Below are 57,671 nucleotides of genomic sequence, written 5' to 3' on the forward strand. Positions count from 1 at the left end.
AGAGAACGCCCGTCTTCGTCCGCTTCTCTTCGGTCATTCACGGCGGTCATTCCCCGGAGACGCTTCGCGATCCGAGAGGCTTCGCGGTCAAGTTCTACACCGAGGACGGCAACTGGGATCTGGTGGGCAACAATCTGAAGGTGTTCTTTATCCGGGACGCGCTGAAGTTCCCGGATCTCGTGCATGCGTTCAAGCCCGATCCGATCACGAACCGGCAGGATACGGTGCGCATCTTCGACTTCGTCAGCCATACGCCGGAAGCGATGCACATGATTACTTTCCTGTTCTCTCCCTGGGGAATTCCGGCGAATTACCGGCAGATGCAGGGCTCCGGCGTGAATACGTACAAATGGGTGAACGCCGACGGACAGGCCGTTCTGGTGAAATACCACTGGGAGCCCAAGCAAGGCATCAAAAACTTGACCCAGGCGGAAGCGGAGAGCATTCAGGGGAAAAACTTCAATCACGCGACGCAGGATCTATACGAGGCGATCGACAGGGGCGATTATCCCGAGTGGGAGCTGTGCGTGCAGATCATGAGCGACGACTATCACCCGGAGCTGAGCTTCGATCCGCTCGATCCGACGAAGCTGTGGCCTCCGGAGCAGTTCCCGTTCCTGCCCGTCGGGCGGATGGTGCTCGACCGCAATCCGCAAAATTATTTCGCCGAGGTCGAGCAGGCGGCGTTCGGGACGGGCGTTCTCGTCGACGGTCTGGACTTCTCGGACGACAAGCTGCTGCAGGGACGAACGTTCTCGTATTCGGACACGCAGCGTTACCGGGTCGGCTCGAACTACTTGCAGCTGCCCATCAACGCGCCGAAGAAGCGGGTGGCGACGAACCAGAGGGACGGCCAGATGGCGCTGTTCGTAGACTCGCCCCCGGGAACGAATCCTCACGTCAACTACGAGCCGTCGTCGCTCGGAGGCATCGTGGAATCGGGCAAGGGAGATCCGGAGCATTCGCCGCGGATCGAAGGAAATCTCGTGCATGAGCCGATCGACCGGCCGAACAATTACGAGCAGGCCGGAGACCGGTTTCGGATGTTCGAGGATTGGGAGCGGGAAGAGCTGATTGCCAATCTGGTCCATGCGCTGGCACCCGCTCCGGAAACGGTGAGGAGCAAAATGGTGGAGCACTTTATGAAATGCGACTCCGAATACGGGCGGAGGGTGAAGGAAGGGCTCGATGCGCGCGGACCGGGGGACGGCACGGGCGGTCCGATGGGCGCGGCCAAAGCGGCCCAAGCCGTTCTCGAAGCCGAGCGAGACGGGCATCGGGCATCTCCTTATTAAGCCGGGCGGCCGCCCCGCCTCAGGCCGGCGCGCGCCAAGCCCCGGCTGCAAGGGACGGCTGGGCGATCGAACCGGGGCTGTCCGCCAGGTAGAAGAGCCGTTCCCGCTTCGAGGTCTGCAGCAGGCGAGCGGCATAGGGAACCGTTAAAAACGGTCGGTCAGGAGCTTTATCCCTGACCGACCGTTTTCACGTTCAGCTATGGAGGGCATGAGCCGTGGAGACAGTCCCCTTATGCGTTCGGATTAAAGTTGTCCTCGATCAGCTGATAAATCTGCTCGGGCGTCTTGCCGGCCTTGCTCCATTCCTCAATCATGGCCAGCTCCTCGGTGCAGATGCCGCATTGGCCGCTGTGGTCGGTCCAGGTGACGCCGTTCTCGTTCTGCTCCGCGACGTAGCAGCGGAACAGGGAACCGTGCGGGTCGTCGTACTCCAAGCAGCCGCAATAGCAATTGACCGACTTCATGATGTCCTCGTATTTGCCGACCAGCGTATAGAGCCGCTTGGTTCGGCCCGAATATTTCTCCAGAAAGGACGGCATATCCGACAGAGACGCTTCCAGCTCCCAGTTCTCGTCGCCGTGACGATGGGGGCCGCTGTCCGAGCCGTCCCCTCCGCAGGCGACGAGCAGAATTCCGCCGGCCAGAAGCGCGGCCGGCAGCGCCAGCAACCACTTAGCGTTCATCAGTCGTTCCCTTCCGGCTTATACTTCTCGAAGAACGCCTTGAATTCGTCCAGCGAATAGCCCGCCGTCGTCTCGGCTTCCTTCAGGCCGCCTTTCATGCGGTCGATTTCCACGCCGTCTTTGTAGTACACTAGCGTAGGGGTTGCTTCGATGTCCATTTTGCCGAAGTAGTCCTCGAATTCTCGCAGGTTGAACTGGTGCAGATTAATGCTGAGCTCGTCCGCCAGCGGCTTAAGCTTCGGCGTCGTCGCCTGGCAGTGCGGACAATCCGATGCAAAATAGTAGACGAAGAAGCTCATCTTGTTCTCCAATTTTTGCTCCAGCTCGCTCGGAATCATGATATTATTGTAGTTCGGGTCGTCAAGAATTTTGCGGGTGGCCGGGTACAATTTGTCCTCGGGCTTGCCGTACACGGTATCGGGCTTCATATTGTTCAATACGACGAGCGCGACGATCAGCACGGCGAGAATGCCGAAGAAGATCGACAGTTTTTTGGCGTTCATTAACGCATCCCCCAATTCGGACTGGTAATCTGACGGATAGGGGAGCCGCTAGCAGGCTCCTCCGACTCTCTATCATTATACCTAATAAGGCTGACGAACAAAATGGGGATTATGCCAATGACATGAAACTGTCAATAAGAAAGCAGGTATAAAAATGAAAGCGACTATCAGACTCGATAAAATGCTCGGAAATCTCGGATACGGAACGCGCAGCGAAATCAAGCAATGGATTAAGCAGGGAGCGGTGACCGTGAACGGCGCCGTCGTCAAAAATCATGGCCTGCAGGTGCGTCCGCACGAGGACGAGGTCGCCTTGGGCGGCGAAACGATTCGTTACCGGGACACGGTGTACGCGCTGCTGCACAAGCCTGCCGGCGTCGTCTCCGCGACCGCGGACGACCGCGACCGGACCGTGATCGACTTGCTGGACGAAGACTTGGCCGTGCTGTCCCCTTTTCCCGTCGGGAGGCTGGACAAGGATACGGAAGGGCTGCTGCTCCTGATGAACGACGGGAAGCTGTCCCACGAGCTGCTCTCGCCCCGCAAGCACGTTCCGAAAGTTTATCGGGCGCTCGTGGCCGGAGCCGTCGGCCCGTCGGATGCGGAGGCGTTCGAGCGGGGCGTGAAGCTGGACGACGGCTATGTGACGATGCCGGCGCAGCTGAAGGTGCTGGCGTCCGCCGAGCCCGGCCCGGACAGGCGAATGCAGGCGGCCGAGCCTGCCGATGCCGCGGAGATGTCCGCCGTGCTCGGCTTCGCCCCCTCCGGCCCGGAATGTCCGCCGCTGAGCTGGATCGAACTGACGATCCGCGAGGGCAAGTTCCATCAGGTGAAGCGGATGTTCGAAGCGGTCGGCAAAAAGGTGCTGTACCTGAGACGCGTGGCGATGGGCCCGCTGCGGCTCGATCCTGGGCTTGCGCCGGGCGAGTGGCGCGAATTGACGGAGGATGAAGTGAACAGCTTGCGAAATTACCGGAAGGATGGACTGGAATGAACGAACGCTTGATTGCTTTGGATGTGGACGGGACGCTGCTGAACGACGCCCACGAGCTGACGCCGAGAGTCGCAAGGGCGGTGCGGGAGATGGCGGAAAGGGGGGCGGAGATCGTCATCTGCACGGGACGAGGCTCGACGAGCGCCTTGGGCGTGCTGAGAGAGCTTGGCCTGCAGGGGACGATGATTACGCATAACGGAGCTGCCGTCGTCGACAGCCAGACGCGCGAGGTGATACACGACACGGCGATCTCGCATGAACAGGCGGCCCGCTACATCCGTTTTTTCCGGGAACGGAGGATCCATTTTGATCTGAATACGGCATTCGACCTGTTCGTGGAGACATTGGACGAGGATGCGGCGGCGATGTACGAGAATTTGCTCGCCCGGCCGATTCGAAGAAGCTTCGCGGAGCGTCTGCCGGAGCCGCTGGTGAAAATGTCGGTCTATGCGCCGAAGGACGTGCTGGACGAAGTGGAGCTGGAATGGCAAGCCTGGAAGCACGAGCTTCAGACGATCCGAAGCGGGGACCGGTTTATCGACGTGCAGCACCTGAACGCCAGCAAGGGTCAGGCGCTGGAGTGGCTGGCGGGCCGTCGGGGGATTCCCCGCGAGAGCATTCTGGCGATCGGCAATTATTATAACGATACGGGAATGCTGAAGTTCGCCGGACGGGGCGTGGCGATGGACAACTCTCCGGATGAAGTCAAAGCCGCGGCGGACGAGGTGACCGTTTCCAACAACGAAGACGGCGTCGCCGTCGTGCTGGAGAGCCTTCTGACCGCTCGTCCGTAACCCCCTTAAAAAAAAGCAAGCCGGCATCCGGCTTGCTTTATGCGCGCGCGAATCTGGCAAACGCGAGAAGCTGTTCCCCGGGACTCAGTAACCAGCGCGCAAGATAATGACCAGCAGAATGAACAAGACCAGCACGAAGGCTGCCGATGCATAGTATCCGCCGACTGCACCAGACATTCAAACTCCTCCTTCATGAAGATGATTGTGGGGGATGCCGAAGCGGGTGCATCTTTAGCGCTGTCCCTCTCCTCGGTCTACATCTATAGTATGAAGAAGGATGAGAGCGGATTGGACATTTACCCCGGAGCGACAGATTTTGGGTATGCGCGGAGGCGGGAGAAAAGACGGAAGGACGCCGGACGGGAGCCCGGCGTCCTTGTTCGTGATTCAGAAAGCAAATTCGTTATCCTTATCTGAATCACCTCCGACATAAAACCGTTATCCCGCCGGTCCCAAGGACGGCGTAAGCCGTTTATGCTTGGTTAATAATTCCGGTTCAAGTCGACCACATTGCGCTCGGGCTTGCCCGACCGCAGGTAAGACGTCAGATTGTCGAGAAAAATTTCCGTTACCCGGGCTTTGTATTGATCCGTCCAGCCTCCGATATGCGGCGTGAGGATGACGTTGTCCATCGTCCATAGCGGATGGTCCTCGGGCAGCGGCTCGGTCTCGAAAACGTCAAGGCCCGCCCCTCCGATCGCTCCGCTCTCGAGCGCCGAGACGAGCGCGGGAGTGTCGACGGAGGCGCCGCGGCCGAAGTTGAAGAAAAGCGCCTTCGGCTTCATGGCCGCCAGCGTCTTCGCATTAAAAAGATGGTGCGTCTCGTCGGTGTAGGGAAGAACGTTGACGACCATATCGCTGCGGGAAAGCACGTCGGAGAGCCGGTCCATGCCGAACATCTCGTCGATCTCGGGGACGGGGCGGGCGCTCTTGCGCACGCCAAGCGTCTTCATGCCGAACGCCCGGGCGAGCCGCGCCATCTCCGTGCCGATCGCGCCGACCCCGATGATGCCGATCGTCCGTCCGGAAAGCTGGTAGTAGCGGTCCGATACGCGCCACTCTTTGCGGCTCTGCTGGCGGATCGCATGGTGCAGGTTGCGGCTGAAGGCGAGCAGCATCGCGAACAGCGTCTCCGCCATCGATACCGGATGAATGCCGCTTGCGCTCGTCAGCGCGACGCCGCGCTCCCTCAGCGCGTCGAGCGGCAGCTTGTCCACGCCCGCCGAACTGGTCTGAACCCATTTCAGACGGTTGGCGGAAGCGACGGCCTCTTCCATCGCGGCGTTCCAGCCGAGCACGACCTCGGCGCTGCGGTACTGTTCGTCCGTAATCGGAGAGCTTTGCTCGGAGACGAGGGTCCAGTCCGGAATAATCCGGCGGATTTGTTCGATTTGCTCGGGTTTAAGCGGGAAAAGCAGCAGTAAAGTCGACATGATGAACACTCCTTGATAGGAAATTAGATTGACCTCGGCCTGGCCGGATTTAGCCTTTGCGGCGCTGCGGAACGGCGGACGCGCCGCCGGAACGCCTTATCGCGGCGAAGTCGGTGACGCGGTTTTTGCCGTTCGTCTTGCTGTAATACATGGCCTGATCGGCCTGCTTCATCAGGGATTCGGCCGTGTCGCCCGACGAGGCCATGCAATAGCCGACGCTGACGGTAACGACTGTCTCCTTCTCCGTGCGGGCGCGAATGCTCTCGGCGGCCTGCGCGACGGCCGAGCTCGGCCCGACGACGAAGGCGACGAGCTCCTCCCCGCCGTACCGGCCCGCCAGGCCGATCCCGTCCGTCTCCTCCATCAGCAGCGCGGCGACCTGCTTCAGGACGCCGTCCGCTTTATGATGCCCCTGCGTATCGTTCAGCCTCTTGAAATTGTCGATGTCGCAGAAAATCGCCCCCACCGGCCGGCCGTTCTTCAGGATCGGCTCCAGTCTGCTCATAAAGTATCTGCGGTTGTACAGATTGGTCAATCCGTCCGTAATGGAGGAGCGGTAGACGGATTGCATGATTTCGACGACTCGCTCGAAAATGATGGCAAAGAGCAGAATATAATAGAATACCGGCAGCAGGCCCGCGATCGTCTTGAAGATGGTCACTTCGGGGGCCCAGTAGGCGGCCGAGATGCTGGACAGCTGCATCGTGAAGGCGATCCACAAGCTGGTCATATATTTGCGAGGCTGACCGATATGGGGAGCGAACATCAGCACAAACAGAGGGCCGAGCAGCAGCAGATAGCCGTCGAGAGCCGGCGTCGACCGAATGCCGCTCATCCAGGCGTAATCCGGCGAGAGCGCTCCGGGAAGAACGTCTCCGGCCGCAACCAGCAGTCCCGTCGCGAGCAGTCCGAAAAACCAGAGCCGCGTCCGCGGCCGCCTGCGGTGATACAGCTCGAACACCGCGAAATTGATGACGATAAAAGCGGAGATCTGCAGCAGCTTGCCGATAAAGACGAGCAGGGTGGAAGACGGCGTCAGCTCAAGGGAGATCGCCATCTGCAGCAGCAGCTGGATCAGGATGAATACGAGCGACGTCAGCAGCGACCGATAAGCGCTGCGGCGGTTGCTCGCGAACAGGCGATACGACATGAACAACATCAGCGATACGATAACGACAGCCATCGCCGATGAGAACAGCAGGGCGAGATTGTCGGGGGTCAGCGTGATCAGGAACATGAGTGTCTCCTTTATAAGGACGATCTACGAAACTTGCAGAACATATGTTTCTAATATATCATATTTTGAGAGAGACAATATAGTTGAGCCAAGAACTTTATCTGAAGGATCGGCGCGGCGAAGCGCGGTTTCCAGCCTATGTCACACCCAGAACGTCGGAATGAGGAGGTAACGCCGTTGAACATTTTGCAGGCGCTGTTTTTCCCCCCGGAGCAGCCGGGAGGCGTTTCGTCCATGGTTCCTTACATCGGAGAGAGATTCCGCAACATCGGTTGGGAGATGGAGATGTTCTCCCTCCCGAAGCGAATTCGCAACAAGGGCCATGAAGAGATCGAATTCGCGACGTTCGATTGGCGGCCCTATGCCGGCAGCGCCATCGTGGACAAATATATTCAGACGTACAAGGATTACATCTGGTGGGTGAAGCTTCGCCTGACCGGACAGCGCTTCGATCTGATCCATGCCCATCATCCGATCGCGGCGCTGGCGATGAAGCGGATCTATCCCGATACCCCGCTGCTGATGACGATTCACTCGAGCTACGAGCGCGAGCTGATTCTGAACGGCCGAATCGCCGAAGGCGGTCCCGAGCACCGGTTCCTGATTTCGATCTACGGAGAGCTGGAGCATCAGGCGGACCGCCTGATGACGGTGTCGAAGTCCTTTGCTCAATATATCGGCACATACCTCCAAGAACCTGACAGCACGATCGTCATTCCTAACGGCTACGACGAAAAAAGATTCAAACCGGTGCCTCACGACAACGAGGTGACCCAACTCGTCGCCGTATGCCGGCTCGTTCCGGCCAAGGGGCTGGACGTGCTGCTGAAGGCTTGCGCGGAGCTTCGGAAGCGCAACTCCCGGTTCGTGCTCCACATTATCGGGGACGGTCCGATCCGCAAGGAGCTGGAGGAGCTGTCTCAGAAGCTCGGCATCTACGACGATACGATTTTCTACGGCTATATGCTTCATCCGGAAGAGCTGCTGCCGTTCTTCGACGTGTTCGTCCTGCCTTCGCGGGCGGAGGCGTTCGGCTCGGTGTTCGCGGAAGCGGCGCTCTGTCTGCTTGCCCTTGTCGGGACGAACGTCGGCGGCATCGCGGAGCAGATCGAGGACGGCATCAACGGCCTGCTTGTGCCGCCCGAAGATCCGGCCGCGCTGGCCGACGCGCTCGAGACAGTTATCGGCGATCCTCATTTTCGCTACGAGATGGCCCGGGCCGGCTGGAACAAAGCGAAGAACACGTATTCGCTCAACCGCGTGATCAGCGAACTGGAGCGCATCTATCTTTCCTTCGGAACTGCGCGCCCGGAGGGGAACGGCGAAGCCGATGCGGCGGCTGACGCGGAGGACGGACAGGAGGAGACGTGAGCGGAGTGGGCGTTCCTTTTACTTTTATACATGCTGCGGACCTGCATCTCGACAGCCCGTTTAAGGGCTTGTCGAAGGCTCCGTCCGCGGTGAGAGATCGGCTGCGCGAGTCGACGTTCGCCGCGCTGAGTCGGCTGTGCGAGCTGGTCGCGCGGGAGCGCGCCGACTTCGTCGTGCTGGCGGGCGATCTGTTCGACGCGGCGGACCGGTCGCTGCGGGCCCAGCTGCGGCTTCAGCGAGCGCTGGGGGAGATGACCGGACAGGGCGCACAGGTGTTTATCGCGCACGGCAACCACGATCACGAGGGCGGAAAGCAGGCTCAGCTCGATTGGCCGGACGGCGTGTTCGTCTTCGGCTCGTCGAAGGTGGAGTGCCGCACGGCGCTCACCCGCGGCGGCGAGCCGGCCGCCCATGTGTACGGCATTTCGTACCCGGCGCGCGCAGTCGGGGACAATCTGGCGCTTCGCTTCGAGAAACGGGAGGGGGAGCCTTTTCATATTGCCGTGCTTCATGCGAACGTAGACGGCGATCCCGCGCACGACAATTACGCGCCGTGCCGGCTGGAGGAGCTTACCTCGTCCGGCTTCGACTACTGGGCGCTCGGTCATGTTCACGACCGGCGAGTGCTGCGCGAATATCCGCATGTCGTCTATCCCGGCAACCCGCAGGGAAGAAGCGTCCGCGAGACCGGCGGCAAGGGGGCGTACGCCGTCTCCGTCTCCGGCTCCGGAGCGGTGGAGCTGCGCTTCCGCGACTTGGCGGACGTCGTCTGGCAGGAGATCGTCGTTCCGATCGACGGACTGGAGCGGGAGCAGCAGCTGCACGAGGCGATGCTGGCCGCTCTGGAGCGCGTGCGCCGGTCTTCGTCCGGGCGGGCGACCGTAGCGCGGCTGCGGCTGGAAGGCCGGGGAGCGCTGCATGAGCGTCTGCTGCGGAACGGAGCGGCGGACGAGTGGCTGGAGGCGCTGAGAGAATGTCTGACGCCTCCGGAGGAGACGGATGACTGGATCTGGCCGGAGTCGCTGCTCGTGCGCTCGGCAGGGGAGCTTCGCCTGGAGCGGCTCGCCGAGGAGGACGGTTTTCTCGGCGAGCTGATTCGGAGAGGAAGGCGGGCGGCGGACAGTCCCGAGGCGGCGAAGGCGCTGCTGGACGAGGCGCTGTCTTCGCTGCGCAAGCAGCCGCGTATTCGGGAATGGCTGGACGGGAGAACGCGGGAGGAGCGCGAGCAATGGCTCCTCCAGGCGATGGAGCTGAGCGCTTCGCTGCTGCAAGACGAGGATGCCGGATAGAGGCCAGGAGGTGCGGCGATGTACATACGCGAGATCGATGTGGACGGATACGGAGCGCTCAGCAGGGCGAAGCTGGCGTTCGGCGGGGAACGCGTCACGGTGCTGTACGGCCCTAACGAAGCCGGCAAGAGCACGCTGCTTCGGTTCGTGCGCAGCATGCTGTACGGCTTTCCGACGCGCAAGGACCCCGTCGAGCGCGGCGAGCCGGTATTCGGCGGCCGCCATGGCGGCCGTCTCGTTCTGACGGATCGGAACGGGCTCGAGTGGCGGATCGAGCGGCATTCGGACCGCGGCGGAGAGATCCGGCTCAGGGACGATGCGGGAGCCGAGCGGGTCGTCGGGCAGGCCGAATGGGAGAAGCTGCTGCTCGGCGGGCTGCCGGAGAGACTTTACCGGCAGCTGTTTGCCGTATCGCTGAACGAGCTGCACGAGCTGAGAACGCTTCAGGGGGAAGAGCTGGGCAGCTTCCTGTATCATGCCGGATTGGCCGGAGGCGCGTCGATCGCCGAAGCGCGCCGCCGGATCGGCGCGGAGCTTGACCGTCTCTACCGGCCGAAAGGGTCGAACCAGGACATGAATCGGCTGCTCGGCAGCATCAAGGAGCTGGAGGCGGACATTCGCCGGAGCCGCGACGGCATTCGGGAATATGCGGATGCGGCCGAGGAGCTGAGAAGCGTCGAGCAGCGTCTGGGACGAATGGAGGAGGAGCTGCCCGGTCTCAGAAGGGAAACGGCGATGCTGCAGGGGGCGCTGGAGCTGCGGGAATGGTGGCTGAAGAGAGAGGCGCTGCTGGCGGAGATCGCCGATTTGCGCGCGGCGCTGCCCGATCCCTCGGCCCCGCTGCTGTCCGAGGAAACCGCCGGGATATGGGGGGAGCTCCGAGGCTTGCGGACTGCCGTCTCGGCCCGGCTGGCCGAGGAGCGCGAAGCGCTGGAGGAGCTTCGGCGGGAGCGGGACCGGCTGAGCTGGGACGAGGAGAGAATCGCGGCTTTCCCGGAGCTCGAACGTCTGGAGGCGACGAGCGAAGCGATAGCCGCCAAGCGCGAGGAGCGCAGCGGGCTGGAAGCCGAGCTGGTCGCCTTGGACGATACGATTCGCAGCAGTCTTGCGCTTGTCTCGCCGGAGTGGGGCGAGACGGAGCTGGCCGCCTTCGGAGGCTTGGCGGCCGACCGGGAGCAAGTCCGGAGCGTACGGCAAGCCTGGGAGGAGGCGGAGAAGGCGTCGATGACGCTGCAGACCGAGCTGCGGAGACTGGACCGACAGCGGGAGCTCCTGCTCGGCGAGGAGGGCTCGGGGTCGCCGGAGAACGAGGCGGACGAACGCGCGAAGCCGGACGGGGCGGCCTTCGGTTTCCTCCCGCGAACGAAATCCGAGCTGCTGGAGGCGTGGCACCAGGCGGAGGACGCCCGCAGAAACTACGAGCGGACGGCGGCTGCGGGCGCAGCGGCAGCGTCGCCGGCGGGTCGCGCCTCGCGGTCTCGGCGGAGCTCGGGCCGCGGAGGAAGCGCTCTCCGGCTCGTCTGGGCCGCAGCGGCCGCCGCGGTTGCTGCGGCGGTCTGGCCCTTCCTTCCGGGTCAGGAGGATCGGCTCTCTCCGCTCCCTTATCTTCTGTCCGCAGCGCTGCTCGCGACGGCCGCAGGCATCGCCGGGTACGTCCGGAGCGGGCTTGGGAACGAGGCTTCCCGCTCCCGGTTCGCTTCGGAAGCTTCTCCGGAAGCGGACCGGGCCGGCCGCGAGGCGGTGAGCGAGAAGCTGCGGCTGCTGATCGGCGACGCTGAAGCGGCGGCGGGCTGGATGCCGGGCGGCTCGTCCCGGTCGGACCAGCCGCTCTCGGCTGCAGAGGCGGACGCCTACTGGAGCCGGCTGCGGGAGGCGGTGCACGAGCAGCTCGAGCGATGGGAGAGAAGCGGCCGCGAAGCCGAACGCAGACAGGAGCTGGGCCATCGGATTCAGGAGGTGCTGAAGGAGAAGGGGCTGATCGAACGGGAAGCCGAGAGCCAGCTTCGGCTGCTGGAGGAGCTGGGCGAGCGATGGCGGCAATGGCTGATCGTCCGCAAGCTGCCGGATCATGTGACGCCAAGCGGAGCGTTCGAGCTGTTCGCGGCGGCGGAGCGCGGTCAGGCGGCGCTGCGGCAGCGGGACCGGCTGAAGGAGCGCGTCGACGCGCTCGAGCGCGCGATCGGCGATTTTGACCGCGCGGCGACCGATCTGGCCGGAAAATGGCCTCCGCCCGCGGGACTCGGCACGGATACGAGCCTTGCCGTAAGATGGCTGTACCGGGAGGCGGTCGGCGAGCTGGACGCGAAGCGGACGGCCGAGCGGCTGGAGGCGCGGATCGAGTCGGCGCGCGCGAGGGTCGGCGACGCCGAGGCCGAGCTGGAAGGCGTGCAGGAACGGATTGCGGAGATGCTTCGATCGGTCGGGGCCGCTTCGGAAGCCGAGCTGGACGAGCGGATTCGGATCGACGACCGCTGCCGCGCATGGCGAAGAGAGGCAAGGGAGGCGCAGCTCAGGCTCGAATCGGGCCGGGACGCCGCCGCCCAAGCCGAGCTGTACGAGCTGCTCGGCTCGCGCGACGAGGCTGCGCTGGCCGCGCTGATCGAAGAGGGGCAGACCAGGCTTGCCGAGACCGAGGCGATCCGCTCCGAGCTGTTGGATCGCCGGGGGCGGCTGGCTCAGCAGCTCGACAGGCTTCGCAGAGACGCCGAGCTGGAAGACAAGAGGCAGCGGCTGAGAGAGCTTGGCGACCGGCTGGAGGAGCTGACGGCGCGCTATGCGGTGCTGGCGCTGGCGGACAAGCTGATTGCGGACACGAAGGCGGTCTACGAGGAGGAGAAGCAGCCGGAGGTGCTGCTTCGCGCGTCCCGCTATTTTCAGCGAATGACCGGAGGGGCCTATTCGCGCATCGTGGCTCCGGGCGATTCCAAAACGTTGCTGGCGGAGACGAAGGAGCGCACGTACTTGGAAAGCGTCTATTTAAGCCGGGGTACGCAGGAGCAGCTCTATCTGGCGATGCGGTTCTCGCTGTGCGACGCCGCATCGCCCGAGCATCCGCTGCCGCTTCTGATGGACGACTTGTTCGTGCATTTCGACGAGACCCGCCTGGCGCGCACGCTGCCAGTGCTCGAAGAGCTCGGCCGTACGAGACAGGTGCTGCTGTTTACGTGCCATCGCCATGTGGCGGAGACGATCGTCTCCGGGACGGCCGGAGCGCGCCTGCTTACGCTGGAAGCTTGGAAGAGGGCTTAGGGGGCCGGGGCGGCAGCGCCCGATCCCTTCCGATCAGGAACAGCCACCCCAGACTGAGCAGGCCGAACATCGGGTAAAGCGTCGAGAGCAGCGTTCCGAAGCCGAACTGACCGGCCAGAAAGCAGAGCAGCAGCAAAGCGGCGGTCAGCATCCAGGGGGAGGCTTTGGTCCGTTCGTGAAGCTGGAGCGTCAGGCCGTAGATGTCCGCGACGAGCGTCGTGAAGATTTCCATGAAGATCAGGAAAACGTAAACCCAGTGCAGCCAGGCGCCCAGCTCCCTGGCGATGCCGCCCATCGGAATATCGAACTGGGCGATGCCGGGCATGCGCGACGATAAGGCAAAATGACCGGAAAGCAGCAGCACGCCGATGCCGATGCCGCCCATCCACGCGCCTTTGCGCAGAATTCGGGAGTCGCCGATCGCCGATCCGAGCGGAACGAGCACGGCCTGCGACATCGACAGGTTAAAAGCTGCGTAGAGGAACGGCGATAGCCAGGCCGCCCAGGGGGACGACTCGTTCGGAGCTCTGAACCATTGATCGGACAGCGGAGTGCGCAGCGTCTCAACGACGAGAAAAACCGAAAAGCCGATCATCAGCGGAACGACGAACGTATTGATCGTCAGAATGGCGCTCATCCCTTTGCGAAGCAGCAGGAAGCAGGCGAACATCGTCGCGAGCAGACCCGTCTGGTAGCTCAAGTTAAGATGCTCCGAGAAGACGGAGCCGGCGCCGGCCAGCATGACCGCGTTGACGCCGAGCAGGACGATGAGCATCATATGGCTGACCCAGCGTCCGGCGGTGTCGCCGAACAGATGCTTGTTCAAATCCTCGTACGACTTGGCCTCCAGCTTCGCCGACAGGAGCATCACTTTGGCTCCGATCCATACGAAAAACATCGTGGAAACGAGAATCAAATACGGTCCCCAGTGCCCGAACCGGGTGAAAAATTGCAGCACTTCCCTCCCGGATGCGAAGCCGGCACCGACTACGGTTCCGATAAATACGAGCGCGACTTGAATGCTTCTGGCCCAATGCTTCATTCCCGGAACCTCCCGAACGCGACTTGTCCCTCTGTATTTCTACTCTATGACGGCGATCGGACGGGCATGACTGGGGACGGCAGCCGCGAGACGCGCAGGCAGAACACAAATAACGGGTCCGCCCCTCCGGAACAGAGGGACAGACCCGTATGGAACGCTCCGAGAAGCCGCTGATAATGCGAAGGCGGCGGGAGCTTAGATTTCCTGGTTAAGCAGCTTAAGCGAGAGGACGTTCTGCGTATCGGGATCCAGGTCGATCTTCAGCCATCCGCCTTGGACCTCCAGCGCAAGGACGTTCGTCTGTTCGTCCCCGGGGATGCCGAGCACTTCGGCGGCTTTCGCCCCCTTCATCCCGTAATAAAGATCCTGTATGCCCGTATCCGCTTGGCGGGAGCCGATCTCGATATAGACGACCCGATCCTGCTCGTTCAGACCGACGGACAGGCCGGCGTATTCCCAGATCTCGATCGTCTCGGCCTCTCCGGGAAGCGGATAGGTCTCCTCCGGAAGCCCGTAGCGTCTGACGACCTCCTGATCGGTGGCGCCCAGCTTGAGATACGCGAGCGACGGGGCTTTCGCCTGAAAAGCAGGCTTGGCGGACGTCGCTTCGGGAGACGGAGAAGGCTGCACGGTCGCGGCTTCGACGGAAGGCGTCGAAGGCTCCGGTTGCCGGCTTGAACCGGCGTCGGGCGCTTCGGTCGAAGGGGGCTTGGAAGCGGGCGCCCGCGGACTGTCCGGCGGCTGCGTTGCGCGCGGCGGAACGGGAGCGTTCGTCGGCGCTGCCGGAGCGCTCGGCGGCGAGGAAGCCTCGGGAAGTTCCGTTGAAGAACTGCAGGAGACCAAGCTGGCGCTAAAGAGCAGTATGCTTCCGATTCGCAAGAAAACGGGCCGATTGATCGCCACGTTTCATCCCCCCTCTGAACATCCCTTCATCTATATAAGACATGACATAAGCTGGAAAAGTTTCGAGCGTTTGAAATTATTTTTTCAATTTCATGCTATTGTCGCATAGGGTCAAAACTTGTCGGGACTTAAGTCTCACTTTCCATAGACGTTTCCGCCCCGTGTTACCCGCAGCGAGGATGTTAACGGCGAAGATGACGGAACAAGGAAGGACAAAATAGACGAGCTTCTTGAAGCTTCTCAGCCGTGATCGGAAAAAGGCGCCGGGCGGCGGACGGCGAAGCGGATTGCTGCTGCGAATTTGTCGCAAAAAACTGTTGCAAACGAAGACGAACGGTTATAATGGTATGAAAACCGACGTAACGCATCCTGACATTCCTTGATAGGCTGGATTGCCGCCAAGGATTTTAACGCAAGGGTTGCGCGAAACGGAAACGACAACGGGTGGTGGGGAAGACGATGGACATTCTCAAGGAAAGAATTTTAAAAGAAGCTAGCGTCATCAATTCAGGGGTATTGAAGTTGGATTCTCTGCTGAACCATAGCGTCGATCCGCAGTTGACGATGGAGATGGGCAAGGAATTCGCGTCCCGGTTCGCCGGCGAGCCCATTACGAAAGTCATTACGGTCGAGTCCTCCGGCATCCCCGTCGCCTTCGCGACCGCTCTGCAATTCGGCGTTCCGCTCGTGTTCGCCCGCAGGAAAAAGACGCTTCTCGGCGAGCCCGACGCCTATTGCGAGCGCGTGCCTTCCTTTACGAAAGGCATCGTTACCGATCTGATCGTCTCCCGTCACCTGCTGAGCGAGGACGATTCGCTGCTGTTCATTGACGATATTATCGCCAATGGAGACGCGGCGCGCGGATTGATCAAAATTATCGAGCAGTCCGGAGCGAAGCTGAAAGGAATCGGCATCGTGCTGGAGAAGTCGTTCCAGGCCGGAGGGAAGGCGCTGAGGGAGCTTGGCTACCGCGTGGAGACGCTCGTGAAAATTCAATCTCTCGAGGATAATACGATAACGTTCGGCGATTAGCTATTCGGGCAGAGCTTCACCTTCCGATCTTGACGGCAATCACGTATAATAGAATTATCCTGCAGATGGGGGAGGCGAACAGCAATGGTTAACTCGAATCAAGTCAATATGCCGGCCGATTTCTTCCTGAACAAGCTGGAAGAAGCGAAAATCCACTTCGAGCGCGCGCTCGACTGCAAGCATACGGAGTTCGACGACCTGTATCCTTACATGATCGAACACCCGCAATTTTTTTGGTATAAACGGTACGTGGCGTGGTCGGAATTGCTGACGGTCGTCAAGCTTTGCGAGGAGCTGGAGCTTCCGTGGACGGAGCGCTTCGCGCCCCACCAGGCGGAATACGTGAACGGTAGAGTCATGTCCAGCAAAGTGCTCGATTGCTGGTACGAGACGAACGATTCGAAAGAACACGTCGGGTAGGACGAACCGGCGAATATACCCGGGAACCCGCTCGACGCGACGTCAGGCGGGTTCCCTTCTTCTTCGGCGCATCGCGGTCGGCGGACCGTCGAAGAAGCCCGAATCCGACAGTCAGGAGGATACGATCAAGATGTGGAGCGATGAACAGCTGGACAAGCTGCGCGTGGACGGGACGAGGATCCGAATCGTGCGCGACGCGCTGGAGCAGAACGATGTCGTCGGCATCGTCGTCGCCTGGGACGACGAATACGTGCTGATCCGGAGACCGAACCGGAGAGTCGTCAAGGTGAAGCGGGCCTACTCGATTCAGCCTGCCGACGAAGAGAGAAAATGGCGGCCTGAATGAATCGGCCTTTCCGGAGGAATCCTGTTGTAAAGCGGCGGCAATGCGCCGCCGGAAGGTTGGCCGACAACGGAGGGATCACGATGACAACCGTTCAACGATTCGAAGACGGGGCGCTGGATGCAAGAACGAAGCATTTGATCGGGCTCGGCGCCGCGCTCTTCGCCCGTCATGAAGACCAGGTCGCCTATTACGCGCAAGAGGCGAAGGCGCTTGGCGCGAGCGACGATCAGATCCGGGAAACGGTTCAGGTCGCCGCTGCGGCTGCAAGCGGGCAGGTGCTGGCCCGCGGCCTCGCATGGGTGCAGGGCGCGCTGCAGCAGGACATCGGAGCGTCTCCGCTGCCGGAAGACATCTCGCAAGCTTCCGCGCCTCTTCCGACTAACGCCTACCCCGATGCGGAGTTCGGTCAGGACGAGGGCGCGCCTGCATGGGAGGAAGCGGAAGTGTCCCCGTCCTTCTAATGTCGGCAGGGCGGCGATATTAACTGAAAATTGGAACTTTGCCGTCAGCCTTGACTTCGCCTCGATAACTGTGCTATTTTAATATACGTGATTTCGATCCGCTTCTCTCACTCGAATCTGTCGGTGCAGACGAACATGCGCGAAGCTCACAGCAACATGCGGTCGTGGCGGAATTGGCAGACGCGCACGGTTCAGGTCCGTGTGGGCTAATACCCCGTGGAGGTTCGAGTCCTCTCGACCGCACCATACCCTTCATTATTGAATATCGTAAGCACCCGGGAGACTCTTCATGCCGTTATTGCGCTGAGAGTTTTTTTTGTTTTAGATCACGAAGAGCGCCGAAACAAGGATTGTTCTTCAGAGCCCCGGCATCGCGGCAAAAAACCATCACATAAACCGGATAGGTGCCAGCCGGGTCAATAGACGGCAAGGAGGACGATGGGATGGACATGGAAACGCTATTTCAAGAATCGGCGACTCATAAGGAGCTTTTCGGCAGAATCCAATCCTTGTGCCTTTCGTTTCCCGGAACGACTGAAAGGATCAGCCACGGCGCGCCGACCTTCTTCGTCGATCAAAAATTATCTTTTGTTCAATACCGGGTGAATCATCATGGAGACGGACGAATCGCATTGTGGTGCTCCGCACCTTCAGGCGTTCAGTCCACGTTAGTGGAATCAGATCCCGAAATTTACTTCAGACCCCCTTATGTCGGACACCTCGGCTGGATCGGAATGAGGCTTGACGGCCATGCCGAATGGGACGAAATCTCAAGCGTCATCGGCGATGCCTATCTCAATCGAGCGCCTAAAAAATATAAAGAGAAATGATAATGGAATTGGAAATTCAACAAAGGCCCAGCTTAAGATGTGATATCTGCGGCTGGGCCGTTTCATGATTGGCTTTCTTCATAATTGCGATAAATAGAAGGTGGACATGAATGAGGAGGGAGTATTTTGCGAGCTTCAGCGGACATTCTTGACATCTGGAGAAGATTTGACCCATTTCCGATGGAAACCCTCACCAAGGCATGGTACTTGCAGCAAACTGCCGGTGCAAAGCAACGAACAGTCGAACAAATGAAACTTCACAGGGAGCAATACGGAACCGCAGGGAACTGTTTTGACTTGGCCATATGGTTAAATCATGAATTCAATCAAGAGAAGCTATCCAGTTATGCCATTCTAACGCCCGACGCCCACGTTGCTGTAGTTGTACTGAACGAGCACGGTCATCGATACTTATGCGATCTAGGCGATCAATGGATAGAGCCCATACTCATTGACCCCGAAAGCGAAGATTACACGGAGGAATTATTGGAGGGCTTCTTCCCAGGCTCGCTCGTTAAAGTGGAATCGCGCGGGAATCTACTTCTTGTCACTTACCGAAGACCAAACGGCAAAGAAAGTAAACAGACGTATACGCTAGACCCCATTTCGAATGAAAAGCTAATCGCCGAAGGGGAAAAAACGCAAAGAACGTTGTGGCATCCTCTGGTTGAAAAAAGAATTTTTACGGACGAAGAGGTCATTCATTGGGAGTTTGACAACTTTATTAGTTTCTATAGCACAATGGCGGGGAAGCAACCCGAGAGTCGGCTTGAGACAGCAGAAGAGTGGGCTGAACGAATTGGCAGCGTAAGCGGGATAAGTAAAGAGGTAATACGTGACGCTTTAGAAGTATATATGATGCGGAAGAAAGCGGTAAAGAAATGAACTCCTTTAAGATCTTACTATTTCATATTTTGCTTCATATCGCTCTGTTGATTTTTTATATCTTTTTCTTGAATGAAGCCAGCGGGACGATAAAGCTTCTATTGCAATTAATCTTTGTCCTCTTTGCCCCTTTATTTTACATTTATTTAGGATACAGGTATACGGACGGTCGTGCAGGTTTTAAGCGGAATGTTCTTCGTTTTTTCAATATTAGTATAGTTGGATTTATGGTTTGGCTGCCTTGTTTTTATCATTATATTACGGATGATGTTCATGCAAGAGCTGAAAATGCTTTTTTTGTTCTACCGTCAGAAATAGTATGGATCTTTTATGGGCTCTTCAATTCTTTTCTTCTATATATAGGTATATTTGTTAGTTGGATTGGTTACTTTCAAGGTTGGGGCAATAAGTATGCAGTATCTGTCGTTATTCTAGTTATTAATTTCGTTCCTTCATTCTTCATTTGGATTGGTTGGTTATTGAAAAGTTCAAGCGTCGAGCATTCTACCCCTATACCTATAGAGGAAAGTAAACAAGAGGCAGAAAGCGTCACTTACGGAGCGCCGTAAAAGCCGAACTCTTCGCACGTGCTCGTCTTGATAATAGATTCGAAGGGAATTCGTACGATGATCGTCGCCACCAAATTACATATTCCTCGGCCGCGAGGCGAGTTTGTCTCGCGTCAACGACTTATTCATCGGTTGGATGAAGGAATGGACCGTACGCTTACCTTGATCACAGCGCCCGCAGGATACGGGAAAACGACATTGCTCAGCGAATGGGCGATGGCGGCGGATCGTTCCTCGGCTTGGGTGTCGCTGGATGCAGGAGACAACGATCGCATTCGTTTCTGGGCGCATACGCTCGCGGCGCTGAAGCAAGCCTGTCCCGCTTTCGACGAGAAGAGCGTGCTTCGTCATGCCACGGAAGACGCGTCGGGGGACTCGCTAATTGCCGCGCTCGTCAACGGGCTGCACCGTATTTCGCAGGCGACGGCGCTCATATGGGATGATTTTCACCATATTGAAGAATCGGGGATTCTAAAGGGAGTCCTCTATATGCTCGAACGTCTGCCTGCTCACGTTCATCTTTATATCGCCAGCCGTACTCCGCCGCCGCTTCCGCTTTCCCGAATATGGGTCGATAATGGACTGAACCGATTGGAAGCGAGCGACCTGCGCTTTATGCCGGAAGAAACGTCCGAATTTTTCGTCAAATGCGGCGATGTGAAATTATCCGCCGAACAAACGGCGACAATCCAGCAATTGACCGAAGGATGGGCAGCCGCGATGCGATTGGCGGTCTTGTCGCTGCGCGAACATGCGGACCCGGCGTCTCTGGTCCGGAAGATGGCGGGAACGGAACGCGATGTTTCGGATTATTTTTTCGAAGAAGTGTTGTCTCTGCAATCCGATACGATGAAGCATTTTCTGCTGCGGACGTCGATTTTGGAGCGGATGACCGGGGAGCTGTGCGAAGCGGTGACCGGAATGGCCGAGAGCGCCGCGTATTTGCAGCAATTGGAGCAGATGAGCTTGTTTCTGGTGCCGCTGGACGAGCGGCGGGTATGGTACAGGTATCATCATCTATTTCAGCAATTTTTGGCGGCGCAGCTGAAAATACGCGAACCGCGGCAATGGAAGACGCTACATCTGGAAGCGGGAAGATGGCTGGAGGAGAACGGCTATCCCTATGAAGCGGTGGAGCATTACTTGGCGGGAACGGGGTACGAAGAAGCGCTGACTTTGCTGGAGAAGATCGCGCCGGAGCTGATGGTCAAGGAATGGACGACGCTATGCGCGTGGCTTGGCGCGATACCCGATTCGCTTTTATTGGCCAAGCCGATGATGCTTCTGACCAAGCTCGCCTCCCAGTATTTGTCCGGACAGACGGAAGCCGCCACGGAGGGATATTGGCGGACAGTTCGCAAGCTGGAAGAGGATCGGGCCGCCCTTCGTCCGGAGGATGGCGAAACCATGCGCGCCGGGCTGGCTTTTCTGGCCGCATTCCGCACGTTCCTGGACCGGGATTTCGCATATGCCGTTCAATATTCGCAGGAGTATGTCGACATGCGTCCGGAAGGGGATTTTTTCGTCGGGTTCGGAAGCGACGCTGACGGCTATCACCCGGTGTGGGACATCTATGTATCGGATGACAGTCCTCGGCTGGCGGAGCAGGTGTTAACGGCATTGCTGTCCATTTGGTCCGCCACCCGGAACGTCTATTTTGTCGCCCACCTATCCATAGACTTTGGAAAATTACATTACGAGCGCAACCGGCTGGATGAAGCGGAAACGTATTTTCGCCAGGCGCGCGAAATCGGAAAATCGCATCGTCATGCCAGCTTGACGACCGTCGCGGCGCTCTGGCTTGCCCGCGTCTCCATGGCGCGAGGGGACACGGAAACCGCAGACGCCATGGTACAGGAATTGGCCGAGCGAACGGCTTCGCGGGCGAATCCGCATTTATCCTGGAAAATCTCGTTGTTTCGAGCGGTGTTCCACAGGATGCAAGGAGAACAAAAGCCGATGAAACAATGGCTGAGGAAAAGCGGCTTGCGATTCCGCGACGAAATTCCGTTATCGATGGTCAAGGAGTATGATTTGCTCGCTTGTTCGCTGGCGGATGAAGGGAAAATCGAAGAGGCCGCGGCTTTAACGGAGCGTATTCTCTTAATCGCGAACGAGACCGGACGGCAAAGCGACCGCATCCGTTCGCTCGTGCTTCAGAGCAGAATCCTTATCTTGCAAGATCAGGTTGCGCAAAGTATGGACGTCTTGGAAGAGGCGCTTGCGCTGGCATGGCCGGAAGGGTACATCCGGACCTTCGTGGACGGCGGCGCGCCGGCGGCGCAGCTATTGGATCAATATATTCGATTGCGTCAGGATCAACACCGCAGCCCTCGCCATCAGGTTCCGTTACCTTACGTGAAACGGCTGCTGCGACTGTTCCCCGCGGTTAGAAAGAGAGACGGTGCTTTTCTTCAGCCAGGAAATCGGCCTGTCTTAACCGCGAAAGAACGAGATGTGCTTCGATGGATGGAAACAGGGAGGTCAAACAAAGAAATCGCTCTTCATTTGAATGTTTCCTTATCCACCATCAAAACTCATATCAATAATATTTATGGCAAATTACAGACGTCCAATCGTTTGCAAGCCTTGGAACGCGCCAGAACGCTCCGGTTGTTCTGATCCGTTCCTTTTTTTGTCGAATTTGCTCCACCCCCTTCCTCAACCTTTAGGCTTAACATTGCAGAAAGGGTTGATCACAGATCCGTTCCAAGCTAGGTATAATCTATTGGACAAAGGATTTAAGAGATCAAACAAGAGGAGGATCATGCGAGATGGATCTGTGCAACAGAAAAACGGGCAGAGGAGCAGCGCTAATCTGTGCCGTTTTCCTGCTTATGCAGACGTTCATGCTGGAGATATCTCCCGGCAAAGCATCGGCTCAAGGGAGCGCTCATCCCTCTCTCGGGGATCGCTGGGGAGGAATCCAGCAAATCTCAGGCGGGAGAACCCATTCCCTCGCCTTAACCCCGGATGGCGAAGTGCTCGCTTGGGGATCGAATCAATATGGCAAAGCGACGGTTCCCATTGCAGCGCAGTCCAATGTGGTTTCGGTTAGCGCAGGACAAGACCACTCTCTCGCTCTCACATCCGCCGGAGAGGTCATTGCCTGGGGAGGGGGAAGATTTGGCGAAGCCGATGTGCCAGCGGAAGCGAAAAGCGACATCGTCGCGATTGCTTCGGGTCCTAATGCCTTCCATTCGTTAGCTCTCACGTCCTCAGGGAAAGTCATTGCTTGGGGAGCTAACACTACGGGTCAATCGGATGTGCCGGATGAAGCGGAACGCGGCGTTGTAGCTATAGCGGCGGGGTATTGGCATTCCTTAGCTCTAACTGCTGCCGGAGAAGTGGTTGCCTGGGGAGGAGACCCGTACGGATTGGGAGTGCTGAATATCCCCGATGAAGTGCAAGGTCATGCAGTGGCCATTAGCGCAGGAACGCACCATTCTTTGGCGTTAACCGCTTCAGGTAAGGTGGTTGCTTGGGGGAGGAACGAAAGCGGACAATCTTCCGTGCCGGAAGAGGCGGAAAGCGGCGTCATCGCAATTGCCGCAGGGCGTGCGCATTCTCTTGCCTTGAAATCTGACGGCTCCGCCATTGCCTGGGGCATTACCAACGGTTCACTGGATGACTACGGACAAACGGTTGTACCCGAAGCAGCGAAAAGCGGCGTCATTGCGATTGCTGCGGGATATGAATATTCCGTCGCCCGGAAAGCGGATGGAACGATCGTGGCCTGGGGAGATAACAGATCGGGACAGATCGAAGCGCCGGCGCGTATCGCTGCTCCCGTGAAACCAAGGCAGGTCGCTGCGGGAGTCAGCCATTCCCTGGCTCTGACATCCGCCGGTCGCGTGATCGGCTGGGGAAGCGACAGCTTCAACCAGCTTCCGGTCCCCGAAAACTTGCATGAGGTCCAATCGATTAGCACGGGCGTTTCTCATTCCTTGGCATTAAAAACAGATGGCACGATTAGCGGCTGGGGAGACGATCTGTACAATCAGTTGGACATTCCGACGAATTTGCGCAAGGTTGTCGCTATCGACTCAGGAGACTACCATACATTAGCGTTGCAGGATGACGGTACAGTCGTGGCTTGGGGGGGAGTATATGGGGATGAGGAAGATAAACGGCTCGAGGTGCCGGGCGATTTGGCGGATGCGATCGCGGTCGGCGCGGGACTGTTTCACTCCCTTGCATTGAAGGCCGACGGTACGGTAGCGGTATGGGGAGGCAATCGCTTTAACCAACTGAATATCCCCAGCGACTTGCGGGATGTGAAAGCGATCAGCGCTGGCGGCTATCATTCCTTGGCTTTGAAAACGGACGGCACGATCGTCGCATGGGGAGATCATACCTATAACCAGTTAAATTTGCCTGATCGACTGCAAGATGTCGTCGCCGTCAGCGCAGGCCGCCATCATTCCGTCGCCTTAAAGTCGGACGGCACGGTCGTTGCGTGGGGAAGCAATACTTATCGGCAGCTCGAGGTTCCGTTAAACTTGCGCAACGTCGTCGCGATTTCGGCAGGGGATAATCACACCCTAGCGTTGCGAGCGGATGGAACCGTTGTCGGCTGGGGTTCTGAGGGATCCGGCAAGCTCGACGTTCCGACCAGCGATCTGGCTTGGATCGAACTGACCGATCAAAGCGGGGAGGAAGTGGAACTCCCATTTGACGTTGCTCGGCAGGAATATACGGTTCCGGTCGACTATCGCGTCACCGAGGTGAACGTGCTAGCTGAACTTGAAAACGCGGAGCATGCCGATGTGTATGTGAATGGCGAGCGACCATCCGATCCGGCGGAGGGAGTCAAAATCCAAGTCACTGACGAGCAAACGATCGTGAACGTGGAAGTGTCCCCTTATTTGAACGAAAATAAAACGTATACGATCACTCTGGTGAAAAATCCAGCGCTGCCCGAGCAGGTCGCCAAGCCGACGGCCAATCCGGCAGGGCGTGCCGTTCCGGCGGGCACAAAGGTAGTCTTGGAGACGCTGACCGAAGGCGCGACGATCTATTACACGACGGATGGCAGCGCGCCGACGAGCGGCAGCACTGAATACGTGGAGCCGATCGAAGTGACCGGGGAGATGACGATTCAAGCGATCGCCGTGAAGGATGGCCTGCTGGACAGCGAAGTGATGAGTGAAAGCTATACGATTGCGGCGATTCCGGCGCCGGATCATCTAACCGCTTTGGCGGGCGATCGTTCGGTCACTCTGACTTGGAATGCCGTCACGGATATCGGAAGCGTAACATACGCGGTTTATCAAACGGGAGGCTCGTCTGCTCCCGTCGATCCGGCAGAGTGGAGCCTCGTTCAATCGGTTGCGGCGAACGTCTATACCGTCACCGGACTGACGAACGGTCAAGCCTATTCGTTTGCGGTAAAGACGATTCATGCGGAAGGTATCAGCGATTTCTCCCATGCAGCGACAGCGATCCCGAGAGCTGCCGGAAGTAGCGGCTCAGGCAGGGAAGGCTGGCCATTATCCGGCAACGCCAGCCTGAAGATGCTGGAAGCATGGGCGGACGGCACTCTCGTTGCGTTAACGCCTTCGTTCGCGGCGAACACGCATGCCTATACGGTTAGAACGGAGGCGAAACAAATTGAAATCAAAGCCGCCGCCGAGCACCCGGCAGCCAGAGTGACATGGAAGGATCGGACATTGGGCGACGGCATCCTGATCGATCTGAAAGAAGGGGATAATGTCATACCGCTAACCGTCCATGCAGAAGACGGTTCTCGGAAGACGTATACGCTTACCGTTGAACGGGCAACGACTCAACCTTCAGAACCGATAGAAACTGCCGAGCCCGATGCGCCATTGATCTCCTTCGCCGACATCGCCGGACACTGGGCGGAGGGCGATATCGAGCGAGCCGCGGCAGAAGGCATCGTCAGCGGTTACCCGAACGGCACGTTCAGGCCGAACGATCCCGTCACTCGAGCCGAGTTTGCGGCGATGCTCGTCGGCGCTTTGAAGCTGGAGGGGAAAGTCGCCGCGCTCCCCTTTACTGACGAAGCTCTAATCGGCGCATGGGCGAAGCAGGCCGTTGCCCATGCGGTACAAGCCGGCATCGTTATCGGCAATAGCGATGGCAGCTTCCGGCCGAACGCGCAGATCACCCGCGCGGAGATGGCGGTCATGATCGCCCGGGCGCTTAAGCTGCAGACGGATGCCGGCGCGTTTACCGGCTATGCCGACGACGACACGATTCCGCGGTGGGCGAGAGGCGCAGTGAAAGCGATTCGCGAGCTGGGCATTGTCAATGGCCGAGGCGGCAATCGGTTCGCGCCCAACGAGACGGCGACTCGCGCAGAAGCGACGGCGATGCTTCTTCGAATGCAGCAACTATGACGGGAGAATTTCCGTCGACAGAAGACCCCCCGATTGACGGGGGGTCTTCTGCATCCGATCGCGTTTATACAGGCTCCCACAGCGCAGGAACGATCGGCGGCTCCCAGCCCGGCAAGGAAGTGTGCGCCTGGATGCAATAGTACGTAACGCCGCCATAGGTCACCTGTTGATTCACGCTGTAAGCTGTATAGGGAGCCCAGGCGGGAATGGTCGAAGCGTCAGTCGTCACGGTAATCGTGGCCGCCGCAGACTGATTGCCAGCCGCGTCTCTGGCGCGAACCGAGAACGTATAAGTCGTATTAGCCGACAATCCGGTCATATTGGCCGTCGTCCCGGATACGTTCACCGTATTGGAGCCGTAGGTCACCGTATAGCCGGTAACGCCGACGTTGTCGGTGGAGGCGGTCCAGCTCAGCGATACGCTCGACGATGTTTTCGACGGCGACGTCAGGTTTGTCGGCACGCTCGGCGGCGTCGTGTCCGTGGATGCGCTGGTCGTTACGGTAATCGTGGCCGCCGCAGACTGATTGCCTGCCGCGTCTCTGGCGCGAACCGAGAACGTATAAGTCGTATTAGCCGACAATCCGGTCATATTGGCCGTCGTCCCGGATACGTTCACCGTATTGGAGCCGTAGGTCACCGTATAGCCGGTAACGCCGACGTTGTCGGTGGACGCGGTCCAGCTGAGCGATATGCTCGACGAAGTGCTCGATGGCGACGTCAAGTTCGTCGGCACGCTCGGCGGCGTCGTGTCGCCTGCGCCGCTTATCGGCAGGTCGTCGGCCAGCTTGTTCAGGAGCGTCTTGTTGCGATCCCCGCTGAACTCCCAGAACATGGCGCCGGCCAGCCCCTTCGTCTTGATGAACGAGGTTTTCTCGCCGATCGACTGAACGTCGTCGTAGCTGATATACGTTCTGCTGGACGGGTTGTACAGGTACGGAACTTTGGCTGCATTGTTCCAGTAACGGGTATAGCCGTTTTTGTTCACGTAGTTGTTCTCGATGTCCGTATAATCGAGAACGCCCGCTTCCCAAGTTCCGGGGGAGGGTCCCGAACAGCTCTGGTATTGACCGTTGCCCGCCGTGCCGCATCCCGTCCAGCCCCGTCCGTAGAACGGCACGCCCATGACGAGCTTGCTTGCCGGAACGCCAGCGCTTAGATGGCCTTGCACGGCGGCGTCCCCGTTGAAGGCGGAAGCGCTCGGCACGCCGGCAGAGGCTGCAGCAGGATCGTAGTAGAGCGGCGCATTGTGTGCGCTGATCGTCTGCCAGCCGCCATTGAAATCGTACGTCATGATGTTGATCCAGTCGACGATCGCCGCGATATGGCTCAGTTCCGTGTTCTGTACGAAGGAAGGGCTCGCCCCGGAAGCGATCGTCAGCAGGTAGTGCTTGCCGTCGGCAGCGCCCGCCGCGTCGAGCTTGGCGCGGACCGCTTGAAGCAGGAGCGTGTAGTTCTGCTTGTCGGCCGCTCTCGCGCTGTTGCCCGGCAAGCCTCCGGAGACGGGATACTCCCAATCCAGATCGACGCCGTCGAACTGATACTTGCGGAGGAAATTCACCGCCGAATTCGCGAAGTTGTCCCGCAGAACGGGGTCCGCAGCGACGTCCGAGAATCGGTTGGACCAGGACCAGCCGCCGACCGAGATGATCGTTTTGAGATTCGGGTTCGTTTGCTTCAGCTTCTGCAGCTGCTTGAAATTCCCCTTGATCGGATCGCTCCAGACATCGCCGGGATTGCTCTTCTGCGCGTCTATCCAGGGGTCGCCCATGACGATGGAGCCGTTGGGTACGTTAATGACGCCGTTCTCGTCCTGACAGCTCCACGTCTGCGGATTGGGGCCGGTCGGGTCGGGATTGCCGTGAATGCCGTTCCAGCAGATGTCCGCGAACGCGTAATTAATATGCGTCACTTTCGTCGGATCGACATCGGACACCTGGTAGTTGCGGCCGTATGCTCCCCAGGACGGATAATACCCGATGATCTTGTAGGGCGGAGCCGCTTCGGCTTTACTGGGCGCGAGCAGCCCGGGCATAAGGGTCAATACGAGCAAGAAAGTCAGAGCGAAAAAGTTCATTCTGTGGAAAAATCCAACGTTGGTCGTCATCTTAAATCCACCTCTCCTCATTTGGGATCCAACCGAAATGCCAAAAAAGCCCGTTACGGTTTTGCATCACCACCTTTCGAAGGAGTTCTGCAAGCGGACAAGCGGACATTCGGAAACCTATCTCAAATAGAAGCTGGAATTGACAACGGTTGAAAGAGTGGAAGATTAAGAGGGCGTATAAGAGGCGTTAATTGGGATCTATTTCTATCTTGCAGGAAGATTTGCCGCGCATAAAGAGGAAAATTCTCTTAACGGGGATATTTTTCTCGCATTCGATTTTGACGAACATTCCTATTTTTCTGGCGATCCGGACCGAAGATCGTTATTTCCATTCGCAGCGCCAAGATGGATCATTGTGGTAATATATAGAATGGAATTCGGGCGATATTTACAAAGTTACGGATGAACCGGTTCAACCCTACGAAATCGGGAAGAAGATCGGGCAAGTCACCCGGTATTCGGACAGAGAGGGAACATACGCCGGAAACTTCTCGAATGCGTTCCCGAAAGGCACGGGCTATTATTCAATTAAAGAGACGAGTCGACATGGCGTTATTGCGATCAAGGTTCAGGAGGGCGCTTATGTCAAAGCGGTAAATCAAGGTCCTTACGCTCAGGAGCATCTTCTATCTCCGAGCCGAATTGGAGTATACTTGTATGCCGCTGCAGTCATTTACCTCATATGGAGGTATGCCAGAAAGGTACGGCGAAAGGAAAAAGCAGCTAAGGAGTCCAAACGATGAAGAACAGACGCCATACGTTCGTAGTTCTACTTTTATTGACGGTCGCACTGACTTTGGTCATTCTGTGGCGAATAGGCTTGATCGGCATTTGGTCTGACGGGATGGCCCGGATTGCGGACAATACTAAAGACTTTAGCGATCATAACGGTTATGCGATTCAAGGCGAGTACGCGATTGCGATCAAAAATAGACGTCCGAGATCGCGAGGAATGTCATTACAGACCCGTGCGGGCTAAACCCCCGCGTAGGTTCAGTCCTCTTGAGGACACCATTCCTAAAAGGCTGACGCCCGGTTGAGTGCCGGCGTCAGCCTAGGTGTTTTTTTCAAGGTTCGCCATTGAATCGGCTCGCCCGACTTGCGAACTCGCATCTCGACGCCAAATGGCGTGAGCGATTCGAGCTTTACATAGACTTGGCAACGGACTCCGCAGAAGAACCCCCTTTGGGGCGGGCCAGCAGGAAGTACGCGAGTATCGCCGACGCACTGGACACGAGAATAATGACGCCCAGAGGAACGGCCGTATCTTCGCCGGCGACGCCGACAAGCGGAGCGGTTACTGCGCCAAGCAGGAAAGGAACAATCCCCAGCAGCGCAGCTGCACTGCCTGCCATGTTCGCTTGCCCTTCCATTGCAAGGGGAAAGGCAGCCGTCGATGTTATGCCGATCGCCCCCACAAAGAAAAACAAGGGAACGACGAGCGTGAAAAGCGGTCCGTGCACCAGCGCCGCCGCCAGTACGGCCGCGCTGGACAGCAGGGCCAGGCATAAGCCAACCTTGACAAAGACGGCCGCCTCAATGCGATGCGCCATCCTTCCGACGATTTGCGAGCCGAGAATAAGCCCAATGCCGTTGGAGCCGAACAAGAGGGCGAACGTCGTTGGACTTACCCCGTAGATGTTCTGGTAAATGAACGGCGTGCCGGATACATAGGCGAACACGCCGGCAATCATGATGCCTTGCGCCAACATGTAGCCAAGAAACGAACGATCGCGCAGCAGGAGTCCATAGCCTCGGAACTGGTGGGCGATATTCGATGGACTCCGGCGCTCGGCAGGCAGCGTTTCAGGCAGCCTCCATTTGGTCATGATCCACAAATAGGCGCCAAGCAGGGCGAGGGCGAGAAACACCCCGATCCATTTTGTGAAGCTAAGCACGCCGCTGCCCGCAACCGGTGCGATCAAGGGGCCCAGGTTGCCGACGAGCAGCAGAAGCGAAAAGAACTTGGTGAGGTCGTTTCCGCTGTACAAATCGCGTGCAATCGCCCGCGAGATGACAATGCCCGCGGCTGCGGCAAATCCCTGGATAAATCGGAACGCAATGAGCAGGGCGATATGGGGGGCCAACGCGCAAGCGATGGAGGACAGCACATACAATCCCATGGAATACAGCAGCGGTCCCCTTCGTCCGTGCACATCGCTTAACGACCCCATCACCAGTTGGCCGATGGCCAGTCCAAGCAAACAAGCGGTGAGGCTGAATTGAACGAGCGAAGCGCTGGAATTGAATTGCTGCACAATTTCGGGAAAAGCCGGCAAATACATATCGATGGTGAATGGCCCAAGTGTTGAAAATAAACCAAGCAGAAGGGCGAGTCTGATGGTATTTCTGTTCGTTGTCATGTTGTCGGTATACTCTCCCATCCAAAAGTCAAGATTAGCCGGAGTGGCGGCACGGCGATCGTCGCGCTCACGCGAAACGGCTGAGGCCCGTTCCCTGAAAGCGTAATTTGAAGGGCCCATACGCACTGTTCGCTCGCTCCGCTTCTCTCCATGTATCTAGTTCTTCTTTATACAAGCAAAAACGCCTTCGGCGTCCTCTAGACGCAGAATCGCGTTTTTGTCTTAAACATATCGCACCCTTCCCTTCGCGTAAAGCATATAGAATCATCTGCTGCGGGCCCGAAGCTCGCGTCCCTATTATCGCGAACTCAGAATCCCGACTTCCAAAAGAAATAAAGAGACTAACGTCTCTATAGTGCTATTTTGAGACGCAAAAATCAAGGCATTTGAATTGCAGCAACCGCAGTCGACGAGCGGATCCGGCAAAAAGACGAACGGATTCTCGCTAATGAAGACGCGCCGAACCGGTCCGGCCTCCCCGCCTTTCTACCGCACGGGCCCTATCGCCTTGATCTTGACGTCGACCTCGACGTTGATCTTCGCCTCGGCGAACGCTTCGGGCCAGCGGTCCTGTACCTCCTTGAAAGCTTTGTACTCGTAAGCGCGGGCATAGATGCCGAAGCCGACCGGATCGAGCCGCTTCCGCTGGAACCGTTCGAGCAACTGGTCGAACTCCTCCTGGGCGAGGCGGGACAGCTGCTTCTCCATCTCCTTCGGCTGCTCCCGGATATGATGAGGAAACAGCACCTCGGACAAGGAGGCGGGAAGCGTGATCCGAACCTTGAACATAAACCGGCCGTCTCGATAGGAGGTGCCGATTCTCGTCGCGGCGCCGGTCGTGCTGAAGCTGAGAACGTCGGTATGGAAGGGGCCGGATTTGGCGGCGCCGGGAATTCGGTAGCTCATACTGATTCCGCCTTCTTCATCGTTCCTCAAAATGCGGAGCATGCCCGTCTCCTGCGTGTTCAGAGACATTTTGTATACGCCGTTATTGGCCAGCAGAGCGGTGCCTTTCATGACGATGCTCTTTTCCTGAAGGCCGATCTCGGAGACGGCAAGCGTGACTCCCTTCTCGTACACCTGCCTATGAAGGTCCTGCACGGTAGTGAGCACCGTCTCCGAGCGCTTGCTTTTCGTGTCGACCATCGATCGGAGCAGCAGCGGCAAAATCGGTTGATCGGGATGCTTGTAGTCCATGATCTCCTCGAGCGAGCCCGGATAGTAGATCATGCGGTCCGTTGTCGTGTTTTTGGGATCGCGAAACAGAACGTCCAGCAGCTTGAACCAGCCCTCGTGCTTCAACAGACGGCCTCCGACGATGATCACCTGATAATTTTTGCCGCTCAGCAGCCCGGCCGTTTCCGCTCCCTGGGCCGCGCGGGATTGCCGGGGCGCGAGCGCCTTCGCCTTCGTTTCGAGGCTTTTCCCCTGGGAATTCTTCATAAAAACGGGACTGGACGTGAACATGAGCAGTTGGCCGTTCTCGTCGAGGTCTATGCCGAGAGCGAGCGGGATCGTGGCGTTCTCGAGATCGAGCCTGTCGCCGCAGCCCGCCAGCGACAAGACGAACGCGGCCAGCAGAGCCGTCCGGAGCTTCTTCATCATCTTACGCTCTCCTTTTCAGCTTGTCCTGCGCCCAGAACAAGAGCAGCAGTACGGTCGGGAACAGATACTCCATGACGGCGCCGATTTCTCCCAACGCCTCCTCGAGCCGCTCGTTCTGAATAAAGGAGGGGAAGTAAAAGAAGGACGAGCCGACGAGCAGAAGGCAAAAAAGCTGCAAATGTCTGCGCGTGCTTCCGGCCCCCAGCAGCCAGCTGGAGCAGAATACGGTCAAGTAGGTAGACGGAATCCAGGTCAGCGAATAGATGAACAGATAAAAGGCGACGAACGGAACCTCGATCCGCTCCAAGACGCGAAATTCGATCATTTTCAGCATCGGGATGACGGGCTGGGTGAACTCCAGGATTTCATCGGGACTGAAATAGGCGAAGCAAACGATCGTGATCCAGACATAGAGGGTGGCGGTCATGGAATTGGCCAGAACGACTCCTCGTACGGCATACTGCTTGTATTTCAGATTCGGATACAGGAACAGGGTAGCCGCGAAGCCGATGAACGAAAAGAGAATAGACTTGACCCCCGTCAGAACCGGCACGATCCCTTCCTTGAGAATCGGCAGCAGATTGAGCCAGTTGGCTTCCTTTAACGGATAGATAAAAATGAGCGGCGCCCAGCACGTCAACAGAAAAATGAACTCGGCGTACCGTCCCGCGAGAAGGGGGCCTCCCTTGACGATCGCATAGGCGGGAATAAGCAGCAGAATCAGGATCACGAAGCTCTTCGTCTGCGGAAGCAGCCACGACCGGGTAATATTCGTCGTTCGGACGAACCCGTCATAAGCCATTCCGGCAAAATAGAGGCCGAACAAGACGGCTGCCGTTCTCCCCGCCCACTTCCCGATGCGCATCGAGATCAGGTCCAGTACCGTCCCTTCCGGCATCCTGCGCATCAGACGGACGGCGGCGATGCTGGCCATGACGGACAGAAGCCACATGATCAGAATCGTCATCCAGCCGTCCGTTCCCGAGCCTTCGGCGACAAGACGAGGCAGCGAGAGGTAAGCGATGCCGATCTGCAGTCCGCTAATTAAACAGGCAAACTGCAAAGTTGTGATATTGGCCGATTTATTCGCAGTCACGGGGAGTCTCCTTCCGAATCCGGACGCATGCGGCCCTGCCGCTTCACTTGGACGGGGCTTGCGCTCATCGGCCGCTTGTTCATCATCCATAACGGAACCCGCATGAACGAATCCTTCCAATCGGAGAAGCGGATGGGACCGAACGGACTGAAATAAGGCCTGTCGAGGGAGCTGAGCGCCAGCAGGTGAGCGATCATGGTCATCATCCCGATGATGATGCCGACAAATCCGAACAGCGCCGCGGCGACCATCAGGCAGAAGCGGATAAGCCGGACGGCGGCGACGAGATCGGTATTGGGCAGAATAAACGAGGCGATCGCCGTAAACGACACGACCACGACCATAATGTTGCTGACCAGCCCGGCCTGCACGATCGCTTGGCCGATGACGATGCCGCCGACGATGCCCACCGTCTGCCCGACGGGAGCGGGAAGGCGGACGCCCGCCTCGCGCAGCATCTCAAGCGTAAACTCCATCAAAATCGCTTCGACGAACGGAGGGAAGGGGACCTGGCCCCGGGACTCTCCCAGCGTCAGCAGCAGCTTAAACGGGATCACCTCATAGTGAAACGAAGTGACCGCGATATAGAAGGCCGGCAGGAAGGCTGCGATTCCGAAGGCGAACAGCCGCAGCAGCCTTAGAAACGTAGCGATGGACCAGCGGGTGCTGTAGTCGTCGACGCTCTGAAAGAAGGAAGTGAACGTAATGGGGGCGACGATCACGCTGGGCGACCGGTCGACAATGACGACGAGTCTGCCCTGCAGCAGCTGGGAGGCGGCCGTATCAGGCCGCTCGGTCAGCAGCATCTGCGGGAAAGGCGAGGCGGGGCTGTCTTCGATCAGCTCCGCCAGTTCGCCGGTATTGATCACGGCGTCGACGTCGATGGCGTCAATTCGCTTCTCCATTTCCTGAATCAGCTTCGGGTTAACGATATCGGCAATGTAGAGAACGTACACCTTGGTGTGTCCTCTGCGGCCGACGATCTTTTGTTTGATTTTCAGCTGCCCGTGGGGCAAATAACGGCGCAGAAGCGCGATGTTCTGGGTGCCGGTTTCGATGAAGCCCTGATGGGCGCCCTTCAGCGACGTCTCCAATTGGGGATCTTCGATCGCCCGCTGCGGCCATCCTGACGTCCCCAAGGCGTAGGCTTCCGTCCAGCCTTCCAGGAAGAGGACGCTGCCGCCCTCCAGTACGATTCTCTCGACTTTGGCCCATTCGTCGACCGTCGATACTTGGCCGGAGGATAACGGAAGCTCGCGGCCGGATCCCGTCTGCTTCGTCTGAAGCGGAAGCAGCACGTCCCGGTTGACGGAGTTGTTGTCCGTCAAGCTGTCAAGATAGACGAGCATGGCGGGAGCTTCCGTCTGCCGAATGACGAATTTGCGGACGACCAGATCCGGCGAGAGGGAGAACATCTGCCGGATTCGGCTTTCGCAGCGGTCCAGGTCCGGATCGAGCGGCTCGGGCTCGGAGCGTGCGGACCCGTCATTGGAGAGGCGGGAGACCCGGTATTTTCGCCCGCCCGGCAAGTAACGTCCGATGAAGTTCATGTCGGTTCCTCTTTCCGTAGGCGATGGGGATATTTTTCCTCCGTTTCCGGTTTGTATGCGCGCGGAGGCGCGAGTGCGACGAGGGAAGAGGAGAAGAGGGAGAGAGGCTGGATGCCGACAGGCGTTCCCTCCAACAAAAAGCGACAAGATTCCGCTGCGGAATCTTGTCGCTTGTTCGGGATCCGCCCGCCGGTCGAGGACGGCGGCGGGTTAAGACTGAGGAACCAGATCGCAGGCTTCCGGAGGCATCCAGTGCTCGTCCTGGCCTTCCCATTTCACGTTGCAGCCGATCGGATTCGTCAGCGGTACGGAGACGGCCTCTCCGGCATTGTGCTGCGCCAAGGCGTTGTCGAGATCGTTGACCGTCATCTTGTCGACCTCGCGCGGATTGTCGACGCCTCTTCCGGAATAGACCAGCTTCCGATCCTTGTCGAATACGTAGAAGTGCGGAGTTCTCAGGGCGCCGTAGGCTCTAGCGACGCTTTGGCTCCGGTCTCGCAAGTACACCCACGGGAACTTCTTTTCTTCCATCCGCTGAACCATATGCTCGAAGGAATCGTCCGGCTTCGTCAATTCGCTGTTGGAATTGATGCCTACGAACGCGACGCCCTGCTCCCGGTAACGGTCAGCCGTATTCCGGGTCACCTCTTCCGAGCCGACGACGAACGGACAATGATTGCATGTGAAAAATACGACAAGCGTCTCGGCGTCCGAGAAATCTTGCAATGAATAGGTTTTGCCGTCCGTGGCCGGAAGCGTAAAGTCCGGCGCCTGCTCTCCCAACTGCAGAGTGAATGCCATGGCGATGCCTCCCCAATGGATAATTGTGCACTAGAATTATACAAAAATTACCTGTCGAATACAACGGCCTAAAGACGCATAAATCGCTCGCACAAGTCGGATATTCGGCCGAGGGCGACGTACTCGTCCATCCGCTGGCTCGGCTGAGCCTTGCGCGGCGACGGCGCCTGGAGCCGGCGATTTCAACCGCGACCGTCTCGAGCCCGTTCCCGGACGTACTGCTCGTGCTGCGCCGTGAAATGCGCGATTTTATGAGACACCTTCTCCAGATGCTTGCCCATTTCCCGAATTTGGGCTTCGACGTTCTTTTGATGTTCGATCAGCATTTCGCAGCGCTGCTGCAGCGTGGATGGGCCCTGCGCGCTCAGATCGACGAAGCTTTTAATCTGCTTGATGGACATGCCGGTATTTTTGAGACAGCAGATCAGTCCCAGCCACTCCAGATCGTCCTCGGAATAATGACGGACGCCTCCTTTTCTTCTGGCGACGCGGGACAGCAGTCCCTCCTTCTCGTAATATCGCAGCACATGGGCGCTCAAGTTCGTTTTTTCCGCCACCTGCCTGATCGTATACCCCATTGGATCGTCCTCCCGATCATTTCGACTTGCTATTGACTTAGAGTTAACGTTAAGGTTTATCATACGCAATATACAGCAGGATGGGAAGTCTGTCCGACCGGATTCGGAAGGAGAGGAGGTCAGCGATCACCGCTCGCAGCGAGCGGCGTCGCAGGCGCGGCGAGGACAGGCGATTCCCGATAAAAGGGGCGACGGGTTAACCGCTCCCCGGCAAGTTCAACAGGCCATACGATGGTCAAAACAAGGAGGACATGTGCACAATGAGAACGATACCTCTGGGACAAACGGGTTTGCAAGTGCCGGTCATCGCGGTCGGCTGCATGCGCATCAACGGCTTGAGCCGGACGGAGGCGGAGCGCTTCGTTCAGACTTCGCTGGACCTGGGAGCCCACTTTTTCGATCACGCCGACATTTACGGGGACGGGGCTTGCGAGGAAATCTTCGCCGATGCGATCCAGATGAGCGCGTCCGTGCGCGAGAAGGTGATTCTGCAATCCAAATGCGGCATTCGCAAGGGCGTGGCGTTCGACTTCTCCAAGGAGCATATCCTGTCATCGGTGGACGGCATCCTGAAGCGTCTGAGAACCGATTATCTGGACGTGCTGCTGCTGCACCGCCCCGACGCTCTGGTGGAGCCGGAGGAGGTGGCCGAAGCTTTCGACCGGCTTCACGGCAGCGGCAAGGTGCGCCATTTTGGCGTATCCAATCAAAACCCGATGCAGATTCAGCTGCTGCAGAAGTACGTCAAGCAGCCGATTGCGGCCAATCAGCTGCAGCTTAGCATCACGAACGCCAATATGATCTCGCAGGGTCTGCATGTCAATATGCTGGACGAGCCCGCCGTCAATCGCGATGGAAGCGTTCTCGATTTCTGCCGTTTGAACGACATTACGGTTCAGCCGTGGTCGCCGTTTCAATACGGCTTTTTCGAAGGCGTGTTTCTGGATAACGACAAGTTCCCGAAGCTGAACGCCAAGATCGACGAGATTGCGGCCAAGTACGATACGACCAATACGACTATCGCGATCGCCTGGCTGCTCCGGCACCCGGCCAACATGCAGCCGGTGACCGGAACGACGAACGTGGAGCGGTTGAAGGATTGCGCCAGAGCCGCCGACATTCGCCTGACGCGCGAGGAATGGTATGAAATCTACCTCGCCGCCGGGAACATTTTGCCGTAAATCGCTCCAGAAGCCGACCCGGGCGCTCGTCGCCCGTCTTGACGAAGCTTGATCCGGAGATGAAGGAGGAGTTAGCGCATGAAGTACGCATATTTGGGCAGAACCGGTATGAAGGTGAGCCGGCTATGTCTGGGCACGATGAATTTCGGTCCCCGCACCGGCGAGAAGGAAGCGTTCGCCATTATGGACAGGGCGCTGGAGGCCGGCGTCCAGTTCTTCGATACCGCCAACGTCTACGGCCGGGGCGACAACGGCCACAGCGGCTGGACCGAGGAGATTATGGGCCGCTGGTTCGCGCAGGGCGGTGGCCGGCGCGAGAAGGTCGTGCTGGCGACGAAGGTGTACGGCGATATGAGCGACGACACCGACGGGCCTAACGGGGAGCGCGGCCTCTCCGCCTATAAAATCCGCAGACATATCGAAGGCTCGCTCAGACGGCTGCGGACCGACCGTATCGAGCTGTACCAGATGCACCATATCGAGCGCCACGCTCCCTGGGAGGAGATCTGGGGCGCGTTCGAGGCGCTGGTCGCTCAGGGCAAGGCTTACTACATCGGCTCCAGCAACTTCGGCGCGCGGCATCTCGCCTATGCGCAGGCGGCTGCCGAGAAGCGCAACTTCCTCGGCCTCGTGTCCGAGCAGCACAAGTACCATCTGATATGCCGCCTGCCGGAGCTGGAGGTGCTGCCTGCCGCGCAGGAGCTGGGTCTGGGCGTCATTCCCTGGAGCCCACTGGGAGGCGGACTGCTCAGCGGCCACGCGCTGAAGCCCGTTGACGGCAGCGTTAGAACCGGCCAAGCGGCGGAGAGTCTGTCCGCAGCGCAGCGGGCCCAGCTGGAACAGTACGCCAGGCTGTGCGCCGAGATCGGCGAGAGCGAATCGAACGTCGCCCTGGCCTGGCTGCTGGCGAACCCTGCGGTAACGGCGCCGATTATCGGGCCCCGAACGCTTGCGCAATTCGAGAATGCGCTTAGAGCGGTCGAGATCGAGCTGCCGGAAGAGGTGCTGGCCAAGCTCGACGAGATTTTCCCCGGACCGGGCGGCCAGGCTCCCGAAGCCTACGCATGGTAATCCGAACACGCTGCAAGACGATTTGATTTGATCGTATCGAAAGCCGGCCGGCCGAAGCGGTGGACGCTCCGGGAGGTCATGAAAAGGGGGACTCGAGGTTTCATTCGAGTCCCTTTGTTCGCGCTCGGATCGGTTCGTGCGAGGATGGCCGGCGGCGGCGGGGCCCGTTTGCGTTCGCCGCGATCCCGTCGGAGGATTGAAGGACGAGGCGGCGAGACGGCCGGTTTCTAGCCATCCTGCGGATTGACGGGTCAAATCGGCCGATTCTATAATGAAGTCATGTCCATCCCCATTCTATCGACGAAATTATATCTTCCCCCGCTGAGGCCAAACGCGGTTCAGCGGCCCCGGCTTACCGAACGCTTGAACGCGGGGCTTCATCGCAAGCTGACGCTGATCTCGGCCTCCGCCGGCTTCGGCAAGACGACGCTGGCCGTTCAGTGGCTGGCCGGCTGCGAGCGGCCGGCCGCTTGGCTGTCGCTGGACGAAGGGGACAACGATCCGGCGAGATTTCTCGCTTATTTCGTCGCGGCCTTACGGACGGTTGCGCCGGATATCGGAGAAAGCGCGCTTAGCCTGCTGAGCGCTCCCCAGCCGCCGCCGACCGAAGCGATCATGACGTCGCTGATCAACGAAATATCAGCCGTCCCCCCTTTTATTCTCGTTCTCGACGATTATCACGCGATCGAAGCGGAGCCGGTCCGCAAGGCGGTCCAATTGCTGGTGGAGCGTCTGCCCCCGCGTCTGCATCTGGCGGTCGCCACCCGCAGCGACCCGGACTTCCCGCTGGCCAAGCTGCGCGCACGGGATCAGCTGACGGAGCTTCGGGGGGCGGATCTGCGCTTCAGCGCTTCCGAAACGTCATTATTCCTCCATCAAGCTATGGCGCTCAGTCTGTCGCCGGAAAGCGTCGCCCTGCTCGAAGCCCGCACCGAGGGTTGGGCAGCCGGGCTGCAGCTGGCCGCGCTGTCGGCGCGGGAACGTCCCGACGCGGACGGCTTCGTTCGGGACTTTACCGGGAACCATTCGCATGTCGTCGACTACCTGATAGAAGAAGTTTTACAGAGGCAGCCGGCCCGCATACAGAGATTTCTGCTGCGCACGTCCGTGCTGGAGCGCATGTGCGGTCCGCTGTGCGACGCCGTTCTCGGCAGGAAGGAGCCGGCGGAAGAGGCGGACGGACAGACGATTTTGCGGGAACTGGAGCGTGCCAACCTGTTTGTCGTCCCGCTGGACGACGAGCGCCGATGGTATCGCTACCACCATCTGTTCGCGGATTTGTTGCGGCGGCGGCTTCGGCAGAGCGGAGGCGAAGCCGAATGCCATCTTCTCGCCAGCCTTTGGCACGAGGGCGACGGCTCCGAGCTGGAGGCTTTCCGCCATGCCGCGGCGGCCGGAGACATCGATCGCGCCGCGCGTCTCGTCGAAGGCAGCGGCATGCCCTTGCTTTTCCGCGGCGCGACGGTTCCGGTGCTGCACTGGCTGCAGTCGCTGCCGGAGCCGGAGCTGCGCGCGAGGCCGGCGCTCGGGGTGATGTACGCTTCGGCGCTGCTGTCCGCCGGGCGGATGGAAGACGTGGAGCCGATGCTGCAGGCCGCCGAATCCGATCTGCCGGCGGAGAGCTCCGGCGAACGGGACCCTAATCTGATCGGACATATCGCTTCCATTCGGGCCGCATTGGCCGTCGCCCGGCACCAGGCGGACGAGATTATGGCGCAATCCCGCCTCGCCTTGAAGCATCTGGATCCCGGCAACCTGCCCGCCCGCACCGCTACGACCTGGGCACTCGGATACGCCAGCCAGCTGCTCGGGAACCTTTCGGCGGCCGAGCGGGCTTATGCCGAAGCGCTCGCCATCAGCGAGAAGATCGGACACGTCATCATCGGCGTCATGTCGGCGATCGGCTTGGGCAACGTGCAGGAACAGGCTAACCGGCTTGAGTTGGCCGCAGCTACGTACCGCGGCGTTCTCCGGCGAGTCGGGGACGCGCCGCTGCCGGCCGTCTGCGAAGCCCACCTCGGTCTGGCCCGAATCAGCTATCAATGGAACGAACTGGACCAGGCTTGGCGGTATTGGCAAGCAAGCGCCCGGCTCGCGCCGCTGCTGGAGGGCACGGACAGAACGCTCGCCTGCGAGCTGTTTCGGTTCCGGCTGAGGCTGGCGGAGGGAGACGCGACAGGCGCAGCGGCGGCGCTGGCTCAAGCGGAGCAGCTTGCGAGCCGTCACGGCTTCGCGCATCGGCTGCCCGAGATTGCCGCCGCCCAAGCGGAGCTGCTGCTGAAGGAGGGCGATACGAAGGCGGCCGCCGAGCTGGCGCAAGCGCACGAGCTTCCTCTCTGCCAGGCGCGCGTAAGCTTGGCGCGCGGAGATTGGCGCGCGGCTCTGGCTGATCTGGAACCGCTGAGACGGCGCGCGGCGGAGTCGGAACGGGAGGCCGACCGACTGGAGGCGACGATCGTCGAGGCGCTGGCCCGGCATGCCGCGGGCGACGGGGAGACGGCTGCGGCACGGCTTCAGGAGGCGCTAAGGATGGTCGGGCCGGGCCGATTCGTGCGGATTTTCGTCGACGAGGGAGAGCCGATGAAGCGTCTGCTGTCCGAAGCGTACGAGCGAGGGATGAACCGGAGCGAAGTCGCCAGGCTGCTGGCGGCGTTCCCGCCAGGCCAGCCGTCCGGGCGGCCGAACGTTCAGCCGTTGATCGAGCCGTTAAGCGACCGCGAGCTGGAGGTGCTGCGGCTTGTGGCGCAGGGACTATCCAATCAGGAGATCGCCGAGAGGCTGTATCTCGCGCTCAGCAGCGTTAAAGGGCACAACCGGAACATCTTCGGCAAGCTGCAAGTACAGAGGCGCACCGAAGCGGTCGCCCGCGCACGGGAGCTGGGGCTGCTGTAGCCGATTAACGATACTTAAGTAGCTACACGCGCCTCCGCCCCGCAGGTATACTGTGGGCGACTGCAACTTCGAAGTTGTCGGATGCCTGGAGGTGCTTGGAATGAAAGCAATCGTATGCGCGAAATACGGATCGCCGGACGTTCTTCGGCTGCAGGAGGTGGAGCAGCCGATCCCTCGGAGCAACGAAGTCAGGATCAGGGTGTACGCGAGCGTTGCGGGCCCTTCGGATTGCGCCTTTCGCAAAAGCGACCCCTTCCTGATCCGATTCCTCTACGGCTTAAGGAAGCCTAAATATTCGATTCTCGGCGTCGAGCTGGCGGGGGAGGTCGAGTCGGTCGGAGCCGGCGTAACCTCGTTCCAAGTCGGGGACCGGGTATTCGGATTAAGCGCCAAGACGTTCGGCGCCTACGCCGAGTACAAGTGCCTGCCGGAGGACGCCCCGCTTGCGGCCAAGCCGGAGGCGCTTACGTATGCGGAGACGGTCGCCGTCTGCGACGGCGCGCCCACTGCGCTCACCTTCCTGAGAGACAAGGCCAAAGTTCGAAACGGTCAGCAGGTGCTGATCAACGGAGCTTCCGGCGCGGTTGGCATCTATGCGGTGCAGCTGGCCAAGTATTACGGAGCCGAGGTGACGGGGGTGTGCAGCGCGGGCAATGCGGAGCTCGTCAGTGCGATGGGAGCCGATCGGGTCATCGACTACGGCCGGGAGGATTTCACCTCCAGCGGCCGCGCCTACGACGTCATTTTCGATGCAGTCGGCAAGCGCTCCTACGGGCAGTGCAAGCGCGCGCTGACGCCGACGGGCATCTATCTGTCCACCGTGCCGTCCGCGTCGATTCTGTTTCATATGCTGAGGACGGCGGCCTCCAGAGGAAAGCGGGCGATGTTCGCCACCGCGGGACTGATGCAGAACAAGGAAAACCTCGCATTCATTCGGGAGCTCTGCGACACGGGGGCGCTCCGGCCGGCGATCGACCGCCGCTACCCGCTGGAGCGAGCCTCGGAAGCTCACCGCTACGTGGAAACGGGACGCAAGCGGGGCAACGTCGTCCTGCTGATCGAGGATTGAGGAGGAAGTCTCGCATTTTCATTCGGAGAATGCGGGGCTTTTTGCTATGGAGAGAGCAGCCGAAATGATATAATGAACGCACGCGCAACACGAGCAGAATGAAAAGGAGCTATCGCATTGAACGAACGATCCAACGCCCCCGTGATGTTCCTGGTCGCCGGCCTGCTAGGCTTGGGGTTCTCTATCGCTCTTCCGTTCCTATGGCTGAAAATCGTCTTCTCCGTGGTCGGATTCGTCGGCCTTATTCTGGGCATCGTCGGAATCAAACGAATGAAGTAAATCGGATTGCGGGCTTTCGGCTCGTCCGGTAACCCTCACCCGATGGCGAACGCGGCGCCTTCTGAATCGAGCGCCGCCCGCATCTTCCGAACGCGGGTGCGTCCGCGCCTGTGAATCGCTTTGCCACCTGACCCCCGCCACCCGTCCGCCGCTTCCCCCCGCCCCAATGTCGTCAGGTTAAGCCGTTGTCGTATGCGATCGGTGGCATACGGTCGATGGTATGCGACCGATAGCATGCGATCGATGTTATGCGACCGATAGCATGCGATCGAAGACACGTATCCTGTTGGCTGTTGGCAACGTCTAACGGTTACAGTGGCGATTATTCGTATGCGATCGAAGGCGCGCATCCTGCCGGCAACGTCTAACGGTTGCAGTGGCGCATATTCGTATGCGATCGAAGGCACGCATCCTGCAGGCTACGTCTAACCGTTACAGTGGCGCATATTCGTATGCGATCGAAGGCACGCATCCTACCGGCAACGTCTAACGGTTGCAGTGGCGCTTAATCGATCGTTTTCCCGAAAAAGGAAAAGCTAACGGTTGCCACCGCGCTTATTTCGGGGTTATCGAGCGAAACGGCTCGTTTCAGCTGAAATAGCCGCTGCCGCAACCGTTACAACCTCCGTACTCCGAAAATGGCACAATTAGCGGCTCTGGCAACCGTTGCGGGGTGGCGGGGGTTGGCGGGCTGGCGTAGGTTGGCGGGCTGGCATAGGTTGGCGGGCTGGCATAGGTTGGCGGGTTGGAGTAAGTTGGCGAGCTGTCGTGGGTTAGCGGGTTGGAGTAGGTTGGCGAGCTGTCGTGGTTTGGTGGCTAGCATGGGCTAGCGTGGGTTGGCCCAAGTTGGCGGGCTGTTGTGGGTTGGTGGCTTGCGTGGGTTAGCGGGTTGGAGTAGGTTAGCGAGCTGTCGTGGTTTGGTGGCTAGCGTGGGCTTGCGTGAGTTGGCCCAAGTTGGCGCGAGTTCGCCTTAGTTCGCGATGACCGTCAGGACCCTTCGCGCATGAACATCTTCCGAAACTCGTCCAACTCCAGTTGCGTTGATTTTCGAATCATGCGACCCGACTTGCGATTCCGCTTCAAATCTCTCTCAACGGGGACATTCCTGCTAGGCTGCTTTTTGACCGTTTGCTAACCTGATACCATTGCCCCCTTTCCTGCTTCCTCAGGCGCTCTCGCACAAGAGTTCGGCCGCCGCTTTGTTCACTTCTACACCTCGTCTATTTTCATACCTATGAAATCTATACAATGAAACCCGGTTTATTTCCGTTTATTTATACAAAATACAAAAACATTTACACATATATGAAAAACGGATTGACGGAAAAAGAGATCGACGATAAAATTCATGTAACGGCAAACCGACGAGCACCGCGGCGATCAAAAGTCAGGGGGACTGAAGGTGAGCGGAAGCGGCAAAAAACGGGTGGCGGCGATCGTCACCGAGTACAGGCACAACTCCCATGCGGAGGTCATTGTCGGCAGGCTGCTCGGGCGTCTGAACTACCGTCCCCGCATCGAGATCGTCAGTCTGTACACCGATCAGGTACCGGCCGGCGATATGAGCCGCGAGGAGGCCGCCCGCCTGGGCATTCCGATCTGCGCGACGATACGCGAAGCGATCCGGGCGAGCCATTGCCCGGAGCCGATCGACGGGGTGGTGGTCATCGGAGAACACGGCCGTTATCCGATGAACGAGAAGGAGCAGACGATGTACCCGCGCAGACGGTTTCTGGAGGAGACGCTGGCGGCGCTGGACGAACAGGGACGGGCCGTTCCGATTTTTTCCGACAAGCACCTGGCCTACGACTACGACGACGCCCTGTGGATGTACGGGCAGCTGAAGGCAAGGGGCATTCCTTTCATGGGAGGATCGTCGATACCGCACTGCGATTACGTTCCGAACTTCGAACCCCGGCGTCTGCAGTCGCTTCGGGAGGCCGTCGTGATCAGCTCGGGCGGGCTCGAAGGCTACGGCTTCCATGCGCTGGAGGTTTTGCAATCGCTTACGGAGCGAAGAGCGGGAGGGGAGACCGGCGTAAGATCCGTCCGGCTGCTTAGAGGGACGAACGGCGAGGCATGGGCGGCTATGGACCGAGGCGAGTGGCCGGAGAACCTTATGCTGCAGGCGTTGAGAGCGATCCCGGGAGTGCCCGAGACGCATCCGAGAGAGCTGGAGCCGGCCCCGGCGCTGTTCGTCATCGAGTATCGGGACGGCGTCAGAGGCTATATCGTTCAGTTTCAGCGGCTGGTCGAGCAGTGGAGCTTCGCTTTTCGGGATGGCGATGACCGGGTGACGGCGGCGCTCTGCGACAGCGATCTGGATCGTCCGTTCGCTCACTTCGAACGGTTCTCCCGAATGATCGAAGCGTTCCTGGTGAGCGGCCAAGAGCCTTTTCCATCCGAGCGGACGCTGCTGACGACGGGAATGATCTGCGCCGCGATGGATTCCCTGCACGCAGGGAAGAAGATCGATACGCCGAAGCTTCATATCGTCTACGATTCGAGATGAGGGGGAACTGGCCGTGTCAACGAATTTGCATGCCGGCATACCGGAGCATCTGGCGCGCTTTACTCCGCTGCCTAACGAAAAGGGCCACAACGCGGTATGGGACTTCGTTCGAGCTCCCGACGGCCGCTTCTACTTAAGCGTATGCGGGGAGAACGAGAAGCCGTTGACGGCGCTTCTGTACGAGTATTTGCCGGCGACCGGTGAGCTGCGCCTAATCCTCGACGTGGCGAAAATCTGGATCGTCGATTCCTGTCAGATGCCCCCCAGCAAAATACATACGAGCATCGACTTTCTGCCGGACGGAAGGCTCATTCTGGCGACGCACAATACGGCGCCGGCTCCGGGTCACCGGCAGTGGATGTTCGAGCAGCACTACGAGCATCCTTGGGAGGGCTACCCCGGCTCCATTCTGATGATCGTCGATCCGAACACGAACCAAGCGGAGATCAAGGGCATTCCCGTTCCCCGGGAAAGCATCTACGGCGGCATGCTCGGCAGCGATCCCCGGTTCTATTATTTTCTAGGATATATGAGGGGTCACTTCTATCGTTTGGATCTCGAGACGAACGAGGTGAAGGATTACGGCAAAGTGTCGGAGTTCTCTTCGTGTCGGCTGGCGAAGGACGCCAAGGGACGGCTGTACGGCAGCTCTTACTCCGGGGGCTTCTGGAGGTACGATCCCGGGAAGGACGAGATCGAGGATTTGAAGCTGCGTTTTCTGCCCCCGAGCGGAACGAAGCATCGCCGGCAATTTATTTTTTCGCTGCATACGCCGCGCGACACTCTGCTGCTCGTCGGCAACATGGACGGAGAGATGATCGAGCTGGACCCGGACACGCTGGAGGCGACGCGCCACGGCTCGATACTGCCCGAAGACGTGCCGTCCGTGAACGGCTACGGCATCGGCGGTCTCGCTGCGGACGACCGCTTCGTCCTGTACTACGGTCTGAAAACCTACGACGAATACTATCCGATTCGTCTCGTGCGCTGGGATCTGCTCGGCGGCGGACGTCCGCACAATCTCGGGCTGATCACATGGGGCGGTCGGGATTCTCAATATATTAGCGAGATGATCTTCGACGAGCGCGGGCAGCTTCATATGGTGGACGTGTGCGGCGAGTTTTCTCCCTTCATCCTGACCGTGGACGCCGGCAAGCTGGAGCCTCCGGGGGCCGACGCTCCCCGCGCGGCGCTCCGGCCGTACGTCGAGCCGGACTACAACGGCGTCGGCAGCGCCGCCTTCATGCATATCCGGGCCAAGGAGACCCGCACGCTCCCCCTCCATCAGTCGATGGACTGGAACGATACGGCGGTCGGCCATCTGTGCGTCGCCGGGGGCAGGCTGTATACGGTTGGCGGCCGCCGCAGCGTATGGGTGACCGAGTCCGAGTTCGAGGAGGAGACGCCGCGGCGAATCGAGAACGTTTATGAGGCGGGCGGCCCGGTCAGCGTCCTGCCGATCGGAGCGGACAAGGCGGCTGTCCTGACGACGAACGGGCGGGTTCTGCTGCTCGACCCGATCGGAGGCGGCGCGGAGGAAGCGTTCGCGGAACGGCAGGGCGCGCTGACCAGACTTCTGGCCGCGACGTCGGACGGCAGGCTGCTGGGAAGCGACGGCGACGGGAACGTCTACGTCGGAGAAGACGGACGCTTTCGTCGGCTGAGGGGGCTGCGGGTCGAGCCTCGCGACGGGCACCTCCTGCCGCTGGATGAAGACCGTCTGCTTCTGAGCGGCCGCGCTGACGAGCTGCTCGTCTATTCGCTTCGCGGCGAGCGCGCCGAGCCGCTGGACGCGAAGTCGGCGTCGATCCGGGGGCGGATGTTTCAGGCCTGGCTCACGGGCGGGGCCGTGCTGGCGGACGGCACCGTCGTCGCCGGAACGATGGACGGCATGCTGTTTACGCTGTCTCCCGATCTGCGTCGCAGAACGGTGTACGGCAGACTGTATTCGAGCGGTCAGCTCCGCGACTTTCTGAGAATCGGCGACGAAGAAGTCGTCGGCGTCTACGGCGGGGAGCGGGAGGCGGGGCACGTGTTTCATTATTCTCCCCGCCACGGCTTCGCAGATTTGGGCAGACCTCGCATGATCAAGGATAATCCGGAGCTGAGCGCTCTGCCTTCCGAGTTCGGCAGCATTCATCATATTTCCCGCCTCGCCTGGTCGTCCGGGGACGGCTCTCTGTACGTCGGATCGGCGGAGCTGTACGGCTGCGTCATTCGGTACCGGGGCGTTTCTTTTCCTTAAGAAGGGGGAAGGGCATTGCAGCAAACGACAAGCGGTTTGCGGGTCGTAGAGGAGCGGTACGATATCGTCGTCTGCGGCGGCGGGCTGGCCGGGTTCTGCGCGGCCGTGGCGGCCGCGAGGCACGGGGCGCAGGTCTGCCTTGTGCAGGACCGGCCCGTATTCGGAGGCAACAGCTCATCGGAAATTCGCGTGCCCCCGCAGGGGGCGGCCACCTTTCACGCTTACGCCCGCGAGACGGGGATCATCTCCGAGCTGCTGATCGAGGAGCGGGCGGTCAATCACGAAAGTCCGGTTTTCGACAACGGCTATATCAACAGCGTCTGGGATATGGCTCTCTACCATATGGCCGTATCGACGCCGGGTCTGGTTTTCAGGCTGAATTCCGCCGTGACAGACGTCGTCATGAGCGACGAGAGAACGGTGAAGGAGGTCGTGGCCCGCGTCGGCCACGCGGAGACGGAGCTTCGCCTGCAGGCGGAGACGTACATCGATTGCACCGGGGACGGCGTCGTCGCCGCGCTGGCCGGCTGTCCGTGGCGGTACGGGACGGAAAGCCGGGAGGAATTCGGCGAGCCGCACGCGCCCGAGCAGGCGAGCGATGCCGTCATGGGCAGCTCGATCCACATCAAGGCGAAGAACGTCGGTCACCCCGTCCCGTTCAAAGCTCCGGATTGGGCGGTTCGTTACGACAATCCCGACTTCTTCTGGAAGCGGGGACGCGGCGTGAATCCGTACAGCGGCTTCTGGTGGCTGGAGCTGTCCGTGCCGTGGCATACGATCCACGACAACGAAACGCTGCGTCACGAGCTGACCCGGCACGCGCTCGGCATATGGGACTATATTAAAAACCGCGATCCCGTCGTCCGGGAGGAAGCCCGGAATTATGCGCTGGACTGGATCGGCCAGGTGCCGGGCAAGCGGGAAAGCCGCCGGATCGTGGGCGAATATTGGATGACGGAGCACGACCCGCTGCAGCGGACGGTTTTCCCGGACGAGGTCGCCTTCGGCGGTTGGTTCGTCGATCTGCACGAGCCGGGCGGGCTGCTGGCCGAGGTGAGCGAGAAATCGGCGGCGGAGGGGCCGCAGCGGCAGGCGTATATGGCCAAGAGCTATGTCGGGCCGTTCGGCATTCCGCTCCGCATCATGATCGCCAAAGGGATGAACAATCTGATGATGGCGGGGCGCAACGTCAGCGTGACCCATGCCGCGCTGGGCACGGTAAGGGTGATGGGAACGACCGCCTTGATGGGCCAGGCCGCCGGCACGGCTGCGGCGATGGCGATCCGGGAAGGCATTCGCGTCCGCGAAGTGCCGGAGAGATGCATCGGCAAGCTGCAGCAAGCGCTGCTCCGCGACGGCTGCTTTCTTCTGAACGCGAAGAACGAGGACGAGCGCGACCTGGCCCGGAGGGCGACGGCGACGGCGAGCAGCGAAGCGCGGCTTGCCCCCGCCGGGCCGGCGCCCGGGCCGGCGGACGCGCTTGACGCCGCGCGCGGACAATGGATCGCCGTCGGAGCCGACCGCATCGATTCGATCGCCGTCTGTGCGAGCAACGATTCCGGCGAGGCGCAGCCGGTCGAGGTCCGGCTTTACGCCGTAGACCACCTGTGGGATTACCGGATCGTGCCCGGCGAACCGCTCGCTTCGGCCGTTCTGTCCGTCCCGCCCGGAAGGGAGCGATGGGTCGAGTGGCCGCTGCGATTGGACGTTCGGAAGCAGCAGGGCCGCTATGTGAGGCTGGATCTGCTGGCGAATCCGAAGCTCGGCTGGCATGCGGCGGCGTCTCTGGAGCCCGGGCATGTGAGCGCCTATGAGATTGGCGAAGGAAAGATGCGCAAGCTCGGCCAGGGCGTCATGATGAGCCTGAAGGTGGAGCCGCCCCAAGCGTGCTACGAAGCGGGCAATGTCCTCAGCGGGGTGACGCGGCCGTACGCCTATACGAATCTGTGGCGCTCCGATCCGTCCCTGGCGCTGCCTCAATGGCTGGAGCTCGCCTGGGCGGAGCCGGTCGAGCTCGGCTCGGTTGAGTTGGTCTTGCCCGGCCATCTGCTGCGCGGGTACATGCAGTACCCGGCACTGTACAGGGATCCTCAGTGTCCGAAGGACTTGACGATCGAGGCCGCGACCGGGGGCGGCTGGGTCCGGGTCGCGGAGCTGAAGGACAACTATCAGCGCAAGCTGGTCGTGACGCTGCCCGAGCCGGTCGTCGCCGACCGGCTGCGAGTTGTCGTTCTGGCGACGAACGGGGATCCTTCCGCGGCCATCTACGAAATTCGCTGTTATCCGCCCGACTCTCGGCTTCATACGGAAGGAGGATGGTCATGAATCGGCTTCAGGGCAAAGTCATCTTGATTACGGGCTGCTTGGGCACGCTCGGCCGCTCCGCCGTCGGCATGTTTCTGGAGCGGGGGGCGGCGGTTTACGGCTGCGATCTCGCCTCCCCGGAACAGTATCCCGAAATCGCGGAGATACGGAAACGGTACGGAGAGGACCGCCTGCAATTCAGGCAGGCCGACCTGTGCGAGGAGAACGAGGTGAAGGCGGTCATCGCCGATGTGGAACGGCGCTTCGGCCGGTTGGACGGAACTTATCACAACGTCTACGCGAGCGGCTGGAAGCCGGCTGTCGAGATGACGCTGGAGGAGTGGGATCGCGCAATTCGAGGCACGCTTACGAGCACGTTCCTGCTGAACAAGTACGCGATCCCGCTGCTGATTCGTTCCGGAGGGGGCTCGATCGTGAATACGTCGTCAATATTGGGACGAATCGTGTCCAAAGGCTGTCTCGCCTACGGGGCGGCCAAGGCCGGCGTCGATCAGATGACGCGGGTCATCGCCGCCGACTACGCGGAATACGGCATTCGGGCCAATGCGCTCGTGCCGGGAGACTTCGATACGCAGGAGGCGATCGCGCGCCAGTCCGAGGGACAAAGGACCGCGATCCGGAAGAGCGCCTGGCTGGGACGCAGCGGAAGCGCGGAGGAGATCAACGAGGTCGCCGCCTTCCTGCTCTCCGACGCTTCCTCCTACGTGACGGGAGCCAGCTACACGGTTGACGGAGGCTTCCACTAAACGATCCGAGAGGGGAATGAGCGGGATGAATTCTGCCAGCGTCGCCTTAACGCCGCCCGGAAGCTTCACCCCGGGGGGTGAAGGACCGGCCTGCGACCGGGCAGGCAGCGTATACGCGGTCAGTAACGCCAGCCCGAGCACCGGGCTATCCCGGCCGCTGCCGGGGAATGTAGAGGCTGCCATGAAGGGGGCGTCGGACGATGGACTCGTACTTGTTTCATGAGCATACGCGGGAGCAGCTTAAGCGGAAGGCCGAAGCCGGCGGTCTGGCCGTCGTTCCGCTGGCGGCGACGGAGCAGCACGGTCCGCATTTGCCGGTCTATACGGACAGCCTGATCACGGAGGCGGTGGCGATCCGCGCCGTCGAGCGCGCTTCGCGGACGATTCCGGTCGTGCTCTGTCCGCTGCTGCCGATCGGCTGCTCGGATCACCACTTGAGGTTCGGGGGCACGCTTTCGTTCTCTTCGACCACCTATTTGCACGTGCTGCGCGATATCGGAGAAAGCCTCGTGGCGAGCGGCTTTCGCCGAATCGCGTTTCTGAACGGGCACGGCGGCAACGAGCCGATGATGCGCCAGACGGCGAACGACCTGGCGGTGAAGCATCCGGTCTGGACGGCCTCGGCGTCTTATTGGAGCGTTGCCGGTGAGGAGCTGATCAAGGAAAACGCAGGCGAAGTCGGCCGGGTTCCGGGGCATGCGGGAGGCTTCGAGACGTCGGCGGTATTGGCGCTGCGGGAAGATCTGGTCGCCTTCGAGCCTGCGGCTGGCGAGCATGAAGAGCGGGCCTGGATCGGCTCCGGCCCGCCGGGAGCGTTCATCGGGCGGCATGGGGAGCTGACCGGCAAGGACGGCTACACCGACGCGCCGCACCGGGCGACGAAGGAACGGGGAGAGCGGTATCTGGATGCGATCGTTCGAAGCGTGGCCGCATGGCTCGTTCAGGCTTACGGCGAGATGGAGCGCGGAGAAAGAAGCGTCCGGTCCTCGCGTCCGCCCTTGTGATCGCTGTCGTCCCGCACCCTAACAACCGGCGAGTGATTCGTCGGAACAGGGACGTTCGCGCCGTCGGCTCGCCGCTGTCAGTCAGCGCCCTTGCGCAGTCGGGCCACGACATCGATCTCTACCAGCAGATCGAAATTGAGGTCGCAATAGACGAGCGTGCGAGCGGGATAGGGCCGAGGGAAGAGGCGGCCGTAGATGCGGTTAAAGGCTTCGTAGTCCGAACGATGCTTCAAGTATATGTTCACTTTCACGACGTCCTGCAGCGTCAGCCCGGACTGCGCCAAAATTCGCGAGACGTTCTTAAGGGTCGCTATCGTCTGGCCTTCCAGATCGTCTGCGGTCACCTCTCCGGTCAACGGGTCGGTCGCTCCCTGTCCGGACACGAACAGGAGCGAATCCGTCGGAGTAGCGGGAGAGAAAGGGACTTCATCCATACCATAATTCAGATTTGTATTCAACAGACCTGTTCCTCCCTCGCCGCTTTACCAGCCCAGCGCTTTTCTAGTCTCTGCCGCCTTCAAATTGTAGGCCTCCACTGCGGGAATCCGGCTGCTGAAATCGCCGCCCCGCGTAATCATGCCGGCGAGCGGTCCGTTAACGGTGTCTACGAGCGTGACCAGATCGGCGATGCTCGGATCGCGCGAGAAGCAGCACATCTCGCTGTTCATGCGGATCGCGTCCACGTTTTTGCCTTGCCATACCGGCACTTCCGCATAATAGTCGTACAGCTCCTGATCTTGCACCCAGGCTCCGCTTCCGTTTTCGATCATCGTTTTTTGCGCTTCTTTGCTAAAGAGGAAGCTGATATACAGGAAAGCCTCTTCCTTGTGCGAAGACGATTTCGGAATGCCGATCGCCCCGGCCTGATGGACGGTCGCCTGTTGGGCTTTGCCGACCGGCATCGGCAGCACATCCCATTCAAAGTCGGCTTTCTTGAGCGTCTCCAAGTACCAGTCGGCCCCAAGCGTAAACAGCGAGTTGCCCTGCAGGAACACTTCGACGGGATCGCCCTGCATGCCGAGCCGTTCCTTTTCCAGCTCGCTGGGCCGAACGTGCCATTTTGTCGTAAGCTCCTGCGACCATTTCAGATCTTCCAGGACGGCGGGCGTATTCGCCAGGCTCATGCTGTTGTCCTCGTTCATGTAGCGGTAATTGGCCGCGCTGCCGTTGGCCATGGCCAGGATGCTCGTAAACTCGTCGACCATGCCGCTGATGCCCCAGTCGTTGGCCGCGGAATCGGTCGCCTGCTTCGCCATCTCAAGCAAGTCGTCATACGTCCAGTCGAGTCCGGGCATTTCCATGCCGTATTTATGGAGCATCTCCTTATTCACGACGATCCACATCGGGATATCGGAATACGGAACGACCCATTGCTTGCCTCCGGTCTGGAACGCTTCGATAAATCCTTCGGCCATGGCCGCATCCTGAATGCGAGAATCCTTCTCGATATAGGGGGTCAGCTCCTCCAGCAAGTCTCCGGACAGCCACTGGGAAAGTCCGGCGTCCAGGAAGACGAGGTCGGCCTTCTCTCCGGCGATGACATTGTTGACGACGGCTCTGTCGATATTCGTATTGGCTTCAATCGTAATCCAGGGATACATCTCATGGAACTTGTCGAACAGCGCCTGGTTGGGGCCGACAAACCAGGTCAGCACCGTCAGGGTGACCGGCTCCCGATCGGCGTTCGGCGTTTCTCCGGGAGCGGCCGAGCCGCTCGACGCGGGCGGACTCGACGCGGTGGGGGAGACGGCGTCTCCCGAGCCTCCCAGGCAAGAAGCGAGCAGAGGAAGCAAGGCGAACAGCGCGACGAAGCCGGCCAACCGATAACGATACGCGATTCTATTCCCCATTTTCATGAACAGACACTCCCTGAATAAGATAATGATGACCGTCCAACACCCTCCCGGCGGACCCGATTCGAATGCGTCCGCGATGAAAGGGTTATCATGCTTAGATTGTATCACGGAACATTTTCATGTCAAGGAATAAAATTCACATACAAAATATAAAAAGCGAGATATCCGTTTACGATATCGGTTTTATTTGCTATCATTATTTCACATGCTTGAAATCATTTCAAAAATGACGGAGTCGCGGGGGTAAAAACCGATGGGGAACGTTGCGTTTAACCACGTGTACAAATATTACAAAGGCGAGCCCGATCCGGCGGTCCGAGACTTTCATCTGGACGTCGCGGACGGAGAGTTCCTGGTGATGGTCGGCCCCTCCGGCTGCGGGAAGTCGACGACGCTGCGCATGCTGGCAGGGCTGGAGGAGGTATCCGAAGGCGATATTTACATCAACGGGAAGCTGATGAACTTCGTATCCCCGAAAAACCGCGATATCGCCATGGTATTCCAGAACTACGCCCTCTATCCGAATCTGACCGTCTTCGAGAACATGGCCCTTGGCCTGCAGCTGCATAAGGTGGCCAAGAGCGAGATCGAGCTTCGCGTCAACCGGACGGCCAAGATGCTGGAGATTTCCCATTTTCTGACGAAGAAGCCGAACCAGCTGTCCGGCGGACAGAAGCAGCGCGTCGCGCTGGGCCGCGCGCTCGTTCGCGAGCCGCAAGTGTTCCTGATGGATGAGCCGCTGTCCAACCTCGACGCCAAGCTGCGCACGCAGACCCGGATGGAGATCAGCAAGCTTCACAAGGAGCTGGGCACGACGATGGTCTACGTCACCCACGATCAGACGGAAGCGATGACGATGGGAACGAGAATCGTCGTCATGAAGGACGGCCGGATCCAGCAGGTGGCGCCTCCCCAGCAGTTGTACGACGAGCCGGACAATCTGTTCGTCGCCGGGTTTATCGGAACGCCGCAGATGAACTTCATTCCGGGCTCGATTGTGGCGACGGGCGGCGATTATTATTTCCGCAGCAAACGGCTGGAGCTGATCATTCCGGAATCTTTCCATCCTGTCATTCGTTCCGAGAGCGCGAATCTGCGCTCCGTCGTGCTCGGCGTTCGCCCGGAGCACGTGCTCTGCGACGCCGAAGCGGTCCATGCGTATCCGGACTGGAGCGTCGCCGCCACCGTTTATATGAGAGAACCGCTCGGCTCGAATACGTACCTGTATGCGCGAACGGGCGAGGAGAGCCTGACGTCGCGCGCGGAAGCGCATACACCGATCGCGGCGGGCGATTCGACGGTGCTCGTCGTCCGGATGGATAAAGCTCATTTCTTCGATCGCGACAGCGGCTTCTCCCTTGCGTCGCGGGGAGGGGGAGGCTTGTGAAGCGGAAGAGCGTACGGATCGTGGCCGGAATCGGAGGCCTCGTCCTGTTCGTCGCCGCGCTGACGCTGCTGTGGCGGCCCGGCTCCGGCGAGCGAGCGGCTTATCCCGTCTTCGGCGCGGAGAAGGTGCTGGCGGGCATCGCCCTCCCTGACGAGGCGCCGCTCCCTTATCTTCAGTGGATCCGGAGCGAGGAGTATGCGGCGCTGCGGCCGGCCGAGGGCGTCGAAGCGACCGTTCTGGCGGTCGATTACGCCGAAGCGTCGCCGGAGGCGCTGGTCGAACGCCGCAGCGACCGGGCCAGAGGCGCGGACGTTCTCGACTGGAGCCGTTCGGGCGGGTGGGTCGAGTGGCGGATCGAGGTGCCCCGCGATGGGATCTACGAGCTGGAGCTCGACTACGCGCCGCTGAAGGGCGGCTTCTCGCCTGTCGTGCGAGGCGTTCAGATCGACGGAGCTTTCCCGTTCGCGGAGGCGGAGCGGATCGGCTTCAGCCGGCTGTGGAAGGATAGCGTCTACCCGTACGAGCGCAACGCCATCGGCAACGAGATACGGCCGGTACAGGAAGAACGGACGGAGTGGCGCGCCGAGCGGGCGGCGAACGACGCGCTCAGCTCCGAACCGCTTCGCTGGGCGCTGACTGCGGGCGAACACGCCCTTCGGCTTGTCGGCGGTCAGGGGGCGATGTCTCTTCATTCGATCAAGCTCGTCGCTCCGCGGGAGGCGCCGGCTTATGCGGATTACATCCGGGCGCAAGCGGCCGACGAGAGCGGCGGGGAGCCGTGGCACCGCATCGTCGAAGCGGAGCGCTATGCGTTCAAGTCGTCCGTCAGCATTCAATTGCAGAGCAAGTCCGAGCCGTATATCTCCCCCGATCCGCAAGGAAAAATCGTCTATAACGCGATCGGAGGGACGAGCTGGACCAAGCCCGGGGAGCGGATCGGATGGGAGGTTGCCGTGCCGAGATCGGGCTTCTATGCGATCGACGTGAAGTCCTATCAGGGCTTTAACGGCAGATCGAGCGTGTTCCGGACGGTGCGGATCGACGGGAGCGTGCCGTTCCGGGAAATGCAGAGCTACCGGTTCTCGCCCAACAGGTCGATGGAGATTTCCTCCCTCTCCGACGCTCAAGGCCAGCCCTACTTATTTTATTTGACGGAGGGCAAGCATCTGATCGAGATGGTCGTCGACACCTCGGCCGTTCGGCCGGTCACCGAGTCGCTGCTCGATATCGGCAACCGGCTGCTCGAAATCGAACGCGACATTCGCGCGATTACCGGCAACTACGGATACGGCGCAGACCAGAACCTCGATACGGCCCGCACTTGGGATCTGCGCAAATTCGAGCCGGAGCTGGAAGCGGAGCTCAGACGGATCGTCGATCGGCTTCAGGATGCTTGCGACTACTTGAACGGGCTTCACCAGGCGGATACCGATTCGGCAACGGCGCTTCGCGTGAACGCCGATCGTCTGGAACGGCTGCTGGACCGCTTTAACGACATCCCCAATCGGGTCACGGTCTTCGAGACGGTGCGCATCAGCCTGAACACCTGGATTCAGACGATCGAGTCGCAGGCGATGGAGCTGGACTATCTGGTCGTTCGCACTCCCGACGCCGATCCTGGTCTGAAGGTGCCGGACTCCTGGAGCAAGGCGCGCTATTCCGCGGCCGACTTCTTCCGGTCGTTCTTCCATCGCTACGACGCCACCGGCGCGGGCGGCGAAGACGCGCTGACCGTATGGGTGCAGCGGGGCAAAGACTACGTCGATCTGCTGGAGCTGATGATTCAGCAGGATTTCACTCCGCGTACGGGCATCCGGGTGAACGTGAATCTGATGCCGAATACGAACGTGCTGCTGCTCGGCAACGTGGCCGGAGATCAGCCCGACGTGGCGCTGGGGGTTCCGCTGGAAACCCCGGTCGACTTCGCGATGCGGGGAGCGGCCGAGGAGCTGAGCGGTTATCCCGGATTCGAAGAGGTGCTCGGAAGGTTCAATCCCGGACTGATGCGCTCCTATCGCTATAAAGGGGGCGTCTACGGCCTGCCCGAAACGCAAAACTACTATATGATGTTTTATCGCACCGACATTTTCGAGGATTTGGGGCTGGCCCCGCCCGATACGTGGGACGACGTTGCGCGGATTCTCCCTACGCTTCAAGAGAACGGGCTGACGTTCAACCTGCCGAAGAAAAACTTTCATATCCCGTTCTATCAGCAGGGCGGCGAATTTTACAAGCCGGACGGGCTGCAGCCCGATCTGACGTCGGAAGCGGGCGTCGCCGCCTTTAAGAGCTGGACCGACTGGTACCGCAAATTCAATCTGCCGAAGGACATTCCGGTTTTTATCCACCATTTCCGCAACGGCAGCATCCCGATCGGCGTCGCCGACTTCGATATGTACATTCAATTGGTCGTCGGGGCGCCCGAGATCGAAGGCAAGTGGAAAATGGTTCCGCTGCCCGGGATCCGGCAGCCGGACGGAACGGTCGCCCGATGGTCGCATAACGAATCGTTGGTGCGGCTTCAGGAGCCTTCGTCGCTCTTGGTGCTGAACAAGAGCGAGCGGAAGGACGAGGCGTGGAGGTTCGTCGAGTGGTGGACATCGGCCGACGTCCAAAGCCGGTTCAGCAGCGATATCGAGTCGTTCGCCGGCATCGCTTATCGCTGGAATACGGCCAACCTGGAGGCGATGCAGACGATTCCGTGGCCGGAGGAGGATCTGGCGGCGTTAAACGAGCAGGACAGATGGGTCAAGAACATGCCGTATGTGCCGGGCTACTATTATTTGGCGAGAGAGATCGAGTTCGCCTGGAACCTTACGGTTCTCGGAGAGATGCCCGCAAGGGAAGCGCTCGAGAAGTCGGATCGGTCGCTGGCGCGCGAGATGGCGCGCAAGCAGGAGGAGCTCGGCATAGCTCCCGGGGAGCATCTGACCATCGCGCCATACGATAAGCCCTACGAGAGGAGAGCGCCGTGAAAACCGTGAGCCGAACTCAAGCTGCCGTCCGCCGGTCGTCCGCGCCGGCCGGCTATCGGGCTCGCATCGTCCGTTTCCTGCGACAATGCTGGGCCGACCGCCTGTCGTACCTGTTTCTGGCGCCATTCCTGCTGAGCTTTGCCTGCTTTATTCTCGTCCCGGTCGCGCTGGCCATGCTGCTCAGTCTGACCTCGTTCAACGGCTTCGAGTTTCCCCGCTTTATCGGGGTTAGCAACTTCATCTATATGTTCACGCAGGACGTCGTCTTCATGAAGCATACGATTCCGAATACGCTAAAGTTCGCCATCGTTGTCGGACCGGGCGGCTA

At 59.7% G+C, this 57,671-nt stretch carries 46 protein-coding genes and 1 tRNA gene (2 of these 47 cut by a window edge); 31 read left to right on the forward strand and 16 right to left on the reverse strand.

Annotation, left to right across the window (positions count from 1 at the left end; genetic code table 11):
• Nucleotides 1-1,295 carry the 3' portion of a catalase gene (locus tag ACFO3S_RS17295; RefSeq protein ID WP_378098733.1) on the forward strand. It extends 334 nt beyond the left edge of the window, so the window shows 1,295 of its 1,629 coding nt (coding positions 335-1,629); its start codon lies beyond the left edge, outside the window; it ends in the stop codon at nt 1,293-1,295.
• Nucleotides 1,296-1,525: 230 nt separating this feature from the next.
• Here the strand turns inward: ACFO3S_RS17295 and ACFO3S_RS17300 are convergent, their stop codons facing one another.
• Both ACFO3S_RS17300 and ACFO3S_RS17305 read right to left on the reverse strand, forming a co-directional pair.
• The gene (locus tag ACFO3S_RS17300) at nt 1,526-1,978 is read right to left on the reverse strand and encodes a PCYCGC motif-containing (lipo)protein (protein WP_378098735.1); all 453 of its coding nucleotides are present in this window, start codon (nt 1,976-1,978) and stop codon (nt 1,526-1,528) included.
• Entirely contained in the window at nt 1,978-2,481 is a 504-nt protein-coding gene (locus ACFO3S_RS17305; RefSeq protein WP_378098736.1) for a thioredoxin family protein, read from the reverse strand. The genes ACFO3S_RS17300 and ACFO3S_RS17305 overlap by 1 nt, the downstream gene beginning before the upstream one ends.
• A 154-nt stretch (nt 2,482-2,635) precedes the next feature.
• Here ACFO3S_RS17305 and ACFO3S_RS17310 point away from each other — a divergent pair, with 154 nt between their 5' ends.
• Together ACFO3S_RS17310 and ACFO3S_RS17315 are read left to right on the forward strand one after the other, a co-directional pair.
• Nucleotides 2,636-3,475 (forward strand): pseudouridine synthase, encoded by an 840-nt coding sequence (locus tag ACFO3S_RS17310; protein ID WP_378098738.1) that lies wholly within the window; start codon nt 2,636-2,638, stop codon nt 3,473-3,475.
• The gene (locus ACFO3S_RS17315) at nt 3,472-4,269 is read left to right on the forward strand and encodes a Cof-type HAD-IIB family hydrolase (protein WP_378098740.1); all 798 of its coding nucleotides are present in this window, start codon (nt 3,472-3,474) and stop codon (nt 4,267-4,269) included. The genes ACFO3S_RS17310 and ACFO3S_RS17315 overlap by 4 nt, the downstream gene beginning before the upstream one ends.
• Before the next feature lie 84 nt (nt 4,270-4,353).
• Here ACFO3S_RS17315 and ACFO3S_RS17320 read toward each other — a convergent pair whose 3' ends face one another.
• From ACFO3S_RS17320 to ACFO3S_RS17330, 3 genes are all read right to left on the reverse strand, one after another.
• Nucleotides 4,354-4,446 (reverse strand): sporulation protein YjcZ, encoded by a 93-nt coding sequence (locus ACFO3S_RS17320; RefSeq protein ID WP_106359402.1) that lies wholly within the window; start codon nt 4,444-4,446, stop codon nt 4,354-4,356.
• A 305-nt stretch (nt 4,447-4,751) separates the two neighbouring features.
• Nucleotides 4,752-5,702, reverse strand: coding sequence for a D-2-hydroxyacid dehydrogenase (locus ACFO3S_RS17325; RefSeq protein WP_378098742.1), 951 nt, complete (start codon nt 5,700-5,702; stop codon nt 4,752-4,754).
• Nucleotides 5,703-5,751: 49 nt separating this feature from the next.
• Nucleotides 5,752-6,939 (reverse strand): GGDEF domain-containing protein, encoded by a 1,188-nt coding sequence (locus tag ACFO3S_RS17330; protein WP_378098744.1) that lies wholly within the window; start codon nt 6,937-6,939, stop codon nt 5,752-5,754.
• Between the two features lie 177 nt (nt 6,940-7,116).
• On the opposite strand from ACFO3S_RS17330, the gene ACFO3S_RS17335 reads away from it, so the two are divergent.
• Genes ACFO3S_RS17335 through ACFO3S_RS17345 form a run of 3 tightly spaced genes read left to right on the forward strand, consistent with a single transcriptional unit; the run spans nt 7,117 to nt 12,848 of the window.
• Complete coding sequence (locus ACFO3S_RS17335; protein WP_378098746.1) at nt 7,117-8,310, forward strand: glycosyltransferase family 4 protein; 1,194 nt, start codon at nt 7,117-7,119, stop codon at nt 8,308-8,310.
• Nucleotides 8,307-9,599, forward strand: a complete 1,293-nt coding sequence (locus ACFO3S_RS17340; protein WP_378098748.1) for a metallophosphoesterase family protein — start codon at nt 8,307-8,309, stop codon at nt 9,597-9,599. Before ACFO3S_RS17335 ends, ACFO3S_RS17340 begins: the two co-directional genes overlap by 4 nt.
• An 18-nt stretch (nt 9,600-9,617) precedes the next feature.
• A complete protein-coding gene (locus ACFO3S_RS17345; protein ID WP_378098750.1) occupies nt 9,618-12,848 on the forward strand; it encodes an AAA family ATPase in 3,231 nt (1,076 codons plus the stop codon).
• Here ACFO3S_RS17345 and ACFO3S_RS17350 read toward each other — a convergent pair.
• Together ACFO3S_RS17350 and ACFO3S_RS17355 are read right to left on the reverse strand one after the other, a co-directional pair.
• Nucleotides 12,820-13,890, reverse strand: a complete 1,071-nt coding sequence (locus tag ACFO3S_RS17350) for a YkvI family membrane protein (protein WP_378098751.1) — start codon at nt 13,888-13,890, stop codon at nt 12,820-12,822. The two genes, ACFO3S_RS17345 and ACFO3S_RS17350, sit on opposite strands and share 29 nt — an antisense overlap.
• 195 nt (nt 13,891-14,085) lie before the next feature.
• Nucleotides 14,086-14,793 (reverse strand): hypothetical protein, encoded by a 708-nt coding sequence (locus ACFO3S_RS17355; RefSeq protein WP_378098753.1) that lies wholly within the window; start codon nt 14,791-14,793, stop codon nt 14,086-14,088.
• Nucleotides 14,794-15,252: 459 nt separating this feature from the next.
• Here ACFO3S_RS17355 and ACFO3S_RS17360 point away from each other — a divergent pair, with 459 nt between their 5' ends.
• The 10 genes from ACFO3S_RS17360 (at nt 15,253) to ACFO3S_RS17410 (ending at nt 25,701) form a co-directional block, all read left to right on the forward strand.
• Nucleotides 15,253-15,825 (forward strand): xanthine phosphoribosyltransferase, encoded by a 573-nt coding sequence (locus tag ACFO3S_RS17360; RefSeq protein WP_378098755.1) that lies wholly within the window; start codon nt 15,253-15,255, stop codon nt 15,823-15,825.
• An 84-nt stretch (nt 15,826-15,909) separates the two neighbouring features.
• Nucleotides 15,910-16,245 (forward strand): hypothetical protein, encoded by a 336-nt coding sequence (locus ACFO3S_RS17365; protein ID WP_378098757.1) that lies wholly within the window; start codon nt 15,910-15,912, stop codon nt 16,243-16,245.
• A 130-nt stretch (nt 16,246-16,375) separates the two neighbouring features.
• Nucleotides 16,376-16,591, forward strand: a complete 216-nt coding sequence (locus ACFO3S_RS17370; protein WP_378098759.1) for a hypothetical protein — start codon at nt 16,376-16,378, stop codon at nt 16,589-16,591.
• A gap of 80 nt (nt 16,592-16,671) precedes the next feature.
• Nucleotides 16,672-17,052 carry a carboxymuconolactone decarboxylase family protein gene (locus ACFO3S_RS17375; protein ID WP_378098761.1) on the forward strand — a complete coding sequence of 127 codons (381 nt, stop codon included), beginning with the start codon at nt 16,672-16,674 and terminating at the stop codon, nt 17,050-17,052.
• Between the two features lie 158 nt (nt 17,053-17,210).
• A tRNA-Leu gene (locus tag ACFO3S_RS17380) sits at nt 17,211-17,298 on the forward strand.
• Nucleotides 17,299-17,495: 197 nt separating this feature from the next.
• A complete protein-coding gene (locus ACFO3S_RS17385) occupies nt 17,496-17,882 on the forward strand; it encodes an MmcQ/YjbR family DNA-binding protein (RefSeq protein WP_378098762.1) in 387 nt (128 codons plus the stop codon).
• A 126-nt stretch (nt 17,883-18,008) separates the two neighbouring features.
• Nucleotides 18,009-18,767 carry a hypothetical protein gene (locus ACFO3S_RS17390; protein WP_378098763.1) on the forward strand — a complete coding sequence of 253 codons (759 nt, stop codon included), beginning with the start codon at nt 18,009-18,011 and terminating at the stop codon, nt 18,765-18,767.
• Nucleotides 18,764-19,336, forward strand: coding sequence for a hypothetical protein (locus ACFO3S_RS17395; RefSeq protein ID WP_378098764.1), 573 nt, complete (start codon nt 18,764-18,766; stop codon nt 19,334-19,336). The genes ACFO3S_RS17390 and ACFO3S_RS17395 overlap by 4 nt, the downstream gene beginning before the upstream one ends.
• Nucleotides 19,337-19,480: 144 nt before the next feature.
• Nucleotides 19,481-21,958 carry a winged helix-turn-helix domain-containing protein gene (locus tag ACFO3S_RS17400; protein ID WP_378098766.1) on the forward strand — a complete coding sequence of 826 codons (2,478 nt, stop codon included), beginning with the start codon at nt 19,481-19,483 and terminating at the stop codon, nt 21,956-21,958.
• Between the two features lie 227 nt (nt 21,959-22,185).
• Nucleotides 22,186-25,701 (forward strand): RCC1 domain-containing protein, encoded by a 3,516-nt coding sequence (locus tag ACFO3S_RS17410; protein WP_465251405.1) that lies wholly within the window; start codon nt 22,186-22,188, stop codon nt 25,699-25,701.
• A gap of 64 nt (nt 25,702-25,765) precedes the next feature.
• On the opposite strand, the gene ACFO3S_RS17415 is transcribed toward ACFO3S_RS17410, so the two are convergent.
• Nucleotides 25,766-27,808 (reverse strand): glycosyl hydrolase family 18 protein, encoded by a 2,043-nt coding sequence (locus tag ACFO3S_RS17415; protein ID WP_378098768.1) that lies wholly within the window; start codon nt 27,806-27,808, stop codon nt 25,766-25,768.
• A 739-nt stretch (nt 27,809-28,547) separates the two neighbouring features.
• Here ACFO3S_RS17415 and ACFO3S_RS17420 point away from each other — a divergent pair.
• Nucleotides 28,548-28,787, forward strand: a complete 240-nt coding sequence (locus tag ACFO3S_RS17420) for a hypothetical protein (RefSeq protein WP_378098770.1) — start codon at nt 28,548-28,550, stop codon at nt 28,785-28,787.
• Between the two features lie 166 nt (nt 28,788-28,953).
• Here ACFO3S_RS17420 and ACFO3S_RS17425 read toward each other — a convergent pair whose 3' ends face one another.
• The 6 genes from ACFO3S_RS17425 to ACFO3S_RS17450 all read right to left on the reverse strand — a co-directional run bounded on the left by ACFO3S_RS17425 (nt 28,954) and on the right by ACFO3S_RS17450 (nt 35,801).
• Nucleotides 28,954-30,171 (reverse strand): multidrug effflux MFS transporter, encoded by a 1,218-nt coding sequence (locus ACFO3S_RS17425; RefSeq protein WP_378098772.1) that lies wholly within the window; start codon nt 30,169-30,171, stop codon nt 28,954-28,956.
• 486 nt (nt 30,172-30,657) lie between these two features.
• On the reverse strand, nt 30,658-31,776 hold the full coding sequence (locus ACFO3S_RS17430) for a Ger(x)C family spore germination protein (protein WP_378098773.1): 1,119 nt from the start codon (nt 31,774-31,776) through the stop codon (nt 30,658-30,660).
• Nucleotide 31,777: 1 nt separating this feature from the next.
• Nucleotides 31,778-32,872 carry a GerAB/ArcD/ProY family transporter gene (locus ACFO3S_RS17435; RefSeq protein ID WP_378098775.1) on the reverse strand — a complete coding sequence of 365 codons (1,095 nt, stop codon included), beginning with the start codon at nt 32,870-32,872 and terminating at the stop codon, nt 31,778-31,780.
• Nucleotides 32,869-34,422 carry a spore germination protein gene (locus ACFO3S_RS17440; protein WP_378098776.1) on the reverse strand — a complete coding sequence of 518 codons (1,554 nt, stop codon included), beginning with the start codon at nt 34,420-34,422 and terminating at the stop codon, nt 32,869-32,871. The genes ACFO3S_RS17435 and ACFO3S_RS17440 overlap by 4 nt, the downstream gene beginning before the upstream one ends.
• A 210-nt stretch (nt 34,423-34,632) precedes the next feature.
• The gene (locus tag ACFO3S_RS17445; RefSeq protein WP_378098778.1) at nt 34,633-35,223 is read right to left on the reverse strand and encodes a thioredoxin family protein; all 591 of its coding nucleotides are present in this window, start codon (nt 35,221-35,223) and stop codon (nt 34,633-34,635) included.
• Nucleotides 35,224-35,405: 182 nt separating this feature from the next.
• Nucleotides 35,406-35,801: a MerR family transcriptional regulator gene (locus ACFO3S_RS17450; protein ID WP_378098780.1), complete on the reverse strand. Its 396-nt coding sequence runs from the start codon at nt 35,799-35,801 to the stop codon at nt 35,406-35,408.
• Between the two features lie 260 nt (nt 35,802-36,061).
• On the opposite strand from ACFO3S_RS17450, the gene ACFO3S_RS17455 reads away from it, so the two are divergent.
• From ACFO3S_RS17455 to ACFO3S_RS17505, 11 genes are all read left to right on the forward strand, one after another.
• The gene (locus tag ACFO3S_RS17455) at nt 36,062-36,982 is read left to right on the forward strand and encodes an aldo/keto reductase (protein WP_378098782.1); all 921 of its coding nucleotides are present in this window, start codon (nt 36,062-36,064) and stop codon (nt 36,980-36,982) included.
• A 78-nt stretch (nt 36,983-37,060) separates the two neighbouring features.
• Entirely contained in the window at nt 37,061-38,053 is a 993-nt protein-coding gene (locus ACFO3S_RS17460; RefSeq protein ID WP_378098784.1) for an aldo/keto reductase, read from the forward strand.
• A gap of 363 nt (nt 38,054-38,416) precedes the next feature.
• A complete protein-coding gene (locus ACFO3S_RS17465; protein WP_378098786.1) occupies nt 38,417-40,945 on the forward strand; it encodes a winged helix-turn-helix domain-containing protein in 2,529 nt (842 codons plus the stop codon).
• 100 nt (nt 40,946-41,045) lie between these two features.
• Nucleotides 41,046-42,014, forward strand: a complete 969-nt coding sequence (locus tag ACFO3S_RS17470) for an NAD(P)-dependent alcohol dehydrogenase (protein ID WP_378098788.1) — start codon at nt 41,046-41,048, stop codon at nt 42,012-42,014.
• 117 nt (nt 42,015-42,131) lie between these two features.
• Nucleotides 42,132-42,293 (forward strand): hypothetical protein, encoded by a 162-nt coding sequence (locus ACFO3S_RS17475; protein WP_378098789.1) that lies wholly within the window; start codon nt 42,132-42,134, stop codon nt 42,291-42,293.
• Between the two features lie 1,402 nt (nt 42,294-43,695).
• Nucleotides 43,696-44,805 (forward strand): hypothetical protein, encoded by a 1,110-nt coding sequence (locus ACFO3S_RS17480; RefSeq protein WP_378098791.1) that lies wholly within the window; start codon nt 43,696-43,698, stop codon nt 44,803-44,805.
• 13 nt (nt 44,806-44,818) lie between these two features.
• Nucleotides 44,819-47,050 (forward strand): hypothetical protein, encoded by a 2,232-nt coding sequence (locus tag ACFO3S_RS17485; RefSeq protein ID WP_378098793.1) that lies wholly within the window; start codon nt 44,819-44,821, stop codon nt 47,048-47,050.
• Nucleotides 47,051-47,065: 15 nt separating this feature from the next.
• Nucleotides 47,066-49,375 (forward strand): FAD-dependent oxidoreductase, encoded by a 2,310-nt coding sequence (locus ACFO3S_RS17490; protein ID WP_378098795.1) that lies wholly within the window; start codon nt 47,066-47,068, stop codon nt 49,373-49,375.
• Nucleotides 49,372-50,121, forward strand: a complete 750-nt coding sequence (locus ACFO3S_RS17495) for an SDR family NAD(P)-dependent oxidoreductase (RefSeq protein ID WP_378098797.1) — start codon at nt 49,372-49,374, stop codon at nt 50,119-50,121. Before ACFO3S_RS17490 ends, ACFO3S_RS17495 begins: the two co-directional genes overlap by 4 nt.
• Nucleotides 50,122-50,146: 25 nt before the next feature.
• Complete coding sequence (locus ACFO3S_RS17500; protein WP_378098798.1) at nt 50,147-50,344, forward strand: hypothetical protein; 198 nt, start codon at nt 50,147-50,149, stop codon at nt 50,342-50,344.
• Nucleotides 50,322-51,125 (forward strand): creatininase family protein, encoded by an 804-nt coding sequence (locus ACFO3S_RS17505; protein ID WP_378098800.1) that lies wholly within the window; start codon nt 50,322-50,324, stop codon nt 51,123-51,125. Before ACFO3S_RS17500 ends, ACFO3S_RS17505 begins: the two co-directional genes overlap by 23 nt.
• A gap of 77 nt (nt 51,126-51,202) precedes the next feature.
• Here the strand turns inward: ACFO3S_RS17505 and ACFO3S_RS17510 are convergent, their stop codons facing one another.
• Nucleotides 51,203-51,583 (reverse strand): RidA family protein, encoded by a 381-nt coding sequence (locus ACFO3S_RS17510; RefSeq protein ID WP_378098802.1) that lies wholly within the window; start codon nt 51,581-51,583, stop codon nt 51,203-51,205.
• A gap of 24 nt (nt 51,584-51,607) precedes the next feature.
• Nucleotides 51,608-52,981 carry an extracellular solute-binding protein gene (locus ACFO3S_RS17515; RefSeq protein ID WP_378098803.1) on the reverse strand — a complete coding sequence of 458 codons (1,374 nt, stop codon included), beginning with the start codon at nt 52,979-52,981 and terminating at the stop codon, nt 51,608-51,610.
• 253 nt (nt 52,982-53,234) lie between these two features.
• Here ACFO3S_RS17515 and ACFO3S_RS17520 point away from each other — a divergent pair, with 253 nt between their 5' ends.
• The 3 genes in view from ACFO3S_RS17520 to ACFO3S_RS17530 are tightly spaced (each overlapping or abutting the next) and all read left to right on the forward strand, a layout consistent with a single transcriptional unit that may run on beyond the window.
• Nucleotides 53,235-54,368 (forward strand): ABC transporter ATP-binding protein, encoded by a 1,134-nt coding sequence (locus ACFO3S_RS17520; RefSeq protein ID WP_378098805.1) that lies wholly within the window; start codon nt 53,235-53,237, stop codon nt 54,366-54,368.
• Nucleotides 54,365-57,343: an extracellular solute-binding protein gene (locus ACFO3S_RS17525; RefSeq protein ID WP_378098807.1), complete on the forward strand. Its 2,979-nt coding sequence runs from the start codon at nt 54,365-54,367 to the stop codon at nt 57,341-57,343. The genes ACFO3S_RS17520 and ACFO3S_RS17525 overlap by 4 nt, the downstream gene beginning before the upstream one ends.
• Nucleotides 57,340-57,671: the 5' portion of a carbohydrate ABC transporter permease gene (locus ACFO3S_RS17530; protein ID WP_378098809.1), read on the forward strand. The gene runs 649 nt beyond the window's last position; 332 of the gene's 981 nt are visible here — the first part of the coding sequence; the start codon lies at nt 57,340-57,342; its stop codon lies off the right edge, out of view. Before ACFO3S_RS17525 ends, ACFO3S_RS17530 begins: the two co-directional genes overlap by 4 nt.

This window comes from Cohnella hongkongensis (assembly GCF_042654645.1).
In the GTDB taxonomy this organism is placed as follows: domain Bacteria; phylum Bacillota; class Bacilli; order Paenibacillales; family Paenibacillaceae; genus Cohnella; species Cohnella hongkongensis.

Excerpts from the sequence above, each read along its gene's own strand:
- ACFO3S_RS17300 (WP_378098735.1), bottom strand. The coding sequence starts at position 1,978 with ATGAACGCTAAGTGGTTGCTGGCGCTGCCGGCCGCGCTTCTGGCCGGC.
- ACFO3S_RS17305 (WP_378098736.1), bottom strand. The coding sequence starts at position 2,481 with ATGAACGCCAAAAAACTGTCGATCTTCTTCGGCATTCTCGCCGTGCTG.
- ACFO3S_RS17310 (WP_378098738.1), top strand. The coding sequence starts at position 2,636 with ATGAAAGCGACTATCAGACTCGATAAAATGCTCGGAAATCTCGGATAC.
- ACFO3S_RS17315 (WP_378098740.1), top strand. The coding sequence starts at position 3,472 with ATGAACGAACGCTTGATTGCTTTGGATGTGGACGGGACGCTGCTGAAC.
- ACFO3S_RS17320 (WP_106359402.1), bottom strand. The coding sequence starts at position 4,446 with ATGTCTGGTGCAGTCGGCGGATACTATGCATCGGCAGCCTTCGTGCTG.
- ACFO3S_RS17325 (WP_378098742.1), bottom strand. The coding sequence starts at position 5,702 with ATGTCGACTTTACTGCTGCTTTTCCCGCTTAAACCCGAGCAAATCGAA.
- ACFO3S_RS17330 (WP_378098744.1), bottom strand. The coding sequence starts at position 6,939 with ATGTTCCTGATCACGCTGACCCCCGACAATCTCGCCCTGCTGTTCTCA.
- ACFO3S_RS17345 (WP_378098750.1), top strand. The coding sequence starts at position 9,618 with ATGTACATACGCGAGATCGATGTGGACGGATACGGAGCGCTCAGCAGG.
- ACFO3S_RS17350 (WP_378098751.1), bottom strand. The coding sequence starts at position 13,890 with ATGAAGCATTGGGCCAGAAGCATTCAAGTCGCGCTCGTATTTATCGGA.
- ACFO3S_RS17360 (WP_378098755.1), top strand. The coding sequence starts at position 15,253 with ATGGACATTCTCAAGGAAAGAATTTTAAAAGAAGCTAGCGTCATCAAT.
- ACFO3S_RS17365 (WP_378098757.1), top strand. The coding sequence starts at position 15,910 with ATGGTTAACTCGAATCAAGTCAATATGCCGGCCGATTTCTTCCTGAAC.
- ACFO3S_RS17370 (WP_378098759.1), top strand. The coding sequence starts at position 16,376 with ATGTGGAGCGATGAACAGCTGGACAAGCTGCGCGTGGACGGGACGAGG.
- ACFO3S_RS17375 (WP_378098761.1), top strand. The coding sequence starts at position 16,672 with ATGACAACCGTTCAACGATTCGAAGACGGGGCGCTGGATGCAAGAACG.
- ACFO3S_RS17385 (WP_378098762.1), top strand. The coding sequence starts at position 17,496 with ATGGACATGGAAACGCTATTTCAAGAATCGGCGACTCATAAGGAGCTT.
- ACFO3S_RS17395 (WP_378098764.1), top strand. The coding sequence starts at position 18,764 with ATGAACTCCTTTAAGATCTTACTATTTCATATTTTGCTTCATATCGCT.
- ACFO3S_RS17400 (WP_378098766.1), top strand. The coding sequence starts at position 19,481 with ATGGACCGTACGCTTACCTTGATCACAGCGCCCGCAGGATACGGGAAA.
- ACFO3S_RS17410 (WP_465251405.1), top strand. The coding sequence starts at position 22,186 with ATGCTGGAGATATCTCCCGGCAAAGCATCGGCTCAAGGGAGCGCTCAT.
- ACFO3S_RS17415 (WP_378098768.1), bottom strand. The coding sequence starts at position 27,808 with ATGACGACCAACGTTGGATTTTTCCACAGAATGAACTTTTTCGCTCTG.
- ACFO3S_RS17420 (WP_378098770.1), top strand. The coding sequence starts at position 28,548 with ATGAAGAACAGACGCCATACGTTCGTAGTTCTACTTTTATTGACGGTC.
- ACFO3S_RS17425 (WP_378098772.1), bottom strand. The coding sequence starts at position 30,171 with ATGACAACGAACAGAAATACCATCAGACTCGCCCTTCTGCTTGGTTTA.
- ACFO3S_RS17430 (WP_378098773.1), bottom strand. The coding sequence starts at position 31,776 with ATGATGAAGAAGCTCCGGACGGCTCTGCTGGCCGCGTTCGTCTTGTCG.
- ACFO3S_RS17440 (WP_378098776.1), bottom strand. The coding sequence starts at position 34,422 with ATGAACTTCATCGGACGTTACTTGCCGGGCGGGCGAAAATACCGGGTC.
- ACFO3S_RS17445 (WP_378098778.1), bottom strand. The coding sequence starts at position 35,223 with ATGGCATTCACTCTGCAGTTGGGAGAGCAGGCGCCGGACTTTACGCTT.
- ACFO3S_RS17450 (WP_378098780.1), bottom strand. The coding sequence starts at position 35,801 with ATGGGGTATACGATCAGGCAGGTGGCGGAAAAAACGAACTTGAGCGCC.
- ACFO3S_RS17455 (WP_378098782.1), top strand. The coding sequence starts at position 36,062 with ATGAGAACGATACCTCTGGGACAAACGGGTTTGCAAGTGCCGGTCATC.
- ACFO3S_RS17460 (WP_378098784.1), top strand. The coding sequence starts at position 37,061 with ATGAAGTACGCATATTTGGGCAGAACCGGTATGAAGGTGAGCCGGCTA.
- ACFO3S_RS17470 (WP_378098788.1), top strand. The coding sequence starts at position 41,046 with ATGAAAGCAATCGTATGCGCGAAATACGGATCGCCGGACGTTCTTCGG.
- ACFO3S_RS17495 (WP_378098797.1), top strand. The coding sequence starts at position 49,372 with ATGAATCGGCTTCAGGGCAAAGTCATCTTGATTACGGGCTGCTTGGGC.
- ACFO3S_RS17500 (WP_378098798.1), top strand. The coding sequence starts at position 50,147 with ATGAATTCTGCCAGCGTCGCCTTAACGCCGCCCGGAAGCTTCACCCCG.
- ACFO3S_RS17505 (WP_378098800.1), top strand. The coding sequence starts at position 50,322 with ATGGACTCGTACTTGTTTCATGAGCATACGCGGGAGCAGCTTAAGCGG.
- ACFO3S_RS17515 (WP_378098803.1), bottom strand. The coding sequence starts at position 52,981 with ATGAAAATGGGGAATAGAATCGCGTATCGTTATCGGTTGGCCGGCTTC.
- ACFO3S_RS17520 (WP_378098805.1), top strand. The coding sequence starts at position 53,235 with ATGGGGAACGTTGCGTTTAACCACGTGTACAAATATTACAAAGGCGAG.